General features: G+C 60.2%; 70 protein-coding genes, 1 tRNA gene and 1 pseudogene. 46 read left to right on the top strand and 26 right to left on the bottom strand.

What is annotated here, in order from left to right:
* Positions 1-155: 155 nt before the first annotated feature.
* From NDO48_RS19140 to NDO48_RS19095, 10 genes are all read right to left on the bottom strand, one after another.
* Positions 156-944, bottom strand: a complete 789-nt coding sequence (locus tag NDO48_RS19140; protein ID WP_267322107.1) for a conjugal transfer protein — start codon at positions 942-944, stop codon at positions 156-158.
* A 20-nt stretch (positions 945-964) separates the two neighbouring features.
* A complete protein-coding gene (locus NDO48_RS19135) occupies positions 965-2,143 on the bottom strand; it encodes a lytic transglycosylase domain-containing protein (RefSeq protein WP_267322106.1) in 1,179 nt (392 codons plus the stop codon).
* Positions 2,121-4,637 carry a VirB4 family type IV secretion/conjugal transfer ATPase gene (locus NDO48_RS19130; RefSeq protein ID WP_267322105.1) on the bottom strand — a complete coding sequence of 839 codons (2,517 nt, stop codon included), beginning with the start codon at positions 4,635-4,637 and terminating at the stop codon, positions 2,121-2,123. The genes NDO48_RS19135 and NDO48_RS19130 overlap by 23 nt, the downstream gene beginning before the upstream one ends.
* Before the next feature lies 1 nt (position 4,638).
* Positions 4,639-4,950 (bottom strand): VirB3 family type IV secretion system protein, encoded by a 312-nt coding sequence (locus NDO48_RS19125; RefSeq protein WP_267322104.1) that lies wholly within the window; start codon positions 4,948-4,950, stop codon positions 4,639-4,641.
* Between the two features lie 11 nt (positions 4,951-4,961).
* Positions 4,962-5,348 carry a TrbC/VirB2 family protein gene (locus NDO48_RS19120; RefSeq protein WP_267322103.1) on the bottom strand — a complete coding sequence of 129 codons (387 nt, stop codon included), beginning with the start codon at positions 5,346-5,348 and terminating at the stop codon, positions 4,962-4,964.
* Positions 5,345-6,286, bottom strand: a complete 942-nt coding sequence (locus tag NDO48_RS19115) for a lytic transglycosylase domain-containing protein (protein WP_267322102.1) — start codon at positions 6,284-6,286, stop codon at positions 5,345-5,347. Before NDO48_RS19115 ends, NDO48_RS19120 begins: the two co-directional genes overlap by 4 nt.
* 202 nt (positions 6,287-6,488) lie before the next feature.
* On the bottom strand, positions 6,489-6,794 hold the full coding sequence (locus tag NDO48_RS19110; RefSeq protein WP_267322101.1) for a hypothetical protein: 306 nt from the start codon (positions 6,792-6,794) through the stop codon (positions 6,489-6,491).
* 157 nt (positions 6,795-6,951) lie between these two features.
* The gene (locus NDO48_RS19105; protein WP_267322100.1) at positions 6,952-7,770 is read right to left on the bottom strand and encodes a hypothetical protein; all 819 of its coding nucleotides are present in this window, start codon (positions 7,768-7,770) and stop codon (positions 6,952-6,954) included.
* Entirely contained in the window at positions 7,763-8,008 is a 246-nt protein-coding gene (locus NDO48_RS19100) for a hypothetical protein (protein ID WP_267322099.1), read from the bottom strand. The genes NDO48_RS19105 and NDO48_RS19100 overlap by 8 nt, the downstream gene beginning before the upstream one ends.
* 139 nt (positions 8,009-8,147) lie before the next feature.
* Positions 8,148-8,606 carry a hypothetical protein gene (locus tag NDO48_RS19095; protein ID WP_267322098.1) on the bottom strand — a complete coding sequence of 153 codons (459 nt, stop codon included), beginning with the start codon at positions 8,604-8,606 and terminating at the stop codon, positions 8,148-8,150.
* Positions 8,607-9,130: 524 nt separating this feature from the next.
* Here NDO48_RS19095 and NDO48_RS19090 point away from each other — a divergent pair.
* Positions 9,131-9,589 (top strand): hypothetical protein, encoded by a 459-nt coding sequence (locus NDO48_RS19090; protein WP_267322097.1) that lies wholly within the window; start codon positions 9,131-9,133, stop codon positions 9,587-9,589.
* A 99-nt stretch (positions 9,590-9,688) separates the two neighbouring features.
* Positions 9,689-10,561 carry a tetratricopeptide repeat protein gene (locus tag NDO48_RS19085; RefSeq protein WP_267322096.1) on the top strand — a complete coding sequence of 291 codons (873 nt, stop codon included), beginning with the start codon at positions 9,689-9,691 and terminating at the stop codon, positions 10,559-10,561.
* 61 nt (positions 10,562-10,622) lie between these two features.
* Here the strand turns inward: NDO48_RS19085 and NDO48_RS19080 are convergent, their stop codons facing one another.
* Positions 10,623-11,027, bottom strand: a complete 405-nt coding sequence (locus NDO48_RS19080; RefSeq protein ID WP_267322095.1) for a type II toxin-antitoxin system VapC family toxin — start codon at positions 11,025-11,027, stop codon at positions 10,623-10,625.
* A complete protein-coding gene (locus NDO48_RS19075) occupies positions 11,024-11,281 on the bottom strand; it encodes an antitoxin (RefSeq protein ID WP_267322094.1) in 258 nt (85 codons plus the stop codon). The genes NDO48_RS19080 and NDO48_RS19075 overlap by 4 nt, the downstream gene beginning before the upstream one ends.
* A 134-nt stretch (positions 11,282-11,415) precedes the next feature.
* Between NDO48_RS19075 and NDO48_RS19070 the strand changes: the two genes are divergently transcribed.
* Entirely contained in the window at positions 11,416-11,811 is a 396-nt protein-coding gene (locus tag NDO48_RS19070; RefSeq protein WP_267322093.1) for a hypothetical protein, read from the top strand.
* 8 nt (positions 11,812-11,819) lie between these two features.
* On the opposite strand, the gene NDO48_RS19065 is transcribed toward NDO48_RS19070, so the two are convergent.
* The 5 genes and pseudogenes from NDO48_RS19065 to NDO48_RS19045 form a co-directional block, all read right to left on the bottom strand.
* Positions 11,820-12,017 (bottom strand): hypothetical protein, encoded by a 198-nt coding sequence (locus NDO48_RS19065; RefSeq protein ID WP_267322092.1) that lies wholly within the window; start codon positions 12,015-12,017, stop codon positions 11,820-11,822.
* Between the two features lie 96 nt (positions 12,018-12,113).
* A pseudogene (locus tag NDO48_RS19060) lies at positions 12,114-12,407 on the bottom strand (DNA -binding domain-containing protein); the annotation flags it as partial.
* A gap of 140 nt (positions 12,408-12,547) precedes the next feature.
* Positions 12,548-12,766: a hypothetical protein gene (locus NDO48_RS19055; RefSeq protein ID WP_267322091.1), complete on the bottom strand. Its 219-nt coding sequence runs from the start codon at positions 12,764-12,766 to the stop codon at positions 12,548-12,550.
* Between the two features lie 81 nt (positions 12,767-12,847).
* On the bottom strand, positions 12,848-13,066 hold the full coding sequence (locus NDO48_RS19050) for a hypothetical protein (protein WP_267322090.1): 219 nt from the start codon (positions 13,064-13,066) through the stop codon (positions 12,848-12,850).
* 58 nt (positions 13,067-13,124) lie between these two features.
* Positions 13,125-13,337 carry a hypothetical protein gene (locus NDO48_RS19045; protein WP_267322089.1) on the bottom strand — a complete coding sequence of 71 codons (213 nt, stop codon included), beginning with the start codon at positions 13,335-13,337 and terminating at the stop codon, positions 13,125-13,127.
* Positions 13,338-13,743: 406 nt separating this feature from the next.
* On the opposite strand from NDO48_RS19045, the gene NDO48_RS19040 reads away from it, so the two are divergent.
* The 3 genes from NDO48_RS19040 to NDO48_RS19030 all read left to right on the top strand — a co-directional run bounded on the left by NDO48_RS19040 (position 13,744) and on the right by NDO48_RS19030 (position 15,820).
* Entirely contained in the window at positions 13,744-14,316 is a 573-nt protein-coding gene (locus tag NDO48_RS19040; RefSeq protein ID WP_267322088.1) for a hypothetical protein, read from the top strand.
* 605 nt (positions 14,317-14,921) lie between these two features.
* Entirely contained in the window at positions 14,922-15,335 is a 414-nt protein-coding gene (locus tag NDO48_RS19035; protein ID WP_267322087.1) for a thermonuclease family protein, read from the top strand.
* Positions 15,326-15,820, top strand: coding sequence for a hypothetical protein (locus NDO48_RS19030; protein ID WP_267322086.1), 495 nt, complete (start codon positions 15,326-15,328; stop codon positions 15,818-15,820). The genes NDO48_RS19035 and NDO48_RS19030 overlap by 10 nt, the downstream gene beginning before the upstream one ends.
* Here the strand turns inward: NDO48_RS19030 and NDO48_RS19025 are convergent.
* The gene (locus NDO48_RS19025) at positions 15,817-16,266 is read right to left on the bottom strand and encodes a hypothetical protein (protein ID WP_267322085.1); all 450 of its coding nucleotides are present in this window, start codon (positions 16,264-16,266) and stop codon (positions 15,817-15,819) included. The genes NDO48_RS19030 and NDO48_RS19025 overlap by 4 nt on opposite strands.
* Before the next feature lie 73 nt (positions 16,267-16,339).
* Here NDO48_RS19025 and NDO48_RS19020 point away from each other — a divergent pair, with 73 nt between their 5' ends.
* The 6 genes from NDO48_RS19020 to NDO48_RS18995 are packed head-to-tail and all read left to right on the top strand — an operon-like array spanning position 16,340 to position 19,576.
* A complete protein-coding gene (locus NDO48_RS19020; RefSeq protein ID WP_267322084.1) occupies positions 16,340-17,011 on the top strand; it encodes a nuclease in 672 nt (223 codons plus the stop codon).
* A gap of 17 nt (positions 17,012-17,028) precedes the next feature.
* Entirely contained in the window at positions 17,029-17,676 is a 648-nt protein-coding gene (locus NDO48_RS19015; protein ID WP_267322083.1) for a thermonuclease family protein, read from the top strand.
* A complete protein-coding gene (locus NDO48_RS19010; RefSeq protein WP_267322082.1) occupies positions 17,673-18,299 on the top strand; it encodes a thermonuclease family protein in 627 nt (208 codons plus the stop codon). The genes NDO48_RS19015 and NDO48_RS19010 overlap by 4 nt, the downstream gene beginning before the upstream one ends.
* A gap of 2 nt (positions 18,300-18,301) precedes the next feature.
* Positions 18,302-18,610 carry a hypothetical protein gene (locus NDO48_RS19005; RefSeq protein ID WP_267322081.1) on the top strand — a complete coding sequence of 103 codons (309 nt, stop codon included), beginning with the start codon at positions 18,302-18,304 and terminating at the stop codon, positions 18,608-18,610.
* A gap of 15 nt (positions 18,611-18,625) precedes the next feature.
* Positions 18,626-19,000 (top strand): hypothetical protein, encoded by a 375-nt coding sequence (locus NDO48_RS19000; protein ID WP_267322080.1) that lies wholly within the window; start codon positions 18,626-18,628, stop codon positions 18,998-19,000.
* A 27-nt stretch (positions 19,001-19,027) separates the two neighbouring features.
* A complete protein-coding gene (locus NDO48_RS18995) occupies positions 19,028-19,576 on the top strand; it encodes a hypothetical protein (RefSeq protein ID WP_267322079.1) in 549 nt (182 codons plus the stop codon).
* A 25-nt stretch (positions 19,577-19,601) separates the two neighbouring features.
* Here the strand turns inward: NDO48_RS18995 and NDO48_RS18990 are convergent, their stop codons facing one another.
* Together NDO48_RS18990 and NDO48_RS18985 are read right to left on the bottom strand one after the other, a co-directional pair.
* Entirely contained in the window at positions 19,602-20,291 is a 690-nt protein-coding gene (locus tag NDO48_RS18990; protein WP_267322078.1) for a methyltransferase family protein, read from the bottom strand.
* Positions 20,292-20,312: 21 nt separating this feature from the next.
* Positions 20,313-20,651: a helix-turn-helix domain-containing protein gene (locus tag NDO48_RS18985; RefSeq protein WP_267322077.1), complete on the bottom strand. Its 339-nt coding sequence runs from the start codon at positions 20,649-20,651 to the stop codon at positions 20,313-20,315.
* Between the two features lie 898 nt (positions 20,652-21,549).
* On the opposite strand from NDO48_RS18985, the gene repC reads away from it, so the two are divergent.
* Positions 21,550-22,746, top strand: coding sequence for a plasmid replication protein RepC (gene repC / locus NDO48_RS18980; protein WP_267322076.1), 1,197 nt, complete (start codon positions 21,550-21,552; stop codon positions 22,744-22,746).
* Entirely contained in the window at positions 22,746-24,116 is a 1,371-nt protein-coding gene (locus NDO48_RS18975; RefSeq protein ID WP_267322075.1) for a hypothetical protein, read from the top strand. Before repC ends, NDO48_RS18975 begins: the two co-directional genes overlap by 1 nt.
* Positions 24,117-24,131: 15 nt before the next feature.
* On the opposite strand, the gene NDO48_RS18970 is transcribed toward NDO48_RS18975, so the two are convergent.
* Complete coding sequence (locus tag NDO48_RS18970; protein WP_267322074.1) at positions 24,132-24,476, bottom strand: hypothetical protein; 345 nt, start codon at positions 24,474-24,476, stop codon at positions 24,132-24,134.
* 192 nt (positions 24,477-24,668) lie between these two features.
* Here NDO48_RS18970 and NDO48_RS18965 point away from each other — a divergent pair, with 192 nt between their 5' ends.
* The 5 genes from NDO48_RS18965 to NDO48_RS18945 are packed head-to-tail and all read left to right on the top strand — an operon-like array spanning position 24,669 to position 27,838.
* Complete coding sequence (locus NDO48_RS18965; RefSeq protein WP_267322073.1) at positions 24,669-25,025, top strand: response regulator; 357 nt, start codon at positions 24,669-24,671, stop codon at positions 25,023-25,025.
* A gap of 3 nt (positions 25,026-25,028) precedes the next feature.
* The gene (locus tag NDO48_RS18960) at positions 25,029-25,298 is read left to right on the top strand and encodes a hypothetical protein (RefSeq protein ID WP_267322072.1); all 270 of its coding nucleotides are present in this window, start codon (positions 25,029-25,031) and stop codon (positions 25,296-25,298) included.
* Positions 25,291-25,989: an FkbM family methyltransferase gene (locus NDO48_RS18955; protein WP_267322176.1), complete on the top strand. Its 699-nt coding sequence runs from the start codon at positions 25,291-25,293 to the stop codon at positions 25,987-25,989. Before NDO48_RS18960 ends, NDO48_RS18955 begins: the two co-directional genes overlap by 8 nt.
* Complete coding sequence (locus NDO48_RS18950) at positions 25,989-26,537, top strand: hypothetical protein (protein ID WP_267322071.1); 549 nt, start codon at positions 25,989-25,991, stop codon at positions 26,535-26,537. Before NDO48_RS18955 ends, NDO48_RS18950 begins: the two co-directional genes overlap by 1 nt.
* On the top strand, positions 26,534-27,838 hold the full coding sequence (locus tag NDO48_RS18945; protein ID WP_267322070.1) for a sensor histidine kinase: 1,305 nt from the start codon (positions 26,534-26,536) through the stop codon (positions 27,836-27,838). Before NDO48_RS18950 ends, NDO48_RS18945 begins: the two co-directional genes overlap by 4 nt.
* On the opposite strand, the gene NDO48_RS18940 is transcribed toward NDO48_RS18945, so the two are convergent.
* On the bottom strand, positions 27,796-28,191 hold the full coding sequence (locus tag NDO48_RS18940) for a helix-turn-helix domain-containing protein (protein WP_267322069.1): 396 nt from the start codon (positions 28,189-28,191) through the stop codon (positions 27,796-27,798). The genes NDO48_RS18945 and NDO48_RS18940 overlap by 43 nt on opposite strands.
* A gap of 162 nt (positions 28,192-28,353) precedes the next feature.
* Here NDO48_RS18940 and NDO48_RS18935 point away from each other — a divergent pair, with 162 nt between their 5' ends.
* From NDO48_RS18935 to NDO48_RS18830, 22 genes are all read left to right on the top strand, one after another.
* Positions 28,354-28,803 carry a hypothetical protein gene (locus NDO48_RS18935; protein WP_267322068.1) on the top strand — a complete coding sequence of 150 codons (450 nt, stop codon included), beginning with the start codon at positions 28,354-28,356 and terminating at the stop codon, positions 28,801-28,803.
* Positions 28,804-28,820: 17 nt separating this feature from the next.
* Positions 28,821-29,195 (top strand): hypothetical protein, encoded by a 375-nt coding sequence (locus NDO48_RS18930; RefSeq protein WP_267322067.1) that lies wholly within the window; start codon positions 28,821-28,823, stop codon positions 29,193-29,195.
* A gap of 110 nt (positions 29,196-29,305) precedes the next feature.
* Positions 29,306-30,238, top strand: coding sequence for an ArdC family protein (locus NDO48_RS18925; protein WP_267322066.1), 933 nt, complete (start codon positions 29,306-29,308; stop codon positions 30,236-30,238).
* Positions 30,239-30,262: 24 nt separating this feature from the next.
* Positions 30,263-30,502 (top strand): hypothetical protein, encoded by a 240-nt coding sequence (locus NDO48_RS18920; protein ID WP_267322065.1) that lies wholly within the window; start codon positions 30,263-30,265, stop codon positions 30,500-30,502.
* 72 nt (positions 30,503-30,574) lie between these two features.
* Positions 30,575-31,003 (top strand): hypothetical protein, encoded by a 429-nt coding sequence (locus NDO48_RS18915; RefSeq protein WP_267322064.1) that lies wholly within the window; start codon positions 30,575-30,577, stop codon positions 31,001-31,003.
* Between the two features lie 44 nt (positions 31,004-31,047).
* Positions 31,048-31,584: a hypothetical protein gene (locus NDO48_RS18910; protein WP_267322063.1), complete on the top strand. Its 537-nt coding sequence runs from the start codon at positions 31,048-31,050 to the stop codon at positions 31,582-31,584.
* Positions 31,581-31,877: a hypothetical protein gene (locus tag NDO48_RS18905; protein ID WP_267322062.1), complete on the top strand. Its 297-nt coding sequence runs from the start codon at positions 31,581-31,583 to the stop codon at positions 31,875-31,877. Before NDO48_RS18910 ends, NDO48_RS18905 begins: the two co-directional genes overlap by 4 nt.
* Before the next feature lie 266 nt (positions 31,878-32,143).
* On the top strand, positions 32,144-32,404 hold the full coding sequence (locus NDO48_RS18900; protein WP_267322061.1) for a type II toxin-antitoxin system Phd/YefM family antitoxin: 261 nt from the start codon (positions 32,144-32,146) through the stop codon (positions 32,402-32,404).
* Entirely contained in the window at positions 32,397-32,822 is a 426-nt protein-coding gene (locus tag NDO48_RS18895) for a hypothetical protein (RefSeq protein ID WP_267322060.1), read from the top strand. Before NDO48_RS18900 ends, NDO48_RS18895 begins: the two co-directional genes overlap by 8 nt.
* A gap of 8 nt (positions 32,823-32,830) precedes the next feature.
* Positions 32,831-33,040, top strand: a complete 210-nt coding sequence (locus tag NDO48_RS18890; RefSeq protein ID WP_267322059.1) for a hypothetical protein — start codon at positions 32,831-32,833, stop codon at positions 33,038-33,040.
* A 76-nt stretch (positions 33,041-33,116) separates the two neighbouring features.
* Entirely contained in the window at positions 33,117-33,452 is a 336-nt protein-coding gene (locus tag NDO48_RS18885; RefSeq protein WP_267322058.1) for a hypothetical protein, read from the top strand.
* Positions 33,453-33,559: 107 nt separating this feature from the next.
* Positions 33,560-35,647, top strand: a complete 2,088-nt coding sequence (locus NDO48_RS18880) for a ParB/RepB/Spo0J family partition protein (RefSeq protein WP_267322057.1) — start codon at positions 33,560-33,562, stop codon at positions 35,645-35,647.
* Between the two features lie 73 nt (positions 35,648-35,720).
* Positions 35,721-36,161: a hypothetical protein gene (locus tag NDO48_RS18875; RefSeq protein WP_267322056.1), complete on the top strand. Its 441-nt coding sequence runs from the start codon at positions 35,721-35,723 to the stop codon at positions 36,159-36,161.
* 32 nt (positions 36,162-36,193) lie between these two features.
* Positions 36,194-36,565 (top strand): hypothetical protein, encoded by a 372-nt coding sequence (locus NDO48_RS18870; RefSeq protein WP_267322055.1) that lies wholly within the window; start codon positions 36,194-36,196, stop codon positions 36,563-36,565.
* Positions 36,566-36,574: 9 nt separating this feature from the next.
* On the top strand, positions 36,575-36,928 hold the full coding sequence (locus NDO48_RS18865; RefSeq protein ID WP_267322054.1) for a hypothetical protein: 354 nt from the start codon (positions 36,575-36,577) through the stop codon (positions 36,926-36,928).
* Positions 36,929-36,952: 24 nt separating this feature from the next.
* Positions 36,953-37,201 carry a hypothetical protein gene (locus NDO48_RS18860; protein WP_267322053.1) on the top strand — a complete coding sequence of 83 codons (249 nt, stop codon included), beginning with the start codon at positions 36,953-36,955 and terminating at the stop codon, positions 37,199-37,201.
* 11 nt (positions 37,202-37,212) lie between these two features.
* A complete protein-coding gene (locus NDO48_RS18855; RefSeq protein WP_267322052.1) occupies positions 37,213-37,401 on the top strand; it encodes a hypothetical protein in 189 nt (62 codons plus the stop codon).
* Positions 37,402-37,418: 17 nt separating this feature from the next.
* Positions 37,419-37,673, top strand: a complete 255-nt coding sequence (locus NDO48_RS18850) for a hypothetical protein (protein WP_267322051.1) — start codon at positions 37,419-37,421, stop codon at positions 37,671-37,673.
* Between the two features lie 14 nt (positions 37,674-37,687).
* Positions 37,688-37,924: a hypothetical protein gene (locus NDO48_RS18845; protein ID WP_267322050.1), complete on the top strand. Its 237-nt coding sequence runs from the start codon at positions 37,688-37,690 to the stop codon at positions 37,922-37,924.
* Positions 37,921-38,232 (top strand): hypothetical protein, encoded by a 312-nt coding sequence (locus NDO48_RS18840; protein ID WP_267322049.1) that lies wholly within the window; start codon positions 37,921-37,923, stop codon positions 38,230-38,232. Before NDO48_RS18845 ends, NDO48_RS18840 begins: the two co-directional genes overlap by 4 nt.
* 172 nt (positions 38,233-38,404) lie before the next feature.
* Entirely contained in the window at positions 38,405-42,745 is a 4,341-nt protein-coding gene (locus NDO48_RS18835; RefSeq protein WP_267322048.1) for a strawberry notch-like NTP hydrolase domain-containing protein, read from the top strand.
* Entirely contained in the window at positions 42,745-43,353 is a 609-nt protein-coding gene (locus tag NDO48_RS18830) for a DUF7146 domain-containing protein (RefSeq protein WP_267322047.1), read from the top strand. Before NDO48_RS18835 ends, NDO48_RS18830 begins: the two co-directional genes overlap by 1 nt.
* 129 nt (positions 43,354-43,482) lie before the next feature.
* Here the strand turns inward: NDO48_RS18830 and NDO48_RS18825 are convergent, their stop codons facing one another.
* A complete protein-coding gene (locus NDO48_RS18825; protein WP_267322046.1) occupies positions 43,483-44,838 on the bottom strand; it encodes an IS1182 family transposase in 1,356 nt (451 codons plus the stop codon).
* Positions 44,839-45,016: 178 nt separating this feature from the next.
* On the opposite strand from NDO48_RS18825, the gene NDO48_RS18820 reads away from it, so the two are divergent.
* Positions 45,017-45,925 (top strand): MBL fold metallo-hydrolase, encoded by a 909-nt coding sequence (locus NDO48_RS18820; RefSeq protein WP_263007808.1) that lies wholly within the window; start codon positions 45,017-45,019, stop codon positions 45,923-45,925.
* A gap of 2 nt (positions 45,926-45,927) precedes the next feature.
* Here NDO48_RS18820 and NDO48_RS18815 read toward each other — a convergent pair whose 3' ends face one another.
* Entirely contained in the window at positions 45,928-46,746 is an 819-nt protein-coding gene (locus tag NDO48_RS18815; protein ID WP_263007809.1) for a DUF1499 domain-containing protein, read from the bottom strand.
* A 134-nt stretch (positions 46,747-46,880) separates the two neighbouring features.
* A complete protein-coding gene (locus tag NDO48_RS18810; RefSeq protein WP_267322045.1) occupies positions 46,881-48,518 on the bottom strand; it encodes a fatty-acid--CoA ligase in 1,638 nt (545 codons plus the stop codon).
* A 169-nt stretch (positions 48,519-48,687) separates the two neighbouring features.
* On the opposite strand from NDO48_RS18810, the gene NDO48_RS18805 reads away from it, so the two are divergent.
* The gene (locus tag NDO48_RS18805) at positions 48,688-49,407 is read left to right on the top strand and encodes a hypothetical protein (protein ID WP_263007811.1); all 720 of its coding nucleotides are present in this window, start codon (positions 48,688-48,690) and stop codon (positions 49,405-49,407) included.
* A 190-nt stretch (positions 49,408-49,597) separates the two neighbouring features.
* Entirely contained in the window at positions 49,598-50,551 is a 954-nt protein-coding gene (locus tag NDO48_RS18800) for a GSU2403 family nucleotidyltransferase fold protein (protein WP_263007812.1), read from the top strand.
* A gap of 71 nt (positions 50,552-50,622) precedes the next feature.
* Here NDO48_RS18800 and ppdK read toward each other — a convergent pair whose 3' ends face one another.
* The gene (ppdK, locus tag NDO48_RS18795; protein ID WP_263007813.1) at positions 50,623-53,289 is read right to left on the bottom strand and encodes a pyruvate, phosphate dikinase; all 2,667 of its coding nucleotides are present in this window, start codon (positions 53,287-53,289) and stop codon (positions 50,623-50,625) included.
* A gap of 206 nt (positions 53,290-53,495) precedes the next feature.
* Between ppdK and NDO48_RS18790 the strand changes: the two genes are divergently transcribed.
* Positions 53,496-53,831 carry a VOC family protein gene (locus tag NDO48_RS18790; protein ID WP_263007814.1) on the top strand — a complete coding sequence of 112 codons (336 nt, stop codon included), beginning with the start codon at positions 53,496-53,498 and terminating at the stop codon, positions 53,829-53,831.
* 119 nt (positions 53,832-53,950) lie between these two features.
* Positions 53,951-54,022, top strand: a tRNA-Gln gene (locus NDO48_RS18785).
* Positions 54,023-54,024 lie beyond the last annotated feature (2 nt).

Below are 54,024 nucleotides of genomic sequence, written 5' to 3'. Positions count from 1 at the left end.
CACAGCCACCAAGCCCGCATTTTCGGGCTTTCCCTCGTCGGCAAAAGCCGTCGCGGCTACCGGGCTCTCATCGGCGGAACATTTCGCCAAAAGCTCTTTGGTTGCGCAGCCGCTCAGAGCCGCACAACCCATTATTGCCAGTACGATCAGATACTTCACTGCGACTGCACCTCGAACTCCTGAAGCTGTTCGCGGACAGATTTGCCATTCGATTGTTGCCCGCCCGCACCTTTCTTCGGCAGTTTAGAGAATGTCTTCAACGACTGTGACGAAGCTGCCAACGCCGCGCGATATCTTTGTGATTCCAACACTACCGAGTTGTTCAAAGCTCCCACCGCCTCATTGGCTGTCTGGTTGCCCTGCAACACCATCTGCGTGTTCTGCTCCAGCGCACCCTTCAAATCCTGCGCCTTGCCAATCTGGCCGGCGGCACCGGTAAAGGCGGTGGTGCGCTCCTTAGAAGCCGCGTTCATTGCGTCCGTCATCGCTGTCAACGTCGTGACCGTCTGGACGCCCTGATTGTAAGCATTGTTTGCGCCAGAAAGCTCGCCACCAGTCGCAGCATCCTTAACCATCTTGACCAGGTTCAGGCCGTTGATCAGCTGCGCTGCCATGTTCTGGAACTGCCCACCAATGCCGCCAAACGACGCCTGATTGCCCTGCAGGATCGAGCCGAAGTCAGGCGCCTGGCCCATCGAGAAGCCGCTTCCTGTCGCCAGCGACGAGAACTGACCGGCATCCTGTGTGCGATCACCCGTGATCGCCTGCAGCGTCCGCGTCGTGTTGTCCTTGATGACCGTCGTGTCCGACTGAATCTGCGACGTCAGTTGCTGGATCTGCTGATTGACCTGGATGTTCATGGCATCCGTCACCGGCACCTGCGCATAAGCCACGGCCGTCGATGCCAGCAGCCCGATTGCACTCGAGAGAATAATCTTCTTCATGACCTGTTTTCCTTCCGCTCTCACTGTGTCCGACGGCTATCAACAACCGTCACCAAACCAACCACATTGTCTTCAATTGCCGCGAATGACGACTCCAGTCCCTGGATGCGCGCCTGCTCCTGCAAATATGCCAGCATCCGCCCGACATCCGCGCTCGATGCATTCGGCGGCACCGCATAGCACCGCGTCGATCCAGTATTGACCACAGACGACGGGCACTGGATCTCGTGCATAGCGATCTCGCCCGAGCCGTCGCCAAACCTATTATCGTCACTTCCAGCACCTGAAGATCGCAAACTCGCCGACGCGCCCTTCAGCTGATCGAGCATCGACTGCTGCTTCAGCTTGTTGAGCTCGAGCGACTTGCCGACAAGTGCATTCCACTCCTGTCCCCGAGCAACCTGCGCCTCGGTGTTGCGGTCCATCGCCTCCTTCAGGGCCTCGCCGCAACCAGCCTCGGCCGAAACCGTCTCCGGCGTCGGGTTGCCCGTCGGCGTCTGGTCGCCATTCTGCTGCTTGTTACGCTCGTAATAGCCGCTCACCTTGCGCACATAATCCTGCGTCTCCTTGAACGGCGGGATCTTGCCATTGCGAAGCGACTGCCTGTGCGGACCGGCATTGTAACCAGCCGCCACAAGATCCAGCCGACCAGGATACATCGCCATGATCTGCTTCAGGTACTTCACGCCACCGCGGATGTTGTCGCGCATGTCATAAGAGTTCACGCCCAGCTGCTTGGCCGTCCCCGGCATCAACTGCATGACGCCGCGCGCCCCGACCGGCGAAACCGCGCTTTGACGGAACCGCGATTCCTGCTCGGCAATCGCCATCGCGAAATTCGGGTCAACGCCCTGGCGCCGCGCCTCCTCCGCCACCATCTGCCGGACCTGTTCCTGCGAGGCATTGCGCGGATTGTTCGGGCCAACCTGGCCGCCCCATCCATTGCCGCCGCCGAACGACGAGCAATCCATCCCGCCAGTGCCCTGCCCCGGCGCGAAGCTGTTCGTCGTGTCGCCAGCATTGCCGCGCGTCGTGCGCTGGTTCTTCTGGTACTGGTCGTACCATTGCTGCGTCGTCTTCTGGATCGTCAGCCGCGCACCGTCGATCACCGGCACCTGTGCATATGACGCCGTGGACGCGAGCATGGCGCCCGAAAGCAGCCATGCCGTCGCCGATTTAAGCAGTCTTGCGTGCATCATCGCCCTTCCCTCTCCAATCGCAGAACTTGTCCAACCACCCGCGCGGATCATCGCCATGCTCATCCCTGAGCATTTCGACTTGCCGCACCGTGTCCTCACGGCCCGACAACACCTTCACGAAATCCATCATGTGGCTCATGTCCACACGCGCAATCACACTGTCACGCGCATGCTTGATCAGCATGTAGCGTTGCGATGGATCACCATCCTTCACCCAGCGGAATTCGGCCGCCGACAAGCCAAAATGCTTGCGATAGCTGTCCTCGTCGGCCTTCGGATTGGCGAAGAAGATGTTGGTCGACGTCTGCTCGATGATCGTGCGCGAGACACTCGACTTCACCACGTCGTCAGCCGACTGCGTGCCAAAGATCACCAGCCCATTGCGCTTTCTGATCGTCTTGAAATAGTCCTTCATCGAGCGCTTGAACTCGTCGTCGTCAAGCAGCTTCCAAGCCTCGTCCATCAGATTGATCACCGGGGTCTTGCCGTCATAAATCTGGTCGAGCCGGTGGAACATGTAGAGCAACGCCGCCGTGCGGACCTGTGGGTCATCCAGAATGCTCGTCATGTCGAAGCCGATCATCGGCCTGGCAATGTCCAGCCTGTCCTCAGCATTGTCGAACAGCCAGGCGTACTGCCCGTCATCAATCCACTTCTCCAACCGCGCCTGCAGGCTTGCTTCCGTCCGCTGCGACCCCGACAACAGCGAACGCAGCGCCGACATGCGCCGGAACTTCGGATCGCTCGTCGACATGATGTTCTTGATCGCCGTGCGGATGATCTGCTCTTCCTGCGGCGACAGGTTCTCACCCTCCTTGTTCGGCTTCAGCATGAAGCTGATCAGCCGATACAAAAAGACCCGGTTCTCTTCGTTGTTCTCCATCGAGAACGGATTCCAGCCGGACGGCTCGCCCGGTTCCAGCGTCATGTACGTGCCGCCGGCGGCACGAACCATGATGTCCAGGCCGCGATCCTTGTCGAAAATCACCGTCTTCAGGTTCGGATTGACCCGGTACGCCTGGTTGATCAGGAAACCCATGATCACCGTCTTGCCCGAGCCGGTCGGGCCGAACACCGTCGTATGGCCCACATCGCCCTGATGGAAATTGAAGAAGAACGGCGTTCCCGAGGTCGTCTCGAAAATCGTGATCGCCGGCCCCCAATGGTTGCCGTCCGGCTTGCCATAGGGATAGGCGTGAAAGCTGCTCAATCCCGCGAAATTCAGCGTCGATATCGTCGCCCGTCGCGCAATATAGGGCTGATTGCCCGGCAGCTGCGCCCAATAGCACGGCTCGCAATTCCAATCCTCGCGCACATAGGATGCACCCAGCGCGCCGAACTCGGAGCCGATCACCGCAACCGCCTCATCAAGGGCGTCAATATTCTTGGCGATCGGCATCACAGTCAGATGATGCTCGGCATAGGCGACGTTCTTACGCGCCAGCGCATCGCGCGCAAACTCCAAGTCCGTCTGGATCGAGGAACCGCCCTCATCCGACTTCGACAACTGGCGATCCAGCCGGTCGATCTTGTATCGGGCCGACTGATCGTCGACGAACGAAAGAGATTGCGTCACCACCATCTCGAAAGGTTGCTTGATGATAAAGTCGAGCATGCCGGCGCCGGTCTCCGGCGGATACTCTTTCAGCGACACCATCGCCGCAAAGCGATCGTCGGCCCTCGTATCGCCCTCGAGCTGGATCGTGCGATTGCCGAATGTCGTGCGCGCCGCCGGCACCATCTCGTCCAGCGGCATATCTCCAAGCAACATCGGCCGCACCCGGCCACCATTCAAAAGCGTATAGAAAAACTCGGCCTGCTCGGAAAACCACACAACCCGCGCGTCCGGCTCCAGAACCATATCATCACTGATATCGCGGAAAATCCGACGCCCGTCAGGCATCTTCACTTCAACGCGCTTCACATCGCGCAGAACTTTCGGACCATAGGCATCCAGGCTCTTTTCCATCGCCCGCGTCGCCTCGACCAGCTTGTCACGCATCGCGCGGAACTGCTCCCGGGCAACCATATTACCGCCGGCGCCCATGATCCGGCTGAGCAACGACCCCTTCTTGAACACCGGCCGAACCACCACCGACACATAGGTGTCGTTCACGAACATCTCATTTTTCGAAATGCTCGACTGATAGACCTCGTCCAGCCGCGCCATGAACGGATCAGCATAATTGCCCGGCAAGGACGGCTTCACCTTATGGCGAATGACATGCGTATAGATCGCAAAGCTGCCCAGGCCCGAAATCGCCCTGAATGCCGAATTGCGCTGCCTCTGCAGCAAATTCACATAGTCGATGTCCGCCGTCTCGAACGAAAACCCGTTCAGCCGGATCGTCGTCACCAGGCAATCATTCTTCAGCCGCACAATGCCATTCTCTATCGGCGCAAAATACGGGACATGCGTCGACACCCCCTTGTCCGCGAAGATCTCCCATCCGCGCGACAAATTACCCCTCAATGCACCCGCGACTGTCGTCATCTCATTTCCCGTATGTGGTCAAACCACCGCCCAGCCTGCGGCCAACCGGATTGACGCCGCAAGCCGACTTGCGCGCGATGATGTCGAACAGCCACAGATCGATCTTCGTACACGCCACGTACAAAATGGCGTGCAACACCGTGAAGACGACCGGAAACCACAGGATCGACCCCAGCGCCAAAAACGCCATCAACGACACAAAGCATTCTGCCAGAAAGAAACTGTACGGAATGCCAAGCACCGTCGGCGGCCGCGTCATCGCCAAGATGACGCGATACGTCTCGACTTCCTCGATGTCGTCTTGCTCAGCCATGGCGCGTCACATCACGGCGTGCCGCCACCGCCACCACCACCAGCCAGGAAGCTGACCAGCTCGGCCGCCGCGAACATGCCCGCCAACGAGCCGCCGACGCGCAGCAACGCGCCCCAGTTCCAGTAGCCGAACGCCGCCGCCATAAACATGCCGATGAAGGCGATCGCGCCAACCGACCGGCCGAACGGCCCGGTGAAGAACTGCACGACACGCTGTGCCGCGCTCTCAAGAGCCTGAAGGTTCTGCGCCGCTGCCGGCTCCATCGATGTCAACAGAAGCACGCCAGCCGTACCCGTCGCCATGACCGAATGCACCACCAGCTTCTGGCTGCGCGGAGAATTCCACCCTTCCTTAGCGGCGTCCTTCAGGCCCGCCCAAAATGTCTTTACGCTGCTCATAGACTGCCTTCCTTTCTAATTTTCACAGGACCATTCGGATCCTGCGCCTGCTCCTCAGTGGCGCCCCCCTCAAGGACGGGCTCGTTCGCTGAAAACACCAACATCGACGATCGCGCACGACTTCCGCCGCGACCTGAAACCTGCCTTGATCCCGAGGCGCTTACTCCACCCCGCGGCTTTCCAACTTTTCCGATGTCGCCTGCCTTGTAGGCATTGGTGTAAAGACCAACGACGCGCGTCACATAGTCCGCCGTCTCGCGAATGAGCGGCATCGACGTGCGAACATCCACTTTCGGCTCGCCCGCATTGTAGGCGGCCGCAACCAGAACCGGATTGGCGTACTTGTCGACCAACACTTTCAGGAAACGTGCCGAGGCCCGCACATTCTGCACCGGATCATTCAGATCCTCGGCTCCAAACGACTGCCCCGTCTCCGGCAGCATCTGCATCAAGCCGATTGCGCCGGCGCTGCTCACAGCCTGCGGATCAAACGCGCCGTTTTCCGTGCGCGCGATCGCCAGCATCAAATTCGGATCGACACCCTCGTCGCGCGCCGCCTGGACAATCAGCCCCGCATATTCTTCCGGTATGCCGACTATCAGATCCTGACGCACTTCTGTCTCGCCGCCGCCGATGGAACCCGTCACCAGCTGCTCCGTCGCTTCTGCCGCCGTCTTGGCTACAGACAGATCACGCGGTGCTTCAACCCGTATCGGCCCATCCGCATAGGCAAACACATTCGCCGACGAGCGTGCCGCCTCCTTGCGCCTGGACGGAACATCGGCCGCCGCCGCCCTCGGCGCCGATGCCGCCTCCCCGAACCTTTGTGAAAATGCGCTGTCGCTCAGCGGCGCCAAATCCGGATCGACGCTCACCACGACCGCCGGATAATCCTGCGGCTGCGCGAATCCAGACGCGGCCGTGGACAACAGCGCCACAGCCGCTAATTGCAAGACGCTACCGCGCGTCCATCTCGTTGGCATTGCCCGCATCTGTAAGACCTGAACGTTTTTGGCGCTCTATCTTACACTCTAGTAGAATCTTTTTCGCGCGGCGCAAGCCTAAAAAATGTCACCACCGTCACATTTTTTGTTTGTCAGATCGCAAACAGCATGTCGCCACACAGCCATCAAGGCTGATCTACCCGCCCTTGCGATCCCAAGGATCGCGCTCGCGGCGATAACGCAACTGCTCCCGATTCCCGAGATACTTAGCAAGCTTCACCGCCGTCCCGCCCTTCACGAAAACCGAGCCGGCATCGGCTCCAGTTCGATAGCCGACGATCGTGCAGACATAGTTCGGCAAGGGCGGGTTCACCCGAACGATCTCATAGCAGGACGTGACCTGATACTGGTACTGATCGCCCAGCGCCTGGAACCGCCGGTTTCTCTGCTGCACTGGCCCCAACCAGGTCCCGACATAGGCCGAAACCGTCGTCTGCACCAACTGGCACTCCGAGAAATTGCCATAACCTCGACATTTCGTCAGCTTCAGCCCGGCCCACGGATGCGACACGGCATATGTCTGTGGCCTCACCCCTGATGCACAAGCCGTCAATGCAATCCCCGCCGCCGCCAGCGCTATAAGTCCACCAATCCGCATCCTATGCCGCCTTCTCCGACCAGCCATATCCATCATTCACAAGACCTTCGACGATCTGCTCATACGCAAAAACACAAACCTTTCCGGCATCATCAGTGCAGCTCAGCGAACTCACGACAATGCCGGCCTGCCCGAGCTGCTCGACCATGACGCCGACTTCTCGCCCGCCGATCGCAGCAACCGCCGTCCAATCCGTCTTGGCCCCCTTGCCGCCAAAGCGAGCCGACCAGGCATAGCTACCACTACCCAGATCCAGCATGAACTCGACCGTCCCATCTTTGCCGCCCGGATCCGTGCACGCACCACGCGCTACAACCGCGAATGACGGCCCGATCGTCTCCGACACCTCAATGATCGTACCATCATGGAAATTGGTGGTCTCAGCAGCCTCTGCGACGATCAATTGCCGTTCGTTGAACATCGCCCGCTGCGCACCCCACTGCACAAAATTCTCCATCACCGCATCGGCAACCTGGTCAAGACCGCCAGATTCGCCGCAATGCTCGCACACAAGCGACATCACGCCCTCGCGCAGCTGCAACAGATCCTCCGCCCGCTGCGCCACAAAATCACAGCCATGCAAGTCGGCCGACCTCCAGCTGCGCACCACGCCGTAAATGCCGAGACGGTTCACACTCTTCGCGGATCCCACACTGCATTCTGTGTCGATGACGCCGTCAACGATCTGGCTCATCGGACCCAGCACCACGCCATAGCTTCGGCTTTGCGCCCCGCACTGCCCACAATCGAACTGTGCCGGCACCAGGAACCAATCCTGCGAAAACACCGCGTTAACGCTCGCCTGCCGCGCCTCAACCATCCTGCTTTTCCTCCGGCCAGATGCTCACCGTTCCCCGCGCCATCCCGGTCGACATCAGCGATTGCGCAATCAGCGCCCGTCCAGCCAGAGTGACCAAAGCCCGCAGCACATCGCCCTTGCTCTCGTCGAGGCATGCCTCGGCCAACCTCAACGCCAACACGTTCTCCTCGCCTTCCGCCTGGATCACAAAGCGCTGCGGCCCCTCTTCCCTTGAGCCGCCAACCTCGTCTTCCGCCAAATCGAAAACCTCGTTCCGATATCGTCAGAATTTCACTACAGTAGAATTTTTATGATCGCAATCACTCTCGAAAATACGGCCGGCAGCTCCTTCGGAACCGCCGGCCGAACACTTCGTCCGTCCACATGCCTCCCGGCCGCTATTTCTCTATGGCCGTTGCCGCCGGCGCAATCGACGCAGATTCCGACAAATTCAGGACCTGCCACGTCACCACGCCTGCCAAGATCACAAAGAGCACAAAGAGCACTGCGATCACGACCTTGCGATGCTGCTCAATTCGCCACCAAAAACGCTTACTTCGCATCCGAAGGGAGGTATCGTTTATGATTAAGGCCGTCGCCGTTACGCCTTGTATTTCTTGATCTATTTCCGTTTCCAGCCCTTGCCGGGTCTTCTCCAGAATCTGCTCGTAAGAAGCACCCAGAAATCCCGATTTGATCATCCATTCGTAGGTGTGACGGACCAATCGCCCTTCCTCCAAGGCCGGCAATTCCATCTGCAATTCGCGCATGCAGGTCCGTACCGCGTGCGCCGTACGCTCCAATGTAATGAGATTATCTTCCGCCAGAAGTGCTTGAATTCCCGTCGCTTTCAGCATTCGCACCAATTTCCCCGCCGTTTGCTGATCCCGCTGCGGAGCCATCCGCAATTTCATCGCCAGAACCCGCCAAGCACGCCGGCGCAGCCTCGCTTACGCCAGTTCCGGCGACGCCAACTTTTCCCGTAAATTACACTCCAGTGCAAGCCGCTACGCGGACGCGCTCTATGCCTGCGGCACCGAGCCCCGCACACGGGTCTCGGCCCATCCGGGTGACGATCGCTCTTGCAGCCGTCATCACCGCCGCGCTTGCCCGCCACCGTATTCGCCTCGCTGGACCAGCCAGCGAACCTAATCTTCAACGATCATCTTAAGACGCGACCCAAGGGGGACAAGCCCCCCTTACCGTCGCAAAGCGCCACCTTGCGCCTCAGGTGCAGCAGCTAGGTCGCGCCTGCGGCGCAACCTCCATGCGCACCCTCACCGCTGCGCTGACGCTTTCCGCCATCCCCCCTTTCGCCGGCAAGGAGAAGGCCGGGCGTGCGCCCCGCCTTCAGCACAATTGTCCATACCCGGAGACCAAAATGCCAAGCCAAACCGCCGGCTACCTCATCGACCCGACAACCGGAACCCTCTCCATCGCAGCCATCCACGATCCAGCCGATCGCCTCGGCCACGACACCGGTCACCAGATGCAGTTCATCCTCTCCGCCAAAACATTCGACGTCCTGCCCTTCGAAATCGACGGCGTCAGATACCTCGCCTGGCACGACGCCCTGTGCTTCGAAGGTTATGCGACAGGCCTCATCACCATCGACAAATCACCGTTCATCGCCGGCCGCTGCATGATCTTCGCCGACGACGGCAAAACCCCGGAAGACGCCGACGCAACACCCTTCGGCCTCACACCCCAAATCGCAATCACTGATCTCGCGAAACGCGTCACCTGCTACCGACCGGTCATCATCCCGCGCCTCACAAACGGCGCGCCAACCGGATTCGATCTCGCCCTCGAGCGCTCCAGATTGACCGTCGTCTCCTGATCAGCCAAATTCTCAGAATAATCAGGGGCCACCTCACCATATAACAAAGCAGGCCGGCGACGCAGCCGGCCTTATCACGATCGGGGATCTCCTCAAGGCATGTTGAATACAATTCGAAAGTGGCTGAACGGACGCGCCGACCGCAAATATGAACGTATGCCGCCATTGCCCGCACACCAGAATGCTCCCGACAACCTCTACGACATGATGCCGAACGATCTTGCCGCCCTGGCCAAGGCCGGCGACGGAAAGGCTGCCTATGTGCTCGGCGATATTTTCGATCAGGGTGATCGAGATAGGCCTCGCAACTTCAAGGCCGCGCTCGGGTGGTATATGCGTGCCGCCGAACTCGGCGACGGCGATGCATTGAACAATCTGGGCAGCATGTCCCAGCACGGCGACGGCTTGCCAAAAGACATGATTGCAGCCCGCAACTATTATGAACGCGCCGTGGCAGCCGGAAATCCCGTCGCGATGGGCAATCTCGGGAAATTCTACCAAAAAGGCGACGCCGGATTGCCCAAAGACGGTGTCAAAGCCCGCGAACTCATGACCAAGGGCGCCGAACTGGGGGACGCAAATTCAATGCTTTCCATCGGCTACGACTGGCGAAACGGAGTGAGCGGCCGACGCAATCCGCGCAAGGCACTCTTCTGGTACAGAATGGCAGCGAAGGACGGCCATCGGAGCGGATACTTCAATCTCGGGCAGAGTTACAGGCTGGGAGATATCGTCCCGCGCGACTATGCCAAAGCAAACGAACTGTACGAGCATGCTCGCTTGAGAGGCAGCGCCTCTGCAACCTATTGCCTCGGCCTGCTCTACTGGGACGGCCTTGGTTGCGAAAAGTCGCCCGCCAAGGCGCTCGGCTATTTTCGCGAAGCAGAAGATGCAGGCGATCCCGATGCCCCAGAGGCCATCAGAATCCTGCTAGAACAACACCCAGGCCTCCAACCGGAGGAAGATATCTAGCACCCGATTTGCGCTCCCTTCCGCCAACGGGTCGGTCATTCGCTTCCCAGCTAGTCGAGCTTCATCCCAACCAGTTTTCGACCTTCAACTCCCGAATCCGTGTGAACTCGCTCGTATTGCCTGTCACCAGCACCGCCCCCAGGGCGTACGCATGTGCTGCGATGAATAAATCGTTCGGTCCTATGGGCCTGCCAGCTGCCTCCAGTTCAGCCCGTATGCCGCCATATTCGGCGTCTGCCGGCACATCGAGCGCAAGCACTTGCATACTCCCGAGGATGGCCTCAATCTGCTCCAGCAACCTCACTGATCCCTTCTTGGCGCATCCATAGCGCAACTCGGCCGCGGTGATGATGCTGACGCACACCGCATTCGACCCAACCTCGGCAATCCGACCCGCAACTACACCCTGCGGCCTGCGGGCAAGCTCAGACACGATATTCGTGTCCAGCATGTAGAGCGTGCTCAAAGATGGATTTCCTTCAACGGCAGCAGGCCATCATCAATGTCGGGAAATTCATCCTCCGGCCCTAGCGGCGTCAGACCAGCCAGCACTTCCAGCAGATCCTTGCGGCGTATCGGCTCTATGATCAGCCGATCTCCCTCGCGGTGAATCATCACCTTTTCGCCGGGGAGCTCGAAATCGGCCGGGATGCGCACAGCCTGGCTCTTGTTGTTGCGGAAAAGCCTAGCCTCACGGTGATCATCACTGGATAGCGCCATTGCGGCCTCCGTATGCATATGCCGTTGTATATACATCACGGTGCGACACTGTTCAATGTCGTGTGTCCATACCGGAATCTGGTGATACCCAGCCCTCGCAAAAGCTGCTGTCCTTTCGCGAAAAGGACAAGCCCATGCCCATTATCTCCCGAACCCTGGCTGAAGATATCACCGGCCGTTGGCAGCTGGTCTACGATGCCGCCGAACTGCACCTCTATATCGGCTTCGCAAGACCGGATTCCGAGCCGCCACCCGAGGAGAGTGTGACAGTCGACGACTTCATCGCGACTATCCCCTCGACCGATCTGCGGGCGCAAGCCCAGAATGCGCTAACGGGCTTCCTGGAAACCGTCATCGACGAGCCCACCGTCGTCGCCTCGTTGCGCTCAAGAGCTCACCAGTTGCGCCGCGGTTCAATCGACATGACAGACGTCAAGGCCGTCGCCGCCACCTGCGCTTTCCATGCATGGTGCGACGCCCAGGAAGACGAATACGGCTTCTGGATGAATATCTTCAAGGCGCTGCCGTAGCAGCAATATTATCTGTCAACGTTCCCGCTATAGACGCGATACGCTGCCAGACACCACAGTCCAAATCCGACCAGGCCGCCGATCCCGAAGATCCAGCCCACACCGGCCGGCAGCCACGCCATCATCAGGCCACCGAGCACCATCAGCAGCGCGCCAAGCAATACCGGACCTTTCACCAGCGCGCTTGTGTTCTCGCCTTCTGTCATCCTCTATCCCATTTTCGGCTCACTGATTGAGCGCGTGCCAACCATAACCGCCTGTTCGGATTCGGCGTCGAGTTCCACCACGATAAGCCGGCGTCTTCAATGCGGCGCGCCGCCTTGCAGCAGGTAGCGATAACCGTGTGTGGTCATCCATTTCGCACGAGCAAGATGCGTTTCCCATGCCTTCCTTGCCCGGTCATGTTCCTTGTCCGGATCGATATGGAGCACAATTCTTGCCACCTCGCGCCAGTCTGCGTCGTCCGCGTCCGCATCGAGTAGTCGCAAATAGGTGACGAAATGCTCCTCATCGTAACCGGTGAGCACATGCGACTCCGGCGCTACATCGGCGACGTTCGGGTCCAAGGGCGTCTTTCTCATTCGCTCCTGCCTTTTTTGTAACTTGTCAGTTAGTCCGGGGCATGAATCTCAATTATCGCGATCATGAGTGGCCCTGCCACCCGGGTTTTCTTTCAGGCACGATGTCCTTGGCGTCCTCGTCCCAAAGCGGATTGCAGTCTGTCGGCTCGCCGCCATCAGTTTACAGAGCTTGATCCATCGAAGACGGCAAGCTGATCCGCCGAACAGTCTTCGGCATGGAGGGCGCCGCGCGGCCTGAAGCTTACCTTTGCAGGACGACTGCCTTTCGGAATAGGATAGATGATCCCAATGATATGGCCGATCCTGCCGTCAGAGTGTTCAATCAACTGCTGTCTTTTTTCGTAGAACAGCGTCTGCGCCTCTTCTTCAGTCATGTGCTCTCCTTCGCGCCCAGCCGCAACCACCTACCGCTACCATTCACCATCGTCGTTCGTGCCTGTCAGGCCACTCTAGAGCTACTGGTGAGTGTAGCCAGTTGGCATCACCCATTGGGGTACAGGGTCGCTACCAACTAGCGTAATGTTCAGGCCGTTTGTCCGGATATAGGCGAGCGCCTCTTCCTCCTTATCGAAGCGCATTGCTTCGCGACTGTCGCGGGCGATGCTTTGGCCGTCAAAGGCCAGAAGCGTTTGACCCAATATGTCGCCATTTAAGCTGATTGCCCACGGTTTCATGGTCTTTCCCAATCTCCCAATCGTGCCTTTGCTGGAACCGCGAACGGCTTCCCTCTCCCTATTTGGATGATCGTCTTCTGATCCAGTGCTCGTACAGAAAGATCAGCACGGCGATGATTGCAAGCAGCCACGAAGTCCTGTCATAACCATTGAAAATCGCGATGCCGGACGCAACAGCGACAAGGAGTGCGACAAGCGTTCTCCAGTCGTCGCTGATCCCTGCTTTTAGAACGCGCCGCATCTCTACCAATCGGCCTCGTAGATCATCCATCCGCCGCTCCCATGATGATCGTTTCCATGTCTCGCCTGCCTTTTCTGGATTCTATCCGGCGAGAGCCTGCGGTCGCCGCTCAACTGCGGCGAAGCCTGCGACTACAGCATGTGCCGCATTTGCCTGGCCATCCCGTATTGCCGCAGGCACGCAGGGCAGGCGCTGCCAGCTTGGCGAACGGAACGAAGTGCCTTCAAATTCCATTCTCACCACCTCGAAAGTTTCCGGAAAGTGTCCTCGAACCGGATCATGCTGATAGAAATGGAACCGCGACGGGTCGAGCGGCGGCGCATCGACGCGGCGCTTGAACCAATTGGACCATGAGCGGCGATGATCCCGACTGTCTATCCCTTGTTTCCTCCCGGTCGTCAGTTCGCACGCCTCCCGGAAAATCATTCTCGACGAAATGCGCGCCCTCGGCACCTTCGCCGGCAACCCGCTCGACGCAATCCCGATCTCAGCGATCGACGGTCTCTTTCTCGCCAGCTCGGCCACCTTCTCATCCGCCCTGGAAGACCGCCACATCAAAACAGGCGGGATCCGAACAATGCGCGATCTCGCCGACGCCCCACAATTCATCGAGCCTGGCCGCAACAGCCGCATCGCCAAAGTCCAGATCACGCGCGGTCAGTTCAAGGGCCACCTCTCCCGCTATCGCCAGATTTCCGCCGAAACTGTCTCGTGGACGGCGTCCGGAGATCCGGATCGAACGGCTTCCCTAATCGACAATGCCCGTCAGATCGGTGCGCTGCGCAAGGACGGCTATGGCGTCATCGCCGCTGTTACCGTCGAAACAGACCCGGCGATTGATCCCCTAAGCTTTAAAGGCCGCCCCTTGCGCCCTATCCCGGTAGATCATCCATGCGCGGCCGACATTGATCCTGCGACCCCACAGGCTGAAGACACCTGGCGTCCGCCTTACTGGAGCGCGGAGAATCGAGCCCGCTGTTATCTGCCCGATCGGCAGACCTTCAACTGAGCCGCGCCATTGTGACCGCTACGAACGGCCCCAATTCCACCCGCCAACGGAGGGGCCGGCAGCAGAATCCGGCGCTATTGCCCGCGCCAGCAACCGCAGCGCCTGGTCGGACCGTTGCAAGGCCACTGTTCGTCCGCCGGCCCCTTCTTGACGGTCCGGACCTCCTGACATGGGCGAAAGCTGAGGGCTTCCAGGACTGCCTTCCAGCTTCCGACCTGCACGTCACCATCATGCTGAGCCACATCGCAGTTGACTGGTCATCAATGCCAGCCCTGTCTTGCGCCCCCTTGATGGCTCGCCGCTCGAGTAAGCGATCCGTGCGCCGCTTCGGAGAGATGGTCGTGCTGACGTTCGGCTCCAAAACGTTACAACGGCGATACGCAGCTTACCGCCTCGCTGGCGCCAGCTGGGGGCTGCCGTCTTTCCGGCCGCATATCTCGTTCTCCATCGACACACATCGCGACCTCACGGCCGTAACGCCCTATTCAGGCCCTCTCCTGTTCGGTCCGGAGATCCGCAGTGAGCCTTTCGGCGATTTGACACTGACGATTGACGCTCAAACACCCTGACGATTACACTATCGTCACATTATAAGAATCGCAGACATGTCAAAGATCACCCTGTCCATCATCTCCCTTGCCCTCCTTGCGCCGGCTCCGGCACTGGCCCAATCAGGATCATTTCCGCTCTGCTCATACGGCAAGCGATCACAATGCGTAGTGGACGGCGATACGTTCTGGCATGGCGGAGAAAAATACCGGCTGAAGGACATCGATGCGCCCGAGATAGCCGGCGGCGCCAAGTGCCAGCATGAGTACCAGACCGGCGTTGCAGCGGCCTACAAGCTGCAGGCAATGCTTGAATCCGGCATTGTCTCAATGACGCCGTTCGGCCAGGACCGCTATAAACGTAAACTCGTAGCGGTTCTGACAAATCAGGGCGATATTTCCAAGGCGCTCATCGACGCCAAACTTGCACAGCCATACGGCCGCGGCGCTTCACGAGCCTCATGGTGCTGAGCGGCCGCGCCGCCGACCCGCCCAGCGCAATCGGCTTTTTCCTGCGGCTGTTCGCCTTCATCATTTTTTCGGGACTTCTGGTCAGAGCCGGTTACTGGCTCATCGGTCCGCTCGACAACAGGTTCCGGGAGATCGAGCACGTAGTCAGGCTCTTTGTTTTCGGCCCGTTTCTTCTGTTGGCACTCTATCCCCTGCTGATCCTGGCCGTGGAAACGCTTATGCATTTCGTACCAACGCCGATCGCGCGCACCCGGTCCTGGAAAGAGGCCACACTCAGAAAAGCCGAAGAAAACGCCGCCCTGGCAGCATTCACTTCGGCTTTCTTCCTCGCCGTCGTGCTGGGTTTGCATTGGGTAATCGGCCAGATCGAAGATCCGATCAGTCTCATATTGCTGCGCTGGTCATACTGGCTGTCACTCGCCAGCTTGGCAATCTCGGCTGGCGCGGCACTGATGGGTTTCTTCGTCGTAAGATGGCGCGTTTAGCGATAACCCATCGATTGTTCCCACTTCGCCTGGTCTTCCTGGCGATTCCGTTGGGCAATTAGGTTGTCGTTAACAAAACGGTTCCGCTTTTCTTCTTCAGTTTCGGGCCTCAACGTAGCCGACAGCGCTCCTCTAAAAAGCCAACCGCCAATAACCACGACAAGCAGCAATGAGCAGACTTGGATCCAAAAGAAGGATTGGTAAACATCCCTGCCCCAGCCGCCGATTGCGAAGCTCAACTCTGCATCAATGAATGCCGTTCCAATCCACAGCGCGAACCATGCAACGATCGCTATGCATGGCAATACCACCGCTAGTGCAGCCAGAAACAGGAGGACTTTCACAGCAGTCCATGCTGCAACGGCTGACCACAACGCTAGGCGTCCCACGGCCGCCATTGTCTTGGTCAACCTATCAATCACCGCACTTTGCCCATCGTTTTCCAAGCTTAGCCGCTTGCACTGTCGTGTAATTTTCTTTTATAGCATAAAGTCGTCGGTTCCAAAAGCCGGTGGTGAGATGCGCGGACTAGTTCTTAGGATTTTAGCTGCACTGGCAGCTTCAACGGCGAACGTCGCTGCCCAGCAGCAGGCGTCGCCCAGTTCTGCCAAGTTTGTCGACTATTATCAGAATGCGTATTCGCAAGGTCGCGACCTGATACCAGGGCCACAAACGGCCCTTGATCCAGCTTCATTGATCAATTCACTCAAGCTCGAAACCGTCACGCCGGAAGCCGCATTGACCGGTGCCGCATTCATTGATGCAAACAACACCGTGATCAAGCTGGCCGGCATACAGGGATGCCTTTCCACCCAGCAGCTCCGCATGAGTACCAGTAGTGCCTCATGCTCGATGATCTCACTCGCCGGGCTTAACGCTGCGCTCCAGACCGCGTCGGCACCTGCAGGTGGTGCATTTCCATGCCATTTTCTTGCTACAAACACTGGCAATCCACCCGTTCGTTTTGCCGAGTGTTTCTTCATCAAGGAAGACGATAGCGTCCAGCCGCTCTCCGAGTACATCATTCGTCAGGGCTTCGCTTTCGCGGCACGTTCACCCAACGGCATGCCGCTCTTTCCCGAATATGCTGCCGCTGAATCTGACGCCGCCAAGGCCAAGGCCGGCATTTGGGCCAACTCATCCTTCGTTCACCCCTACGGCGAACGATATCGCAATCTTCAGATGAATTGATGCGAGTCTCGACAATCATGCTCATTGCTGTCATCGCCGGATCGCTCACATACGTTCATTTTTACGTGCTGCCGACCTTGCCGACTTCACCGTCGACAATTCAAGTTCAAGCACAGCCGGCACCGTCTGCCGGATCTCCAGCACAGCCACCAGATCCAGCCGGCAATGCCCCACCGTCAAACTTCTCGCCATTTCCGACTGAGGCGCAGTTCGAAAGCGGCGACAGCTGGATTGCGAATGGCAAACGCTACCGCCTCTACGGCTTGCAATCATGCCTCCGCGGCACCTCGATTACACTCTCACAAGGCGTCAAGCGCGATTGCGGCGAGCTCAATCTGATTATGGCGCAAGCTATCATTCGCGACGCCAAGCCAGTGTGCACGACTGTTCACGAACTCGACGTCAATAACATGCTCGTCGTCTGTCAAACGACGACAGGCAAAACTGGCTACGATCTGGCAACCTTCATGATCGCGCAGGGGTGGGGCTTTGCCGCCACCGGCTCGCAGGGTCAGCTCATCGTACCCGGCTACCGCGTTGCGGAAGAAGGCGCTCGCACCGCCCGCACAGGCCTATGGGCTTATTCTGATATGCCACATCCCGTCGCCGTTTTGCTCGACCAGCAGAAGCAAAAGATGCCGCAGACTACGGCCACACAACCATGATCATTCTTAAGTCACGTCCTATGCTTGTCGCTTGCGCCATCCTTGGCATAACCCCGGCATTCGCCCAGAGTTCACTCGACATCATGCTGCCGAAGCAGATTTATGGCCGTGTGCAGGTTCTGGACGGCTCGACTATCGAATTTCTGGAACCGAAACAGCCCGTTCGCATCGCCGGTTATCTCGCGCCAAGACTGGAGCAAAACGCCAACACCGACGGGGTTGAGTGGCCTGCCGGCCAGGTCGCCCGCGCCTGGCTCATTCTGCGCACGCTCAAACGCGACGTGAACTGCGCCCCCGTCACTCGGGATACTAACGGCACCCTGCTCGCTCACTGCTTCGTTGAAGAAACAAATCTGGCGGCGACGGCTATCGCCGACGGCATCGGCTACGCTTTCAATTATCCCGGCGAACCACAGGTACCGGCCTATTTCGACATAGAGCGCCGCGCTCGCGGTCTCGGCTTCGGCATCTGGTCAGATCCAAAGCTTCCGCCTCCGTGGAATTACAAACCTGCCGCTCCTACGAAACCGGCCACGCCATCTCCTACCCAGGAACCGGGAATCCCCGGCCTGCCCTTGCCGCCGCCCTCTCCAGGATCAAACGACACTACCCCGCGAGGCTAATTATGAAGACTTTTCTGATCGCACTTGTGTTTTCTGCCTCGGCAGCGTCGCCGATTGCCACTGCCGTTGCGCAGACTTCGCAACCACCGGCCGCTCAACTCGATCCCGCTCAGTGCGGCGCCGGCGGCATGGGCTGCACACCAGACGAGGTCCGCAAATGGATGGAGAAAGGCAACGAACTCGCCGATCTCTCCAACGCGGCTCTCAGCCAGTACGCATACGCCTGCGCTCAACACCCGGACTGGAAGAATGACTGCGATACCGATCCCGCCAAGGTGATGAAGCGGCTCGGCATCACCGATTACCAATAATGTGAGGCAGCAACCATGAACCAGACCGTCTCATTGAGCATTACCGGCCTCGTCTCTCTGCTTATCGGCGTAGGTGGTGGTTACGCAGTCGCCAACAATGTCCAGGCAACCAAGATCGCCGACCTCACCACCCAGCTTGCAACGCTGCAGAAGCAGGTCGATGAGTATCAAGAAGCATCGCGCCTTGATGCACCCACTAGCGAAGAAGCCTCAGCGGCTCTCCAGTCCGGCGTTTTCTCGGGTGGATCGATCAGTGTTGATGAATGTCAAAAAGACACTGTTACCCCAGGCGTCGTCTGCTCGGGCTTGGTCGTGACAAAGAATGGAACTCAAATGCCCAAAACACTCCGTTTTGTGAAGATCGGTGGCGTTTGGACATCCGAGCATTGATTACGAAATTTACGAGGAGAAAACATCATGAAACCTATCCGGTACTTACTTCCAGCAATCGCCGGCGCGATGCTCGGCCTCTCGGCCGGTCAGGCGGCGGCCCAGGACGCGGAATTCGGATGCAAAATCCTGCTTTGCGTCGCCTCTCAAAATCCGTCCTGGCAAGGCGTGCCCTACTGCGTTCCGCCGGTCATGAAGCTGCTTGCGATCCGCAAGGTTCATCCCGGCTACTGGCCGGCCTGCCCACAAGCTGGCACCGGCAAGCCCGGTCGCGAAGAATATGAAGACTGCCCGGCCGGCTCCACGCCGGTGAACATCTCGGCTGGCACCGGCGGCGGTGATAACGGACGAGAAAGATCGATTCCGGGCTGTGCTAAGCCGGTCCAGGTCGCTTGCTCTTCGCTCATTGATCGCGACGAGCCCGGCTACTACACGCGCGCCCGTCGTGTCGCCGACCAGCTCTGCTCCACGACCACCACTTTCCCGCGCGCAAAGCGCAAGGATCCCTACTATTTCGACATTCGCAACAAGGAGACCGGCAAGATCTCCCGCCACTATTTCAACCTTAGACACTGAACCGCGGCTTAGTCGGTCAATCTCCTCAAGCCCGCGATCCTCGCGGGCTTTCTCTTTCAGCCTCGTAGGCGCGTAACGACGGAATCAGGCGCGGCACCTTTGCCGCATAGACCGCATAGTCGGGAAAGGCCGCTGCGAGTACCTTTTCCTCATTGCCGGCACGTCGGTACTGCAACACACCCCAAACGATCAGCATAGCCAGCGCCGCCGGCGACCAATGCGCCAGCACGACGCCCACCGCCGTCAGCGCCTCGGCCGCGTAAAGCGGATGGCGCACATGAGCATAAGGTCCACTCACAACGAGCTGCCGCGCCGCGGCCGCAACCGCGAACGACCGCCCGAGCCGCATGGCGCACCAGAATGACAGGCTGGCGCCAACCACGATCAGGATGTTCGACAGGACGCCGATCGCCGCCGGCGGCGACCCCTTGGGAAACCCAATCAGCAGCAAGAGGCAGAACGTGCCGCCGATCGCCGTCAGGCGCGGCTCCAGACCCGCTGCCACGCTTTTCACATCATGACGAACGATCGTCAGCGCCAGCACCAGGCCGAGGAAAGCCAGGCACGCCACCTTCCCGGCGATCGCCAATGTTCCAATCAGTGAAACTCCGGCCCAGCTGTCTGCAATCTCGACAGCCTCCCGGTACGCCATGAACGAAAAAATCATCGCAAGGGCGACACCGCCCAGCTGATCTTCAAGCTTGCTCGTGCTCAACATCACTCCAGGCAGCCGTCATCATAACGCCGGTATCGCCCCTTCATGCGGCGGCTCGGCTATTTTAGAGCGACGCTTGCGCCCTGGCTCATCGCCCCCGCTTTTTCCACCGTCTCCATCGTCGTCCAGATCGTCATCCCCGATCAGTTCCGACGCGTCCACCCCGAATTCCTTGGATATGCGATTCAGCATCGACAGACGAACGTCACGACGACCACGCAAAACTTGAGACATGTAGCCTTCCGTGACCTGCAACCTCTCTGCCATCTCCTTGTTGAGCAAACCGTGCTCGTCACGGATGCGGATAAGCGCCTTGCTAAGCCGCTGATGCAATTTTTCGTCGTCCACTGCTTTACTCACACCGTCCTTCCGACCGCCACCGGCACCTTGATGTCGCGGCATCCCAAACCTTCACTTTCAGCCAGAGAATGGCCTCCCCTTCGCCACCGCCGCGAATCTATGACTCCGATGCCACTTGATTGTAAGAGCCGCATGCGCCCTGTTTCGGTTATTTTTCGGGCCTGTTTCAGTATCCGATTGGATGAAACAATCACGCTCAACCCGTCTCCCCTTCACACCACGTAACCCTGATTCCCATCAAATCGTAACAAATATGCCAGGAAATATCACTATAGTATAACCCGATCTAGCACTGCCGGGCGGAATCACATACGGTCGCGACTCAAGCGCAAGTGCGCCCCGTGCCGAATTTCACCATCTTGGAGATCTCGATAACGCAAAAAAAAAGCCCGGCCGGAGCCGGACCTTCTTCGGAGGAATGACTAGGCACTCCCACCTGCAAACTTTCAGAATTGCCGCTCTGAAATCACTTGGGTCCAAGCCTACCAATTCCCCGACAAAATGCAAGAGCCCGCGCTTCATGCGCCACGGCTTTTATTTGCCCGAATTCCGCCCTGCGATGGGATGGGAACCCTGACTCTATGGCATGGAAATATTTCACGATCGTATAATCCTGCCTTGCCACAATCAGGGTGAATCACATACCGTTGCGTCGCAACTGATTTGCCAACGATCGAAACTGGAGAAAACGAGAACGCAAAAAAAAAGCCCGGCAAGTGCCGGACCTTCTTTTTGGGGGATCGAGTGGACTGACCCTGACCACCTAATGTTCAGAATTGCGAGCTCTGAAACAACTTAGGGTCAGTCTACCCAAATCCCCCGAAGAATCAATAGCTGCGCTTTAGGCGCCACGGCTTTTTTTTGCCTGCGTTCCCGCTCCGCATGGAAGGGGACAACGATGTTTCATGGCCTAAGACCTGCCACAGCCGCCCACACCAGGGCGACCGATTGCGCGCGACAGTACAGCAGCGAGCATATCCGAACCAAGGCCGAAATCTGGGCCATCTGGGATGATGCGATCCCGGCTTTCGAGCTTAACGCCTCTGCGCGCCAGCTGCTCGACTTCCTGATGCGCGTCACCCAGGACAAGGACTGGAGCGACCCGAAGCGCCCGCCTGTCGCCTATCCATCCAACCGGATGATCTGCACCAGGCTCTGCATCAGCGAACGAACACTGGCCCGGGCCGCGAACACCCTCATCGAGGCCGGCCTGATCACCATGAACGACAGCGCAACGAGAAAGCGCTACTGCGCCAGCGACGGGACCGCCTACGGTTTTAATCTGGCCCCGATCGCCGTACGCTACTCCGAGCTGCAGGCGATAGCCGCAAGCATGTCGGCCGAGCGCCAACAGCGCCATGAACTAGTCTCCCTGATCGTCGCCACGCGCACAGCGATCAAGCAGAAGCTCATGGCCGCCGCTGACGATCATCCGGACGTTGACGACTGGCCCGATCTAGCCGGCCATCTCGATCAAATCGTCGATCGCTACGGAGATCTCGCCAAACGCCCGCGCCGGCACATCAGGGCCGACCTAAAGGTTCTTGGCCAGCTGCTCGCCGAACTGCAGCTGCTCGATGACCGCGTTGACGCCGCCAGAGACGCTTATGACGATGCTTCATGCTCTGAAAATGTGACGGCCGCGCCTGACAATTTCGACGGCAGCTACATAAACAACCGAGAATTCCATCCACAAACTTGTCAGAGAAGTGGAGCGGCCTCCGGCCGCAAGCTAGGAGGGAAAAGTGCGCCGGCCGTTGAGGTCGAGCTAGTGCTGGACGCTTGCCCGATTTTACGCGAGTATCATTTTGGACAGGTGCGAACCATGTACGACTTGATAGACGCCGCCGCGAAATTGCGCCCGAATGCCGGCATCAAACAGGAATTCTGGGCCGACACCTGTGCGAATATCGGCCGCGCGCCGGCCGCGATCCTGCTCGCCCACGTCCTCCAGCGCCAGGCCGACGGGGAGATTACACGTTCCGCCGGCGGGCTCTACCGAAATCTCTGCGATCGTTACGCCGCCGGCGGGCTTAACCTGCGCCGGCAGCTCCAGACACAGGCCCGCAAGAACTACGCCCGGCAGCTCAATTGATGCGGATCGTCTTGCGCGGCACACCAGCATACCACGTCGACCAGATATCGGCCGACGAAGCGACCGCGCTGCGCTCGTGGTACGGTCATTCGTCATCGGCCGACCAGGAAGCAACAGCGCTGGCCGTCATCCGCCGCGCCAAAACCAAGGATGGCTGGATCGAGTGCGATTGCGTCAATGGTGAATTCAAGCCGCTGCTGGCGCCGCTGCAGCAAGAGCGGACCTTCACCCTGCGCCGCCTCACCCCTGCCGATGGCGATCCACATGCCCGTGTAGATCGACCAAACCATGACGAGAATTGCCCGTTTCATGTCGATCGCGATTTCGAGCCGTCTTCGCACGATCGGGCCTTCAATCTTCGCCCTGTCCGCCATCGAGATACGGCCTATATCGACGCCCTGCCCCCGATTCCATCGCGGCTTGCCGATGCAAACCGCAGCGCTCCGGACCGCGACCGTGAGCGTAATGACCGACCCTCGAAACTTGCCGTCGTCCTCTGGCGGCTGCTCGACGCGGCCGCCATCAATGTTCTGAAGCCGCTGCAAGAACACCCCGAGACCTATCGGCTCAAAGACCAACTGGCGGCGATCCACAATGCCGGCGTCAAATGGCGCATCACACGCACCTGGCGCTTCAGTGCGCTGTCGACCACCTGGGCAGGAGACTTCAAGGACAAGACGTCGCGCTTCCAGCGCATGTTGCGGAAATCGCGCTCCGATTGGGCTCCCAATCAGCGTCGCACCGGCTTCATGATCCTGTTTACGCCCAGCGTGACCGAAAAACTCATCCGTCCGGCCGCTATATCAGAACCGATCGCGCTCCACTCGCGTCTGCGCCAGCCGCTGCGCGGCGATCCGCGCCATCGAGGCCCATTTCTGACAATCGCCAATGCCGACTTCGGCGACGAGGATGACGGAGATCTGCGCGCCGTGCAGGCTTACGCGCAGCCAGTGCTCAACGGCGACACCCTGTTTCCCGTCGAATCCGGCTTTGAGCGCGATGTCGCTCACCTGCTGATCTGGCTGCAGCTAACCTTATTCGACGCTGCGCCGCGGTTGCGCGTGACCATCATCAAGCCACTCTTCGCGATCTCGACATCAAAGGGCCTCTGCCGGCCTGACTTCATCATAGAAACGGCCTACGGCAACCATCCACCTGTCCGCCTCGTGGTCGAGGCGATGGGCATGGACACCGATATCTATCTCGCCGCGAAGGCGAAGACATTACCGCGCATGGAAGAGATTGGCCCGCTTTTCGAGATCACCCCGAAAGATATGCTGCCGGAGACTGCTGCCTCGCTCGGCCGGCGCCTGCAGCAATGGGTGCTCTCGCACGCCAAGGACCACACCAACGCTCTGGCGGACAGCTAAAATAGATCGAAAGAACTATACCGGCGTCGCCATCGTCCGGAACGCCGCCACGAGGTCATCAGGACTGACACATTCCGGATCAGCTTCTATGAGCTCAGCCAAATACAGCGCTTTAGCCTGCAGATCGCCATGGTTGCTAATTGGCGCTGTGGCGACAACCATCAAAGCGGACTGCTCTTCGGCCGAAAGGTGTTCATTTCGCCACACCGCCAGATCGTCCTTGGCTTTGCTGACGTTTTCATCGCATTTTCGCGCGAAATTGACCAGATCGCGCACAATGCGCCTATGCGCCGCTATGGCCGCGTGAACATTCACGTCAGCCACTTCCGCCTCATTTGACCATATCAATTCAAGCCGCATGGCCTCACTACTACGGGATGTTACAACCAATGATAGTGATGAATTCATCCCTATTTTTCGATCGCGGAGTAACTCCTTCACACATCCCTGCCTTGCAGGCGTAGCCTGAAGGGATTAGCGTGCTATATCAGGCGCCTAAGGTAACCCGTCGGCGCCGATCACAACCGTTACGAGATGCTATTCCGGGAGACGATGAAGCGCGCTCTAATTATTGAAGACCAGGATCTTATGCGTTTGACCGTCATGGAGATCATTGAAGAGCATTTTTCAGGTTGCAATGTCGAAGGGGCGCAAACGCTAGAAGCCGCCCTGGCGCTGTTGAAGCCCAACGCCTTCGATCTCGTCGTAATCGATCCGGGCTTGCCCGGTTTCAATCCCGGCCTGGACGAAGATCGGGTTTCTGTCGTGACACAGATCGTCAAGGCCTCTCCACATGCTAAGCACTTGGTACTGACCGGCACGGACAGCGAAACTGAAGCCGATGTCATGCGCGAGATCGGCATCAACGGCTATGTCGCCAAAATCGGCCTGTCGCGCTTGCGCCTCTAAGAGTTGCTTGAGGAGATCGTTCCCGACACGTTCGCGCTGCAACTGGCGGACCTCTCCAGCCAGCGCCGCCATGTTGGCGGTCTCGGCGAATTATCCCGGCGCGAAAAACAGGTCGTGGAGATGATGATCAGCCGGCCGACAGGTCAGAAGCGCAAAGAGGTCTACCTGAAAATGGCTGAAGTCTATGAGATCGAAGTCTCTTCAGCCGAGCGCTATTTCAAAAACGCAATTCGCAAGATGCGCAAGCAAGGCCATTCGGTCGGAGATATCTGATTTGATCGTTCACAATGTTCACCTGCCCCTCACCCCAAGCGATGTGTCGCCGGTCATTTGGGATGAGCTTGCAACCGGCCGTTACGAAGCCAAGGAAGTGAAGGCCGTCCAACGGGCAGTTCGCCGGCATGATCGCGTCCTCGAGCTCGGCGCTGGTCTCGGCATCATCACCAGTGTCATCGCCGGCATCACCGGAACGACAGTACACGCCTATGAAGCAAATCCAGACACCGTCAGCCTCGCCGAGCGGATCATCGCGGCCAATACGATCGACAACATCGAATTGAAGTCCGGTCTCCTCACCGCCGGCCCGTCACGGTCATACGAGTTCTATGTGCGCCGAGATCTCTGGATGTCGTCGTTGAACGAAGAGCAAGGCCCCTATGAAGCAGTCATTGCAATAGAATCCCACGACATCGATCAGGTGATCGCTGCCCACAATATCAATGTCTTGGTCATGGACATCGAGGGCGCCGAACGAGAGCTGGCGCGCGATGCCGATTTGCACGGCGTCGACCGAATCCTGATGGAATTCCACGATCACCTTTATGGCCTTGAGGGCATTCGCGACATCACACGAAGCCTGTCCGATAAGGGCTTTGCCTATGATCCGCGCGCGTCGAGCGGGCCTTGCGTGCTGTTCTCGAAAGACTTCAGCCCGCGCACATATCAGGTAGGAGACGAGATCTGATGAAGATACTCGCTATTGCTCTTTTCGGCCTATTGCTCACCGCAACTGCGCCAGCACACAGCGCCTACGACGATCCAGGCACCTTCGCGGTTGAAGAGGCCGCCGGTAAGCCGATCAAGGTGTTCACGACCGATCAGCTCCGGACAGTCTTCGAAAACGTGACCATCGACACCAAAACCCCGTGGAGCACGACAGACGACGAGAAGATCCAGTGGCGCGGTCCCCTCCTCCTCGATGTGCTGCAGAGCGGTGGCCTGGACAAGAACTCATCGGTCCAGATCATGGCCTATGACGACTTCCTGTCGGAGATAAAGCTCGACGAAATTCGTTCATACAACCCGATCATCGCCATCGAACGTACCTGCACGGCGACCGACATCACCAATGGGCTTTGCAAGGAAGGGCAGGACTTCCGCCCGATCGACCTCAGTGAAAGAGGTCCTCATTTCATCGTCTGGCCCCTCGATGAACTGCCCTCTTCCTATGTCCCGGCACGGAATTCCATCTGGGTCTTCTTCCCGATCGCCGCCAGACCAACACCACAATGAAGCTGCCCAAGCTCGCCTCGTGGCTGGTCATCCCCTATGTCGGCCTGGTGCTCGCCGCCGGCCTTGGCGCATGGTCTTATTTTCAATCCGAGCAATACCGGCTCGATACGGAAGAGATTCTAACCCAAACCTACGAGATCCAATGGCGCGTCGCCCAGGTCCGCGAGCGCATAATTCGCGTCGCCGGCTATCTGCAGATCGCCGACAAAACCGGTGACCTCGAGCCCGACATTCGACGCCAGCTTGGATTGATAGATGTCAATGTGAAGCAGCTTTTGAAGCTGCCCTATGTCGTCAGGTTTTTGCCGCCGCGCGAAGTCCGGCTGCTGGAGGCTTTGAACACCCGGATCGACACCGAAGTCACCTCGACGATTGAAAACCGGCAGAACTACGCGGCTGCACTGGCGACGATGAAATCCCTCGAGCAGGAAATGTTCGAGATCTCGAGCGCGACGGTCAATCATAGCGCGACGCTCCACCAGAAAACCCAGATCGATATCGGCGCTTCTCGAAACTGGTACTATTTCGGCGTTGCGCTCGGCCTTGTCGCCATCTGCTCGCTCGCCCTGCATCAGCGCTATGCGCTCAAGGAGCGCGATAACAAGCAGTTGCGATCCATGGCGGTGCTCTATCAGCATATGACCCATACGCGCATCAGCGCCTTGCGCCTGTTCATCGAATCCCTCACCGGCCGACGGCGGCCTTCCACCGTTCTGATAGATGCCGCACGCCGCGCAGCAACCGAACTCGAAACGATCAACGGCTCGCTCACTGCCATTGCGTGCGCCAAGCGCGACTACCAGCCTCAACCCCTTGGCGATGTTCTGGAACTACTCACCCAAAATGGTGGCGACAAGGTATCGATCGACGTCGACGAGGCCGCGCGAGATCTCCCCATTCCCTCGACGCTGTTCATGTTGCTTCTCGGCGAACTTGTCGAGAATGCCCGCACAGCCATTAACGGCCGTCCAAACGGCCAGGTGGCAATCCGGGCACAGGTCAAGCCATCGACATTATGGCGATCAAAGGAGCTGAATCTCGAAGTTATGGACAATGGCGAAGGCATGTCGCCAGAGGTTCTTTCGAAAGCCGATACACCATTTTTCTCGACGAAATCCGGCCGCCACATGGGGCTCGGACTGACAAGCTGCGCTGAGATCGTGGAAACACTAAGAGGGTCGTTGCGCCTGGACTCGGTCTTACAGAAAGGCACGATCGTGCGGATTAGACTGCCCATCAACGCGAAGGAAACAGCGACTCAGGCCGTCAGAGCAGCCCCTTCGGCTTCGGCTGCCTTATAACGACGACGTGGCGTCGGCTCCGCGCCGCCTCCCCTGGCAGCCTTGGCCTTCTCGGCATCCGTAATCAGTTCCGAGGCGTCGACTCCAAACTCTTTCGACATCCGATTCAGCATCGACAGACGCACGTCACGTCGGCCATGCAGGACCTGAGACATATAGCCTTCGGTCACTCTCAATCGTTCTGCCATTTCCTTGTTCAGCAGGCCGTTTTCGTCACGGATGCGGATCAACGCCTTGCTCAATCTCTCGTGCAACAGGCCATCATCGTCTCTCGACACATCGTCTTTGCGCTCAACGGCGCCCACATGTCGCGGCATCAAGCAACCTTCCTCTTCATTCTCACATTCGGTCATGCTCGCCCGCTTTATGACTCGAACGCTTAATCAATGGTAGCCCTTCACTACAAGTTTTCCTCATCGATCACGCTCTTTGGAACCGCCAGAGGAAGAGTTGGGCCGGGTCAGAGTGACCGGCCCTGGCGGGAGAGAGAGGCTTTCCCCGGCCGGCGCCAGACGATGAAAGGTTCCGACCATGACCCTCTATTGCGCTATTGCGCCCGCGAGTTCTACACCGAACGCACCATCAATGACGATCGGCTGCTCTATGTCTCACCCAACGAGGAAAACGTCTTTGTCCCTGACGCCTTCGCCATCAACCACAAGCTGCCGATCGCCCTCTTCACCGAGCAGGAACACGCCATTGAAGCGGCCCGACGCGCCTCTATCCGCGGCGGCACCCTCAAAGTCGAGGAATTCAAAGCTGATCCGATCATTCCGATCCAGCAGATTTCCTGGCTCGTCGCTCGCTTTCATGTCGCCACACCCAATGAAGAGCTGATCGACAATTTCCAGCAGCGAGTCAAAGCGTCCAAATTCTGCTCACCGGAACTCGCCATCGAGGTATGTGCGATCGCACTGGCCTATCACCGCGCCAACCAGTCCCTGGTGCGCGCCTTTGCGCTCTGACAGAAAGGAGCCGTGCGATGAAGATCCAACTCACCGCCGCGGATCACGAACAAAATGGTTTCGTGACCCTCGCGCAGTGGCTTGTTGCCGACGAGGCCCTTGCCCGCCGTATCGTTTCACAGATCGACGGAACGATCTCCGACGAACAGGAACCCGACATACGCACGGCTCCCTTCACCTTCATTCTCGATCTCGTCGATGCCAATTCCGACCTGGTCGACACCGGATTGCGACAATTGCCGCTGCAGGTCGCCATGCGCCTTGCGGCCGAGCAGGTCCAGGACTGGCTCAATAGCCGTCCAGATCCCGACGCCGTCTTCCATCGCAAGGTTCCAACCCTGCCTGTAGAGCGCCTTATCGCCTCAGCACTGCCGCCAGAGCCCACCATCTGACGCCGGCGCACCCCTCCTCCCTCAAGAGTAAAAGTCCGGCCGGCCCGCAGTGACGGGCCGTCGCGGGAGAGAGTGGCTTTCCCCCGGTCCTCCCCAGAGGAGCCGACTCCATGTCCACTTCGAAATCAAATTCGACCTCGATGCGCAGCGACGTCTATCAGCGCATCACCGACACCATCGTCGACCAACTCGAGGCCGGAGTCCGGCCATGGCACCAACCATGGGGCGCCAATGGCACCACGACACGTCCGCTACGCCACAACGGCGTACCATATCGCGGCATCAATACAGTTCTGCTCTGGATGGCCGCGACATCGGAGGGCTTTTGCTCGCCTTTCTGGATGACCTATCGCCAGGCGCAGGAACTCGGCGGCCAGGTCCGCAAAGGCTCTAAGTCGACGCTTGTCGTCTATGCCGGCGCGATCGAAAAGACGGCGGAAACCGAGACCGGCGAAGAGATCGAGCAACGCATTCCCTTCCTCAAGGGCTATTGCGTCTTCAATTGCGACCAGATCGACAATCTGCCCGACCGCTTCCATCCCGCTCCTGTTGTCCCGGCCGATCCCAAACAACGCATCGTCAACGCCGACGAGTTCTTTGCCAATACGCGTGCTGACGTGCGTTTCGGCGGCAACAGCGCCTTCTACATGCCATCTGGCGACTTCATCGCCATGCCGGTCTTCGACGCATTCGAATCCGCCGCGTCCTACGTCTCCGTCCTCGCGCACGAAACTGTGCACTGGACCAAGCTGCCTTCCCGCTGCGATCGCGATCTCGGTCGCAAGGTCTGGGGCGACGCAGGATACGCGCTCGAAGAATGCGTGGCCGAAATTGGCGCTTGCCTCATTTGCGCGGATCTCGGCGTCGAAGACCATCCCCGAGAGGATCACGCCGCGTACATCGGTAGTTGGATCAAGATTCTCAAAAACGACAGGCGAGCCATTTTTACGGCCGCGTCACATGCCGAGAAGGCAGTCCAATACCTCCACCAGCTACAGCCCGGCAGCATCTCGACGGATGCAGCCGCCGCTCTCGCCGCCTAACCCCACAGACAAGGAATTTGCAACATGACCACTCTTCACAAGATCACGTTGATCGAGGCGCCGCGCCGGCGATCAATGCTCGAGACAAAGATGCGCTACGACGTCCTCCTTAACGGAGTGCGCGTCGGGGAGCTCTGCTACAACATGCGCGGCTATATCGGCTACCTGCCCCTTCCCGGCGGCACCAAGCTCGATATCGGCGAGCGGCCCATCAGCGCATTCAAGCGCGAAATCGCGCTGATCAACCGCGAGGCCCGCAGCTAGCCACCTTTCATCAGACATCCCCCAGCCCGGCCCGGCCTCATACGCCGGGTTTTCTGTTTCAGGAGACCAGAAATGCCGCACGTTTTCGAATTCCGCTCCGCGAAGCTGTTCATGGAGCACAAGGGCGTCGATATCTATCACGTCTATACGGACGACGACATCGACCAAGGCGAACGCACCTATTGGTTCGCCGTCCATGACGACGGTCAAGACGACAACGCTCACGGCACAGATGGCGTCTTTGATGTTCGCTGTCTCCCTCAACCCGATACGTCGCCCTCTCTCGCCGATCAGCCTCCTTTCATAGGCGCCGATCAGGGCCACGAACTCGGTTTTGCCTCCTACGACGAGTGGAAGGACAGCGCCGAGTACAAGCGCCGACAGCAGCTTTGGCATGACTGGCACCAAACTGTCGAAGCCCAGGCCATCAAGAACACGATCCGCAACGCGATCGAGATCGGCGCTCTCACACCCAACGGCGCGGTGACCACCACCGACTGACAGCCGCTTTCCCCCGTCAACCTTCATAAGAAGGACCTACCACCATGCACGCAGCCTTCATCCGATTTGGCCACGGTTACGAACAGAGCGACCGCGGCCGTTGCGAAGCCTTCGACGGTTTCGAGATCATTGCCGCCCCTCTCGGCGATTTCGACGCCGCTTCACGTGACAGCCGCATATTTCGTCGCGGTACCGGCAACGCCGTCGACTACGGCAGCCATGCCATCAAACTCGCCAAGCTTTCAGGCTGTTCAGGTGGCCTTTACATCCTGATGCAGCATGGCGGCGGCCGTGAGGTGCTCGCCGTCCCCTCCTTCGGCGATCTCGAGGCGGCTATCCTCGCCATGCCGGAGCGCGTGCAGTACGCCTTACTCTACACCGTATGGCAGACCGCCAAAAATGCGCGCAATGAAGCACAGGACCAGACCGCTCAGCGTTGGGCCACCGCCTACAAGAACAAACGCATCCGCCAACGACGAGCGACCAGAACACGCGGCCCTCGCGTCGAGATCATTCCCGAATGGGAGATCGCGTTGAAAGCCGAAGTCGCAAGACGCAACATCAAGGAGGTCACGTCATGATCGTTTACAACGTCAAGAGGCGCTGGTTCGACATGAAAGGCGACGCCGAGAAATATCGCGTCAGCGAGCATCTGCCACCGGCCGACACCATCAAGGTGACGATCAGTGACCGCTCGGAACTCGCGGCCTTGCTCAACGCGCTGTGCGAGCCACCTCCACCTGGTATTGCGCCATCTACTCCCCTGCCCGTGCCGATCAAGGTGATCGACATGGCATTCGTCGATCCGGATTTCGAGATCCCGAAATTCCTGCGCGACAGTTGGGCCAGGCTGCTCGCCGGCAAAGGCGAGTAGGAGGCCTGCTCACCACAACACAGCACCGGCGATTGCATCGCGCTCTCGCCGGCAGGTTCCTTGCCGTCTCGTTCGGTTCTGGCGTTCGTCGACGGAGACTTTCGCGTCAAACGCGCGCCGGCCGATCAGAAGCGTTTTATCGCCTTGGCCGATCTTACAAGGCGGGACGACAACGCACTCGATGCACGCGGCGCCGCGGCATGAAAGTCCTTCAAATGGCCAAAAATATGGATATAATGGATATTCAGGACCGTTCGGAGGCTTCAATGCGCCACTTCACCACCGCAGACCTCAACAAGCACATTGGCGACGTCACTGACGCCGCCCGGCGCAGCCCTGTTTTTATCACCCATCACCGCAAACCGAGGTTCGTTCTCATGAGCATCGACGACTATAACGCCTTACGCCGTCAACAGACCGACGATCATCGTCAGGCCTTTACACTCGACACCATTCCAGACGATGTCGCCGACGGGCTCATCGCGCTGGCGGATCAATACGACCGCGAGGATGGCAAGGATGGTTGAGCCAGAAACCGGCCTTGTCATCTCCTACTACTTCCTCTGGGCCAGGCAACACGACAAAGGCGAAGTTGCCGGCCGCAAGCCACGACCCGCGTGCATCGTGGTCCCCCTGAATTCCAAACATGGCGACGTCGTCCTGTTCCCGTTGACTCGACAGCTGCCTACTTCCGACCGACTTGCCATCAAGGTTCCCGAAACAGAACGCCGGCGGCTGAAGCTCAAGGGCGATCAGCCGTGCTGGATCCTGCTCGACGAAGGAAATACCGACAGACTGTCGTCGTCGTTTCACGTCGAGCCGATCGATTATGATCCCCTCGTTGTCTCATTCGGCCGCTTCAGCCGCGCTTTCATGCGCCAGGTCCTCATCAAACTCGCCGACGCCTTGCGACAGCGCAAACTGCGGCTCGTCAACCGTCTCTAGGCTCGTCCATGGCAGAACGTTCCATCTATGCCCAGATTGACGAGGTGCGTGAACTCCTCGAGCAACATGGCCGCGATACCATGCGCGCCCGCGGCCGTGAAAGCATCATGGCCGAACACAAGCTCCGCCTCGAATGCGTCCTCAAGACGCTCGAATGGGTCCGCGACAACCAGGATGAGCTCAAAGCCTACCTGAAACAGCGCCGTATCCCGCAATAATCCACGCCGCCGATCGGCGACACGATCGGCCCCCTCATAATCGATGACCTTCCATCCGCCACTCAGGAGAACGGCGATGAACGCACCCCTATGGACATACTCCCTTCGCTGGAGCCTGCCGCACATCCCTCCCCCTGGTCTTCGCGAGCTTGCCAGAGCCGATGTGCCGGCCGGTAGGCCTTGCCCCAGCTCAGTATCGGCACTTTGGCGACCAGGCGCCGGCTATGCCATCTGCATCGACTTTCCGCCGCCCGCACCGATCAAGCGCTGGAGCGATGAACGCAAAGCCGCCGCCCGCCGGCGAAATCTCGCAAAACGCATCACTCACATCGCGCCCCTCTTCGCCGACGAATTCATCGCCCGCGAGATCGCGGCCCGCCCAGCGTACTTCCAGGGCAAATCCCACATCTGAAACGCCGCGCAAGCTTTCCAGCCCAAAGCGAGAGGCACGGGAGCCCGGAATGCCGGGCTCCACAAGAGGAGAGAGGTTCTCCCGCCCGGCACCCATGGAGCCATACGATGAACGTCACCGAAGTCGTCTATATCCCGCTTAAAAAACTGAAGCTCAGCACGCTCAATGTGCGCCAGACTGAAAACGACGTCTCCGATCTCGTTGCCAGCATCCGCGAAAACGGTCTCAAGCAGAATCTGCTCGTTCACAAGGTCGGCCGCGGCTTCGAAGTCCATGCCGGCGGCAGGCGGCTACGCGCCCTCAACATCGTCTTTCCCGACGGCGATTATAGCACCCCTTGCGTTGTGGAGACCAAGGAACAGGCCGAGGAAACGTCGCTTGTCGAGAATTTCCATCGGCTGAAAATGCACCCGATCGACGAATTCGTCGCCTTCGACCGGCTGCTCAAGAATGGCCATTCGCTTGAGACCGTCGCCAACCGCTTCGGCGTCACCACGCGTTTTGTCGAAGGTCGAATGCGGCTTGCCCGCCTCTCGCCGAAAATCCTTGAGTCCTTCCGCGCCGACGAGATCGATCTCGACACGGTCAAGGCCTACACGCTGACCGACGATCACGCCCGCCAGGAGGAGGTTTTCGAGCGCGAGGGCGCTTATGGATCAGTCTGGTCGATCAAAAGCGCACTCACCAAGACAAAGATCAATGGATCCTCACCGATAGTCCGCTTTATCGGCCTCGAAGCCTATGAAGCCGCCGGCGGCGCCATCACGCGCGATCTGTTCTCCAACGACGACAGCGTCATGATCGACGATCCCGCCCTTGCCGAACGGCTCGCCATGGAGAAGCTGCAGGCCAAGGCCGAGGAACTCAAGACCGAATGGAAATGGGCGGAAGTCATGCTCTCCATTGCCTATGATACGTTCCGCGAATACGGCCGTGTCTATCCAGAGACCTTCCTGCCAGCCGAGCTCGCAGCCGAACAGGAAGCGATTGAGGCCCGTCTCGAAGCAATGGACGAGATCGACAATGACAACTGGACCGAGGATCTCGACCAGGAACTCTCCAAACTGAAAAATCGCGAAGCCGAAATCGAGGCCCAGGAGACCACAGCCTACTCTGCCGAGCAAATGGCGCTCGCAGGCGTTATCGTCTCCATGGACTCTGCTGGCGGCTTTCGAATCGAATCCGGCCTGGTCCACCCGGATGACAAGACAAAGCCGGAGCCAACAAGCTCAAGGTCCACAGCTTCCCCAACCAGCGACCCGGCCGATGCCGCCCGCCACGATGCCGGCGAAACAATCTCCGTCATCGAGGACATTCGCGCAGTTCGCCACCAGATCCTGCGCGCCCACCTCTCCGCCGACTTCAACACCGCCTTCGATGCCATGCTCTACTCAATGGCGGTCGGCATGTTCGGCTATTCGACCTACTCCAGCCAGCCGCTCAACGTCTCGATTAAGGCTGCCGAGGTCTACCGATCGAAGGAGAAGCTCACCGGCACAATCGCCGAATCCATGCTGCAGGGGCTCAAGGACAAGCTGAGCCTCGAGTGGCTCAATCTTGATCAGCCGCATGATTTCAACGCCATGTCGGCTCTCTCACCACGCGAAAAACAGGATCTGTTCGCCTTCTGCGTCGCCCAGGGCGTCAATCAATCCCTCTCCACAGATCCGCACGCCAACCCTGTTCTCGAAATCATAGGCAAGCGCATGGATGTCGACGTCGCTTCGTGCTGGCGGCCGACTGCCGAGCACTACTGGAATCGCGTCAAGAAGGGCTATGCGCTTAAGGTTGCTTCCGAGCAGATCTCACCAAATTGGGCCGACGACCATTCTAAGGACAAGAAAGCCCAGATCGCCGAGGCAATGGACAGCGCCTTCAGCGACGATCCGCAAAAGACCGCTGGCCTCAACGAGGAAACCGCAGCCCGCACCTCGACCTGGTTGCCGGAAGGCATGGCCTACACCGGCGAATTTTTCGAGCAAAAGAAATCTCGCACCTACGGCTACCAGGACGACAACGGCAATACCGATGATGACGACGATGACGCTGACATCGACATCGATACTGGCGAGAACGACGAGGAATTCGACGACGACATCAGCAGCGACATCGCTGAAGACATCGGCGACGACGAAATCGAGACCGACGATGATGACAGCGACATTCCCGCCTTCCTGAAGGAAGCGGCCGAATAGTCGCCCTCCACTTCCCTCCCCTCATCCCGCAGGGCCGCGTTGATCGCGGCCCTTTCTTTTTCCGGAGACAATCATGGCCATTTTCACCGTCGAGGCGACCTATCGCCTACCGATCTTTCGCCACACCACTTACGTCGCTCGTGACGTCGCACATGCCTGCCGTCAGGCCATCGCCGACGATGACTGGCAACACCAGAAGAAGGATTACGAGTCGAGCGGCTCCACCTACATCACCGGCGTCTGGCGAGGTGCTGACGCCGCCTATGGCAACGCCGCCGAAACCGTCCCTGACGAATTCGCCGGCGAGGACGGTATCGTCCTCTCCACGCATCAGTTGCTCGCCACCCTCAACGCCGCCATCGAGGCATGGCCGCAATTCGACTGCGATGACGTGGTCCCGGGCGCCGACCTGGTCGATTGGTTCGGCCAATGGCGATCGACGGCCAAAGGCGTGGCTGAAGCAGCTCAACGCCACCTCGCACCTAATAGCGACACCGTCCGCCAACGCGCGTGACAGCGCTTCCTCTCTCTTTCCGGAGTTCCATCATGTTCGACCCAACCCCCTGGATCTCAAAAGCCCTCTCGTCCGAAGGCGGACACATGTTCATCAACCGTGGCGGCTTTTGCCTCAATTATGACAACGGCACCCTCTCCGGCTATCAGCCGGACGCGGTCAAGCGCCAATCCATCGCCTCAGGCCTGCCCGTCTGCGACGCCTCTGACGTCGATCCGTCGGTCATCTTCGCGATCGCCTCACGCGGACCCATGATCGCTGTCGGCCGCGACGCCGACCCACATCCATGGCGCGCTCACTCCTACGCGCCGCTCTACGCTGTTTTCGACGCATACCGTCGCGCCGGCGCCGAAATCCACAACATGCCGCCGTCGCATGTCGGCCCCATCATCGATCACGAGTAGGAGCCCATCATGCGCACCTTCCTCCCCGATCGCATACGGCTCCGCCACATGGAAACAGCCTGCCGTCAGAACTGCGAGCATCTGCGCATCATCGATCGCCAGATCCTCAAGCAGGCCGAACGCCTCACCATCAATGATCGGCCAAAGGTCCGCCAGTACGGCCGCCACGCAACCACCTGGACGCCGGCGGACGAGCGCCACTACCAGACTTGCGTGGACGCCGTCTTTGAGGCCCGCAGGCCCGAAATCGACGCCTTGCGTCGCAAGATCGATCGACAACGCACCGCCATCGAACTTCTTCGACTACGGCTGCGGATCAACGAGCCGTCCCCCGATTTCGACATCATCATGATCAGCGGCTGAGAGCTGTTACCACGGAGAACCATCATGCTCTTTCAATTCGTCATCGCCGTCGACGGCGATCTTGATGTCTCGACCGACACAGATATCGATCGACTTGTCGCCAAACACGGTCGCAGCATCACCGGCTACAACAAGAATGACCGCGTTCGCCCTGAACTTCGCGACCAGCCGAAAATAAGCGGCATGAACGGCCCCATGTGGGGCGGCCTGCAGAATGGCGAGATCGTCCTCCGCTACGAGGATCCGGAAGCCTACTCCATTCTGTCGACCTGAAGAGGCTGGTCATGGTCCACATCGCTCCGCCCGACCGCTTCTGCGCGCAATGGATGGTCTACGTCGAATCCATGTCAGGCGCTGTCACCGCCACGGCCCTCTTCGATACCGAGGCCGAAGCCAAGCGCCAGGCCAATTTCTGGCATGAGGAAATGAACCGCACCGGCCATGTCATCGGCATGCCTCTGCGAGAACCCTGATCAAAGGAGCCGGCAAAATGTATCAGATCGCCCGCATCATCCCGATCTACTGCCCAAGCACCGACGGGCTCACTGGTCACAAGGCAAAACTCCTGCCCATGACCTACGTTCATGAAAGGCTAGCCCACAAGATCGCCGGCAGGCTTGAGACACGTGACTTCGATAATCACGGCGACGATTCATTCGTCGTCATACGCGTCGGCGACAGCCCATTCTCCCAACGTCGGCCCTTGCCTCTCCAACCAGACGAAATCTGGGACTTCCCCTTTTGATGAAAGGATCCACCATGTCTCTCGCGGATGCTCTCGCCTCCATCGAGGCCGACGCCGTCTCCAGCGCCGAAGCCGCCTATGCCGGCACCGGCTGGCGCAAAGCTCCGGCCCAAAGCATCGTCGTCAACGACTTGCTCCCGGGCCGCTCGCATGACGAAGTGATGCAGATTCTCAATGCCTGGAACAGCGCCTATCATCGCCGTGTCCACCAATTGAGCGACGACGAAATTAAAGGAGCGGAACGCACATGACGACCCATCGCAATCATGTCCGGACCGAGTCCATCGCAGACGACGAAGCCATCGCTGCGATCGCCCTCTCCCGCCAGTCCGGCAAACGCGGCCGCTACACCGCTTTGCAAAACAACACCTGCCGCATCGAACTTGTCGACGAGCAGGACAATGTCCGCCTGACCATGTTCCTGCATCAAGCCCAGGGCATCTGGACCGCCCATTGTCACGGCCTTTCTTTCAGGAATGCGGAGCTCATCGTGACCGTGCGTAAAGCGATCGCACACCATAACAGCCGCGCTTCCTGGAACCGTATCCAGACCGAGTAACCGGCCCTCCCCCCACCTCCTGCCCGGAACGCCGCGCGAAGCCACGCTTCGCGCGGTTTTCATTTCTGCAACCGCAGCACCCCCCGGCCGCCGCTCAGAGACAGAGGACCGGCCGGAAAACATTGGCTTTCGCAAGAAGGCGAAAGCCCCATCCCTTCACTGGAGACCCCCCATGCAGCCTTCAACCGCGCTCCCCCGCGCCACCGTCGCCGCTCCTCCCATACTTGCCGCAGCTGAACTGCTGCTCGTCGAACTCGAAAAAGGCACTCAGATCACGACGACCATGATGCGCATAGCCATGGAAGCCGCCTACGGCGCAAGCGACGCTACCGGCGCATGGGTCTGGAAGGACGCCTATGACGCGCTCGAATGCGCCACCGTCCTGTTCCTGCGCAAATTCGGCCGCCGTATCCGCAAGCAGACCCAATGCCGCTTTGCCGAACTCGCTCTGCACGAGCGCCTGTTCGCGCTCATGCCCAGCCACACGCGGCGCTCCGAGGATCAGAATCGCCTGCAGCAATTCTCGACGCCACTGCCTCTCGCTTACATCGCCGGTTATGCCGCCTTTATCGAGACCAGTGACCTGGTGCTCGAACCGTCCGCCGGCACCGGCCTGCTTGCCGTCTTCGCCAGCATCGCCGGCGCACGCCTCGCCATCAACGAACTCGACCACGATCGCGCCGTCCTCGCCGCTTCGCTGTTCGGCCAGACCGTCACCCACCACGATGCCGCGACCATCCATGATCGGCTCGATTTGTCGATCCGCCCGAGCGTCGTGATCATGAACCCGCCCTTCTCGGTCGCGGCAAACGTCGTCGGCCGCTATCAGTCGGCGACAGCAAACCACATTCGCTCGGCACTGGCCCGCCTTCAGCCCGGCGGTCGCCTCGTTGCCATCACCGGCTCAGGCTTTGCCCCGAACACCGACCTTGGCCGGCCCTTCTATCAGTCAATCGTCGGACAGGCGCATTTGCGTCTCACCACGCCGATTTCCGGCGCTCTCTATGCGCGCCATGGCACCACGGCCGAGACACGCCTGTCCATCATCGACAAGGTCGACGACATCACGTCCGAGACGATCAACTACACAGATCCGGCCAGCAGCTGCCGTGATCTCCTCGAGCGCGTCATCGCCGATTGCCCGCCACGCTCCGCAATCGCGCCGGCCGCCGTTTCCCTATCTCCTTCCCGGCCATCCACGACTGCCCACAGCCTCCGCGACGAAGCCCGGCGCAAGGCACGCGCCGCCAAGGTCGAAGCTGCGCGTCATCCGCTCGACAAGGCCGAAACTGTCCGCATCGACTACACCGCGCGCCAGATCTCGACAGCGGCCGCAACCACGACAACCGCAATCTATGAGCCCTATAGCGTCCAGACCATCGACATCACCGACGCACAAGCTCATCCGACGGACCTCGTCCAGTCAGCCGCCATGGCGTCTGTCGCCGCGCCAGTACCATCGCATCGGCCGACACTGCCATCGCGCGTGCTTACCGAGGGTCTTCTCTCCGGACCGCAACTCGAAAGCGTCATCTATGCCGGCGACGCGCACGCGACCTTCCTGCCTGGCAAATTCTCCCGTGACGACCAAGGCTCGATCATCCGCGCCAGCGACGATGACGACAAAGCCTTCACCATCCGCCGCGGCTGGTTTCTCGGCGATGGCGCCGGATGCGGCAAAGGCCGCCAGATCGCCGGCATCATCATGGACAATTTCCTCGCCGGCCGTCGCCGGCATATCTGGATCTCGCGTAGCGATAAACTGATCGAAGACGCCGTGCGTGATTGGACCGCACTCGGCGGCGCAGCGTCGGACATCGTACCCCTTGCCCGCTTTCGGCAAGGCTCCCCGATCAGCGCCAAACCGGCAATTCTGTTTGTCACCTATGCCACCTTGCGCACCGCGGAAAAACAGGATGGCGACAAGATGAAATCCAGCCGTCTCGACCAGATTCTCGATTGGCTTGAGGCTGAAGACGACGACTTCGACGGCGTCATCGCCTTCGACGAAGCTCACGCCATGGCAAATGCCGCCGGCTCGACCGGCAGTCGCGGCGACACCAAACCCTCAGAACAAGGTCTCGCCGGCCTTCGCCTGCAGAACGCCGTTCCGCACGCCCGCATCGTCTACGCCTCCGCGACCGGCGCGACCACTGTCACCAACCTCGCCTACGCCGTGCGTCTCGGTCTGTGGTCCACCGGCGAATTCCCGTTCAAATCACGCATCGAATTCGTCTCCTCCATGGAAGCCGGCGGCATCGCAGCCATGGAGATCATCTCGCGCGACCTCAAGTCACTCGGCCTCTATATCGCCCGCTCGCTGTCATTCGTCGGCGTCGAATACGAAATGCTCGAGCATGAAATCACCAACGAGCAGCGCGAAATCTACGACAAATATGCCGACGCCTATCAAGTCATTCACAACAACCTGGAACGGGCGCTCGAAGCAGCCGGCATCACCGATCCCGATGAAGGCACCCTCAATCGCCACGCCAAATCCGCAGCGCGCAGCGCCTTCGAAAGCACCAAGCAGCGTTTCTTCAACCACCTCATCACCGCGATGAAAGCGCCAACGCTGCTCGACGCGATCAACAAGGACATCGAGGACGGCCACGCCGCCGTCATCCAGCTCGTCTCCACCGGCGAAGCACTCATGAGCCGCCGTCTCGCCGAAATCCCCGCCAGCCAGTGGGATGACCTGACCATCGACATCACGCCGCGCGAATATGTCCTGGACTACCTGATGCATTCGTTTCCGACCGCGCTTTATGAGCCCTACACCGACGAGAACGGCAATCTGCGCTCACGTATCGCCCAGGACGAAAACGGCAACACGATCGAATGTCAGGAAGCGGTCGAACGCCGCGACGCCCTGATCGAACATCTTGCCGCCCTCCCCCCGGTCAATGGTGCGCTCGACCAGGTGCTCTGGCATTTCGGCATCGAGAATGTCGCCGAGATCACTGGCCGCAGCCGCCGTGTCGTCAAGTGCGACACCGACCGCTTCGCCCTGCAGCGCCGGCCTGCATCATCCGGCTTTGCCGAAACCCACGCCTTCATGGACGACGATAAGCGCATCCTCATCTTTTCCGACGCCGGCGGCACCGGCCGCTCCTACCACGCCGATCGCAACGTCAAGAATCAGCGTCTGCGGGTCCATTACCTGCTCGAAGCAGGATGGCGCGCCGATAACGGCGTCCAGGGTCTCGGCCGCACCAACCGCACCAATCAGGCGCAGCCGCCCTTGTTCCGTCCCGTCGCCTCCAACATCAAGGGCGAAAAGCGCTTCCTGTCCACCATAGCGCGGCGTCTCGACACCCTTGGCGCGATCACCAAGGGCCAACGCCAGACCGGCGGACAAGGCATATTCCGCGCCGAAGACAATCTCGAAAGCGACTATGCGCGCGCCGCCCTGCTCAAATTCTTCCAGCAGATCTATCGCGGCAATGTCGAAGACTGCTCGCTTGACGATTTCATCGCCATGACCGGCCTCAACATCATCGACGGCGACGGGACGCTCAAAGAGGAACTGCCGCCGATCTCTCAGTTTCTCAATCGCTGCCTTGCCCTGCGCATCGACATGCAAAACCGCTTGTTCGACGTGTTCATGGGTCTGTTGGAAGACACGGTCGAAAGCGCCAAACGCGCCGGCACCTACAATATCGGCCTCGAAACGCTCGTTGCCGAAAACTTCGACATCATCGAGCGCAAGGTCATCTACACGCACCCGAAAACCGGGGCGCAAAGCTATGCGCTGACCATCAATGAGACCACGCGTAACAGCCCGCTGTCGCTCGACCAGGCACACCAGATCGTCTCCGGCTATAACAGCGCCGTCCAGCTCATAGAGCCCAAGACCGGGCGTGCAGCCGTCGCGCACGACACCACGTCCTACACCGACGAGCAAGGCAAGGTGCATCGTTGCCTGCGTCTCTACCGCCCAATGTCGCAGCAGCGCCTCACGTCCAAGGAGATTACCGACGAAGGCTGGATCATCACCGAACCGGACGTGTTCGAAAAAGCCTGGAATCGCGAGCTTGCGACGATCCCCGAGTTTTCCTCACGCCGCTTTACACTCGTTTGCGGCCTGCTTCTGCCAATCTGGAACGCACTGCCCAATATCGATTGCCTGGTCTATCGGCTGACCGCTTCCAACGGCGAAACGGTCATCGGCCGTCTCGTCCACGATCACCAGCTCATGCATGTCTATGATTCACTCGGCATCATCGGGACAATCAACTGGACGCCGGAAACCCTGCTTCAGGCCCTCAAGACCCAGACCTCCCGGATCAAGCTTCCGGGAGGTATCGCTCTACAGAAGGCCTATGTCATGGGTCGGCCACGCATCGAAATATCAGGCGTCCAGGCCAACGACCTTGCCCGCTACAAGGCACTCGGTTGCTTCACCGAAATCATCTCGTGGAAGACGCGTCTCTTCATCCCGATGGACGATCTGGTTGTTCTCGGCAGCGTCTTGCGCGAACATCAACCCGACAAGCAGGAGGCCGCATAATGGCAACCGCACAGGATCTCGCGCGCGCACTCGGCAACAATGCCGAGGCGTTCTGCCGCCACTATCTCCCCAATGGCCGGCGTGTCGGCAATTACTGGATGATCGGCAATATCCATGGCGATCCCGGCCGTTCGCTTGCCATCCGCCTCAAGCCATCCGGACAACGCGTTGCCGGCAAATGGTCCGATCATTCCGAGGGCACCTTTGGCGATCTGCTCGACGTGTTGCGGGCTCACGTCACCTCCGACGATTGGTCGAAAATCGCCGACGAGGCCCGATCATTTCTCGGGTCCGCACCGATGCCAACGTCACCCGCCTCTCATGCGACCTCGCACTCGCGTCCCGCCGGCCAACGCCTGTTTGCGCTCGGCCGGCCAATCACCGACACGCCGGCGCACCGCTATCTCGGCAATCGCGGCATCAGCCGCTTCGGCCCGGCTCTGCGCTATCACCACAGCGTCTATTTTCTCGACGGCGCCAATCGTCGCCACCAGCTGCCGGCCCTGCTAGCCGCCATCACCGACAATGATGGGACCGTGACGGGCTGCGCTCGCACCTGGATCGATGCTAGGAGTCCGTCGGACTTGAGCCCAAGCGAATTCAAATAATCGGTGCGAGGCGTTTTTTTGGACGGCATTGCGCTGAGTGAGTGCTCTCGATGGATGGCGAGCCCCCGTGAGAGCGCATCGAGCCGTCCAGGGACTCGGTTTTGGGGTGATCGAGGCGCACTTTTTCCCTCAAGCTGCTCGCAAGACGTGCATGCGCTTGATGTTCCAGGCCATGGTCACCAAGCTCCATTCGCCCTGGGCCTTGGCCAGCCCGCGCATGCTCATCTGGCGCCAGCCCATCACCCTCTTGATGATGCCGAACACCGGCTCTACCGTCTGCTTGCGCCGGCCGTACAACGTCCTCCCTGCTTGCGTGCCCAGTCGGTGTGCCATCTGCACCACCGGGTCCGTCGACTGGGGCTGCGGTGCATCGGGTGCAAAGCGCTGCGCGAGCGGCGTGTGATGCGACTCTCTCTTGAGCGCCAGCAGCGGTTCGACTCCGGCGTCGTTGCAGGCGATCACGTTGGCCTGACTGAAGAAGCCGTTGTCCGTGATCAGCGACTTCACCTCGCCCAGCACCGCAGGCAGCGATCGGATCTGCTCCAGCGTGGGCACGACTTCTCGCTTGTCGTTGCAAGCCTGCGTGACGTGCGCGGTGATCACCATCATCGTGTCGGTGTCCACGCCGGCTTGCGCGTTGTAGCTTTGCTCGAAGCCCCCTCCCGAGACGGGCATGATTCGCGACTCTTCATCCGTGAGGTTGACCTGGTCGGCGTCCTTGGGGCCGGCCTGCGGCGCCTCGGGGTCCTTGCCGCGGGGCTTCTTGCCGGCATCGCGCTGGGCTTTGCGCTTGGCGCTCTTGGCCTCGTACTCCTGCTGCTCGCCCTGATGGCGCTCGCCCGCGCGCTGCTCGATCTTGGCCTTGGCCTGCGCAATGGCGCTCAAGCGGTCTTCGCGCCGGGCAATCTCTGCCGGCACATCCATGCCATCGGGGATCGCCGCGCGGTCGCTTTTCTCCGCCAGCGCCAGCAGGGTCTGCACTTCCCGCCGCAACTGCGCCTCGATCTTGTTGGCGTGCGCCCAGGACAGGGCCTTGTGCTTGCTGGCGTTGGCGCCGATCTTGGTGCCATCCAGCGCGATGTGCCCGAGCTTGAGCAGCTTCATCTCGCGCGCCAGCACCAGCACCTGCACGAACAGCGCCTCCACCTCCTTCAGGAAGCGGCGGCGGAATGTGGCCAGCGTGTCGTGGTCTGGATGGGTGTTGGCCGCCACGTAGCGAAACGCCACCGAGTCGTAGCTCGCGCGCTCGATCTTGCGGCTGGAGTGCACGCCGTTGGCGTAGCCGTAGATCAGCAGGCCCAGCAGCACCGCCGGGTGGTGTGCGGCCGAGCCTCGGCCCGCGTATTGGCGCGTCAGTTCGCTCAGATCGAGCTGCTCGATGACTTCGACCACGAAGCGCGCCAGGTGATCACTGGGCAACCATTCATCCACCGACGGCGGCAACAGGTACGCAGTGTCTCGGTCAACGGGAACGAATCGGCTCATCGGTTCGCCTTCTTGTTTGGACTGCCACGATTGTGTCGGATGGCGTCATCGTCCGGAAGACTGCAAAGCCCGACGGACTCCTAGACACGTCAGTCGTGGTTTTCCCTATATTGTCTTCCGTGCTAAGCGGCAAACGAATTTGCCACTGGCTCCTCGAACTCACAGATATCGGCCGGCCATGTCCCTCGACCTCGACACACGCTTCGATCCCGCCTACGGCCAGCCGGTCCCGGTCGCCGAGGGCGTCGCACGGATAACCGCCAACAATCCTGGCGCCTTCACCTTCCACGGCACCAACAGCTACATCATCGGCCATGACACCTTGGCAGTCCTCGATCCCGGCCCAGCCGACGACGCCCATCTGGAGGCGCTGATCCGCGCCATCGCCGGGCGGCCTGTCAGCCATATATTCGTCAGCCACACACATCGCGACCACTCGCCGCTCGCCGCGCGCCTCAAGGCCCTGACCGGCGCGGTCACGGTAGCCGAAGGGCCGCACCGGTCGGCACGGCCGCTGCGGATCGGCGAGGTCGCTCCGCTCGATGCCAGCAGCGATACCGACTTCGTTCCCGACCTCGTCGTGGCAGACGGCCAGCTTGTCGATGGCGATGGCTGGCGCATGCGCACGGTGCTGACGCCCGGCCATGCCGCAAATCACGCCGCCTTTGCACTCGAAGGCACCGGCGTCCTGTTTTCGGCCGACCATGTCATGGCCTGGTCGACCTCGATCGTCGCCCCGCCCGATGGCGCGATGTCGGACTACATGGCCTCGCTCGACAAGCTGATCGCGCGTGAAGACCGCATCTACCTGCCCGGCCATGGCGGTCCGGTGGTGTCGCCACCGTCATTCGTGCTTGGGCTGCAGGCGCACCGCAGGATGCGCGAGCAGGCCATCCTCGAACGGCTTGGCGCCGGGGACCGCTTGATCCCCGATATCGTGCGCGCGATCTATCGCGACACCGATCCCCGGCTCTACGGCGCCGCCGGGCTCTCGGTTCTCGCCCATCTCGAAGATCTGGTCGGGCGCGGCGAGGCCGTCAGCAACGAAGCGCCGGCGATCGACAGCGTCTATTCGCCGGCAAGATAGGATTATTGTTCGGGCTTTGCGGTTGTTGCCGTGCCAGCCTGGGCGGCAATCTCCTGGTCGAGCTCGGTCAGGAATGCCGTGATCCGCGCGGCATTGTCGCCGAGGTCGTGGCGACCGTAGCGCGAGGCGGAGCGCATGTCGACGAAGGTCGAATCGCCGTCATCGACCAGCCGAATCGCCACGTCCGATGGCAGGGCCAGAATGAAAGTCCGCGCCACTGCTTCGATGTCGACCTCGCCGCTGGCCTGCTCGGCAGCCGGCGGCGGCACGACGACCTCCCAGCCCTGTCGTCCCAGAACCGCCGTCACGCTCTCCAGAACCCGGTCGAGCGACAGGTCGTAACGGCGTCCGGCGACCAGCGGATAGGCCTGGGCCTGCAAGGCGCGCTCGCCTGCCGAGGGCAATTCCAGACTGTTCATCAACGGCGTTCGCAACGACACCGCCGCCGTCAACGCCGGCGGAACCTCGGCATCTGTCGAGATGTCGCGCAGCATCGGCAAGGTGGCGATCTGATAGGCGACGAAGCCAAAAGGCGTGAGAACGGCGAGCCCCAGCAAGGCACCGGCGGTCAGGTCGTGGCCGCCGCGATCGCCAAATTTCCACAGCCGCGAAAAGGCAAAACCTGACAGCAGCAACGCGAAGGCGGCGAGCAGGGCAACGATGCCAAGCACCCAGAAGAACGCCGTGGTTTCGACCAGGCCGCGGCGATGGCCAAGCACGGCGGTGATCAGCAGCACCGCGGCGAAGGACGCCATGCCGCGCGAAAGCCCGGCCGAGCGCGTGGTACGCTGCTCATGATATCTCGACTGGAACTCGACCATGGAACCCCGTACCCACCTGCAGTGTCGCAGCGCCGCCGTCCCCACGGCGAAAGTTGCTGCTGCAAACTAGAGGGTTTCCTGCGGCGGTTGAAGCGGAAAGGCGACGCTTGCCGCCGTCCCGCACATGAACCTGCTTACCCTGCGGTATCGGATGGCAGCCGATAGTCCTTGAACCTCTCGCGCAGCGCCATCTTCTGGATCTTGCCGGTTGCCGTGTGCGGGATCTCCTCGACGAAGGCGACATCGTCCGGCATCCACCATTTGGCGACCTTGCCGTTGAGGAAAGCCAATATGTCGGCCTTGTCAGGCTCCCTGCCCGGCTTGCGCACGACAACCATCAGCGGCCGCTCGTCCCAGCGCGAATGCTTGACACCGATCACCGCCGCCTCCTGGACGTCTGGATGCCCGACGGCGAGATTTTCCAGCTCGATCGAGGAAATCCACTCGCCGCCCGACTTGATCACATCCTTGGAGCGATCGGTGATCTGCATGTAGCCGTTGATGTCGATATGGGCGACGTCGCCGGTGTCGAACCAGTCGTCGGCATCGAACTGCTCGGCGCTGGCGCCGCCGAAATACGAGCCGGAGACCGCCGGTCCACGCACCTTGAGCCTGCCGAACGTCCTGCCGTCCCAAGGCAACTCATTGTTGTCGTCGTCGGTGATCTTCATCTCGACGCCGAAAGGCGTGTAGCCCTGCTTCTGCTGAAGGTTCAGCCTGTCGTTGCCTTCGAGGTCGTCATATTCCGGCTTGATCGTGCACAAGGTGCCGAGCGGCGACATCTCGGTCATGCCCCAGGCGTGGATGACCTCGACGCCGTAGTTGCGCTCGAATTTTTCGGTGACCGTGCGAGGGCAGGCCGAGCCGCCGATCACCACCTTGTTGAGATGCGGCAGTTTCTTGCCGGTCTCTTCGAGATGCTGCAGCAGCATCAGCCACACCGTCGGCACGGCCGCGGTGAAGGTGACGCGTTCGGTGTCGAGCATTTCGTAGATCGAAGCGCCGTCCATCTTGCCGCCGGGCATGACGAATTTCGCGCCGACCATCGGCGTGCTCTGGGCAAGGCCCCAGGCGTTGGCATGGAACATCGGCACGACAGGCATGACCACGTCGCGCACCGAAATGCCCATCGCATCCGGCATCACCGCGATCATGGCGTGGAGCACGTTGGAGCGGTGGCTGTAGACGACGCCCTTGGGATCGCCCGTCGTGCCAGAGGTGTAGCACATGCCGGCTGCGGCATGCTCGTCGAGCGCCTTCCAGACGTAGTCGCCATCGGCCTCGGCCAGCCACTCCTCATAGGCGGTGACATTGGGCAGCGTCGTCTGCGGCAGGTGGGCGGCGTCGGTCAGGACGATGACGCGCTTGAGCGAAGGCACCTGTGGCGCGATCTTTTCGACCAGCGGCACGAAGGTCAGGTCGACGAACAGCGCCTGGTCCTGCGCATGGTTCATGATCCAGACGAGTTGTTCGGGAAAAAGGCGTGGGTTGAGCGTGTGGTAGACCGCGCCCATGCCCATGATGCCGTACCACGCCTCCATGTGCCGCGCGGAGTTCCAGGCCAGCGTCGCGATGCGGTCGCCAAGGCGGTAGCCGTCGCGCTCCAGCCGCTGGGCAACCTTCAGGGACCGCGTGCGCAACTCGGCATAGTTGGTACGGACGATGGGCCCCTCGATCGACCGCGACACGATCTCCCGGTGCGGATGCTGCCGTGCGGCATGGTCAATGATCTTGTGGCACAGCAGCGGCCATTCCTGCATCAGTCCAAGCATGCGGATCCTCCCAGATCATATGCAACCATTCTGGTCGCAATGGCGCGATTGTCCAGCCTGACCACCGCCAAGCCGAGCCGGCAAAATGTCGGCGGCCACATTGCGGCCACGGTCCCGGTTAACCTTTATTACCGGCTGGTGTGGTGGGTAGAGTAATGTGAGGGATCACATGGATACGCAGCCGCGCGCGGAGGACGAAGTCCTGCCGCAGACCGACACGCAATCTGAACAGACTGTTGCGCCTGAGCAGGCCGATGCGGATGTCAGTGTGCAATTGGCCGGCGACGGGACGGTTGCCCCCGTCGAAGACGCAGAGGTCGAAGCTGATTCCCGGGCGGAAGCCAGCGAACCGGTCATGGAAGCGACGGAACCTCTCGAACTGTCGGCGGAAGAAACGCCCGGCATGATCGAACCCGCGATATTCGCCGAGGTATTCGAAGCCGAGCAATCGCCGGAGACGACAGCGACCGAGGTGGAGGAGCCGATGGCGGAGGTTTTCACCGACGAACCGGAAACTGTCGTGCTGTCGCCGGAAGAGCTCTCGCCCGGCAACGCGGACGACGCGACGATAGAACAAACACCTGCCAAAGGCCTGGAAATCGCCGCCACCGGGGTGACGGAAGAGGAATTCACGCAACTCGTGGACGACGCGCTCGAAGCTGTTGGCGGCATCCTGCTGTTCAAGATGCGCATCGACGACGACGGCGAAGACAAGCATGTCGCGGCCGCCTCGATCGGCGACGGCGCGCGCCGCCAGTTCCTGCTGCTTTCGCTACCTGTCAGCGGCGGCAAGCTGAAAGTCGAATCGGCATCGCGCAGCACCAGCCCGCTGGCAAAGCTCGCCGAAGCCTATGTCGGCGTGGTCGAGGCGTTCCGCGCCGCAGCCTGAAGAGACCGGCTCAGCGCACGCCTATGTCCGCGTGGCGTCGCCGGGCGGCTTTCCGACCCCTGATACCCTACGCGAGTTGCTGATGTGGGGTATTTAATATACCCTATGTGAAGTATCGCCGTAGGGTATCCTCATGCGCTTACCGCTTTCTGTTCATACGGCTTACCAAGATCTCCTTGAAGCGCACCGAATGCGCGACGTGAAGACCATCGCCGGGTCTCCGTTCCTCAAGGAGCTTCCGCAAGGCAAATACTGGTACGCACGGCAAAGAATTGGTGACAAGCCGATCGATCGCTACATTGGCCCGGACAGCGAAGACCTCCGCCAGCGCATCGCTCGAATGCGGGAAGATATCGAAGACGACAAGCGCTTTGAACGGCATTGCGCGCTTCTAGTGGCGCAACTGCGCGCTGCCGGGCTTGCTACGGTTGATCGCCAGACCGGAAGCATCCTGAACGCCATGGCGAGAGTTGGCGTGTTTCGGCTGGGTGGAACGCTGGTTGGAACACATGCGTTCCGGCTCTACGGCGCTGAACTGGGATTTGCCTTTTCCGGTACGCTAGCCGTCACCCAGGATGTCGACATCGCAGCGTTCGAAAATCTCAAACTGGCAATCGACGATCCGGTTGATCCATCTCTGGCCGAAACGTTCAAATCCCTGTCGCTTGAACCCGCGCCCGGACCTGACCCGAAAGGAAGGTCTACGCGGTGGCGCTTGAAAGGCGGCGGAGCGATGGTCGATTTCCTTGCGCCCCGCATGCAGAGCAAAAGTGAGATCGTCCGGCTCGAACCATTGAACGTCTACGCTCAGACGCTCCCATTCCTGAACTTCCTGATCGCGGAGCCGATACCGGCTGTGGCGCTTTATCGAAGTGGAGTTCTGGTTCAGGTCCCGAAACCCGAGCGCTATGCCGTGCACAAACTGATCGTCGCCCAACGGCGAACGGGACCGGGCTTGGCCAAAGTTGCAAAAGACCTGGCTCAAGCCGAAACGCTGGTACGCGTCCTGGTCGAAGATCGCCCGCAGGAACTGGCAATCGCTTACGAGATCGCCCTGAATAGCGGAATGAAGTGGCGCGAGGCCATCACGGCATCGCTCAAGCAACGGCCCGAAATCAACCGCCTGCTTGGCGAAATCACCTGATGCAGTTGGTTATGCCCAATACGCGGATTGGGTATAACCAAGAAGAATCAACCAGTTGATAGCAGCGACTGCTACCTTTGCGCCTTCACCGCTGCCTGCGCGGCCGCCAATCGTGCGATCGGCACGCGGAACGGCGAGCACGAGACATAGTCCAGCCCGACGCTTTCGCAGAAGCGGATCGAGGCGGGATCGCCGCCATGCTCGCCGCAGATGCCGAGCTTGATCTCGGGCCTTGTCGCCCTGCCCTTCTCGGCTGCGATCTTGACCAGTTCGCCGACGCCCTCGATGTCCAGCGAGACGAAAGGATCCTGCTCGATGATGCCCTTCTGGCGGTAGGTCTCGAGGAACGAGGCCGCATCGTCGCGCGAAATGCCGAAGGTGGTCTGCGTCAGGTCGTTGGTGCCGAAGGAAAAGAACTCGGCCGCCTCGGCAATCACATGAGCGCGGATCGCCGCTCGCGGCAGCTCGATCATCGTGCCGACGAGGTAGTCGATGTTGACGCCCGATTCCTGCATGACGCTCTTGGCAACCTGGTCGATTCGCGCCTTGACGTAGTCGAGTTCCTTCATCAGGCCGACCAGCGGCACCATGATCTCCGGCACCACAGGGCTGCCGGTCTTCTTGCCGGCCTCGACCGCCGCCTCGAAGATGGCGCGGGCCTGCATCTCGGCGATCTCGGGATAGGAGACGGCGAGACGGCAGCCGCGATGGCCGAGCATCGGGTTGAACTCGTGCAGCGCCTCGGTGCGCTGGCGCAGCTTGTCGGCCGAGACGTTCATCGCTTCAGCGACTTCGGCGATTTCTTCCTCGGTCTTGGGCAGGAATTCGTGCAACGGCGGATCGAGCAGGCGAATCGTCACCGGCAGTCCGGCCATGATCTCGAACAGCTCGATGAAGTCCGAGCGCTGCATCGGCAACAGTTTGGCAAGGGCCGTGCGCCTGTCCTTCTCGCTGTCGGCGAGGATCATCTCGCGCATGGCGACGATGCGGTCGCCGTCGAAGAACATGTGCTCGGTGCGGCACAGGCCGATGCCCTCGGCGCCGAAGGAGCGCGCCATGCGCGCATCCGCCGGCGTTTCGGCATTGGTGCGCACCTTCATGCGCCGCGCCGCATCGGCCCACTCCATGATCGCGGCAAAGTCGCCGGAAAGCTCCGGTTGCAGCATCGGCACCGAGCCCTTCAGCACCTGGCCGCTGGAGCCGTCGATGGTGATGATGTCGCCCTTGCGGAAGGTGTGGCCCATCGCCATCAGCGTGCCGGCGCGATAGTCGACGCGCAGCGAACCGGCGCCGGAGACGCAAGGCTTGCCCATGCCGCGGGCAACCACAGCCGCGTGGCTGGTCATGCCGCCGCGCGTCGTCAGGATACCTTCGGAGGCATGCATGCCATGGATGTCCTCGGGGCTGGTCTCGATGCGCACGAGGATGACCTTGCGCCCGGCCGACTTCAGTTCCTCGGCCTCGTCGGACGAGAACACGATCTCGCCGGTGGCGGCCCCTGGCGACGCCGGCAAGCCGACGGCGACGACCTCGCGCTGCGCCTTGGGGTCGATCGTCGGATGCAGCAACTGGTCCAGCGACGATGGATCGATCCGGCCGATCGCCTCTTCTTTCGTGATCAGACCCTCGCCGGCCATCTCGGCGGCGATCTTCAGCGCTGCCTTGGCGGTGCGCTTGCCCGAACGGGTCTGCAGCATCCACAGCTTGCCGCGCTCGATGGTGAACTCGAGGTCCTGCATGTCGCGGTAGTGCTGTTCGAGGCGATTGGAGATCGCCACGAAAGTGTTGAACGCTTCCGGCATCAGCTTCTGCAGCGACGGCTTATCGGAACCGGCGGCGATGCGTGCTGCTTCGGTGATGTTCTGCGGCGTGCGGATGCCGGCCACCACGTCCTCGCCCTGCGCGTTCACCAGGAACTCGCCATAGAGCATCTTCTCGCCGGTCGACGGGTTGCGCGTGAAGGCAACGCCTGTCGCCGAGGTGTCGCCCATGTTGCCGAACACCATGGCCTGGACGTTGACCGCCGTGCCCCAGTTCTCGGGAATGTCGTGCAGGCGGCGATAGGTGATGGCGCGGTGGTTCATCCAGCTCTGGAACACCGCGCCGATGGCTCCCCACAGCTGCTCGTGCGGGTCCTGCGGGAAGGAGCGGCCGAGCTCTTCCTCGACCTTGGCCTTGTAGAGCTTTATGACATTCTGCCACTGCACCGCCGTGAACTCGGTGTCGAGTTCGTAGCCGAGACGCGCCTTTTCTTCTTCGAGCAGTTCCTCGAAGACCTCGTGTTCGAGGCCGAGGACGACGTCGGAATACATGGTGATGAAGCGGCGGTAGCTGTCATAGGCAAAGCGCGCGTCGCCGGCATCGGCGGCCAGCGCCTCGACGGTGACGTCGTTGAGGCCAAGGTTCAGCACGGTGTCCATCATGCCCGGCATCGAGGCGCGGGCGCCCGAGCGCACCGAGACGAGCAGCAGCCTTTCGGGATCGCCGAAGCGGCGGCCGGTGATCGCACCGACATGGTCGAGAGCCGTGCGGACATCTGCCTCAAGCGTCTCGGGATAGCTGCGGCCATTGGCATAAAACCAGTTGCAGGCGGCGGTGGTGATGGTGAAGCCGGGCGGAACCGGCAGGCCGAGACTGCACATCTCGGCGAGATTCGCCCCCTTGCCGCCGAGCAGGTCGCGATCGCTCGAACGCCCCTCCGCCGCACCGTCGCCAAACCTGTAAACCCACTTGGTCATGCCTTCTCCTCGCCGACTGAGTGTGGAACAGGGCGGTGGCCGCCGCCCGCTTCTCGCGGCAGCGATATGATGCTGCGCTGCGAAAGGCAAGGCGCAGTTCCGCCACCTGATGTCCTACAATCGATTAATGGAGCGACCGACGGGGAAGCTTGCGGCAGCCATCTACCTCATATAGAACATATCGAGAACAATTCCTGGAGACGACAATGCGAAAGACGGGCAAACTCGACTACATCGAAATGGCAGCGGTCGGCGGCACGCTCGACCATGTCAAATCCTTCTACAGCGCAGCCTTCGGCTGGACCTTCACCGACTACGGCCCGGGCTATTCAGCCTTTGCCGAAGGCCTCGACGGCGGCTTCCAGGCCGAAGTATCGGCCAAGCCGCTGCCGATCCTCTATTCCGAGGCGCTGGAACAAACGCTCGCCGCGGTCGAGGACGCCGGCGGCACCGTCGTCAAGCCGATCTTCTCGTTCCCCGGCGGCCGGCGCTTCCACTTCGTCGATCCCGCAGGCAACGAGCTTGCCGTGTGGGGCGAATAGTCGGCACTTTGGCGGAGGAAAAGCGGCAAAGGCGCGATTGTGCTTTTGCCGCGCACTGAATATAAGGCGGCGGTCGATTGACTCGCCTGCGGCTAGATACTTGTCGGCCCGCGGCCTGTTGGGGCGTCGCCAAGCGGTAAGGCATCGGTTTTTGGTACCGACATTCCCAGGTTCGAATCCTGGCGCCCCAGCC

Origin of the sequence: Aminobacter sp. MET-1, assembly GCF_026521175.1 — a bacterium.
Lineage (GTDB): Bacteria > Pseudomonadota > Alphaproteobacteria > Rhizobiales > Rhizobiaceae > Aminobacter.
The sequence above is the reverse complement of the archived record's forward strand: the minus strand, read 5'-3'. Positions and strand labels throughout refer to the sequence as shown.

Bases quoted from the DNA above. Each gene is read 5' to 3' on its own strand.
- NDO48_RS19000 (WP_267322080.1), top strand. From the start codon at position 18,626: ATGAACCAGACCGTCTCATTGAGCATTACCGGCCTCGTCTCTCTGCTT.
- NDO48_RS18930 (WP_267322067.1), top strand. From the start codon at position 28,821: ATGAAGATCCAACTCACCGCCGCGGATCACGAACAAAATGGTTTCGTG.
- NDO48_RS18865 (WP_267322054.1), top strand. From the start codon at position 36,575: ATGCGCACCTTCCTCCCCGATCGCATACGGCTCCGCCACATGGAAACA.
- NDO48_RS18875 (WP_267322056.1), top strand. From the start codon at position 35,721: ATGGCCATTTTCACCGTCGAGGCGACCTATCGCCTACCGATCTTTCGC.
- NDO48_RS18890 (WP_267322059.1), top strand. From the start codon at position 32,831: ATGGCAGAACGTTCCATCTATGCCCAGATTGACGAGGTGCGTGAACTC.
- NDO48_RS18870 (WP_267322055.1), top strand. From the start codon at position 36,194: ATGTTCGACCCAACCCCCTGGATCTCAAAAGCCCTCTCGTCCGAAGGC.
- NDO48_RS18905 (WP_267322062.1), top strand. From the start codon at position 31,581: ATGATCGTTTACAACGTCAAGAGGCGCTGGTTCGACATGAAAGGCGAC.
- NDO48_RS19130 (WP_267322105.1), bottom strand. From the start codon at position 4,637: ATGACGACAGTCGCGGGTGCATTGAGGGGTAATTTGTCGCGCGGATGG.
- NDO48_RS18935 (WP_267322068.1), top strand. From the start codon at position 28,354: ATGAAAGGTTCCGACCATGACCCTCTATTGCGCTATTGCGCCCGCGAG.
- NDO48_RS18925 (WP_267322066.1), top strand. From the start codon at position 29,306: ATGTCCACTTCGAAATCAAATTCGACCTCGATGCGCAGCGACGTCTAT.
- NDO48_RS18880 (WP_267322057.1), top strand. From the start codon at position 33,560: ATGAACGTCACCGAAGTCGTCTATATCCCGCTTAAAAAACTGAAGCTC.
- NDO48_RS19020 (WP_267322084.1), top strand. From the start codon at position 16,340: ATGCGCGGACTAGTTCTTAGGATTTTAGCTGCACTGGCAGCTTCAACG.
- NDO48_RS19050 (WP_267322090.1), bottom strand. From the start codon at position 13,066: ATGAAACCGTGGGCAATCAGCTTAAATGGCGACATATTGGGTCAAACG.
- NDO48_RS18800 (WP_263007812.1), top strand. From the start codon at position 49,598: ATGCGCGACGTGAAGACCATCGCCGGGTCTCCGTTCCTCAAGGAGCTT.
- NDO48_RS19075 (WP_267322094.1), bottom strand. From the start codon at position 11,281: ATGGCGCTATCCAGTGATGATCACCGTGAGGCTAGGCTTTTCCGCAAC.
- NDO48_RS19030 (WP_267322086.1), top strand. From the start codon at position 15,326: ATGGTGCTGAGCGGCCGCGCCGCCGACCCGCCCAGCGCAATCGGCTTT.
- NDO48_RS18965 (WP_267322073.1), top strand. From the start codon at position 24,669: ATGAAGCGCGCTCTAATTATTGAAGACCAGGATCTTATGCGTTTGACC.
- NDO48_RS19090 (WP_267322097.1), top strand. From the start codon at position 9,131: ATGCCAAGCCAAACCGCCGGCTACCTCATCGACCCGACAACCGGAACC.
- NDO48_RS18970 (WP_267322074.1), bottom strand. From the start codon at position 24,476: ATGCGGCTTGAATTGATATGGTCAAATGAGGCGGAAGTGGCTGACGTG.
- NDO48_RS19005 (WP_267322081.1), top strand. From the start codon at position 18,302: ATGAAGACTTTTCTGATCGCACTTGTGTTTTCTGCCTCGGCAGCGTCG.
- NDO48_RS19120 (WP_267322103.1), bottom strand. From the start codon at position 5,348: ATGAGCAGCGTAAAGACATTTTGGGCGGGCCTGAAGGACGCCGCTAAG.
- NDO48_RS18825 (WP_267322046.1), bottom strand. From the start codon at position 44,838: ATGAGCCGATTCGTTCCCGTTGACCGAGACACTGCGTACCTGTTGCCG.
- NDO48_RS18820 (WP_263007808.1), top strand. From the start codon at position 45,017: ATGTCCCTCGACCTCGACACACGCTTCGATCCCGCCTACGGCCAGCCG.
- NDO48_RS19010 (WP_267322082.1), top strand. From the start codon at position 17,673: ATGATCATTCTTAAGTCACGTCCTATGCTTGTCGCTTGCGCCATCCTT.
- NDO48_RS19135 (WP_267322106.1), bottom strand. From the start codon at position 2,143: ATGATGCACGCAAGACTGCTTAAATCGGCGACGGCATGGCTGCTTTCG.
- NDO48_RS19105 (WP_267322100.1), bottom strand. From the start codon at position 7,770: ATGGTTGAGGCGCGGCAGGCGAGCGTTAACGCGGTGTTTTCGCAGGAT.
- NDO48_RS18920 (WP_267322065.1), top strand. From the start codon at position 30,263: ATGACCACTCTTCACAAGATCACGTTGATCGAGGCGCCGCGCCGGCGA.
- repC (WP_267322076.1), top strand. From the start codon at position 21,550: ATGTTTCATGGCCTAAGACCTGCCACAGCCGCCCACACCAGGGCGACC.
- NDO48_RS18975 (WP_267322075.1), top strand. From the start codon at position 22,746: ATGCGGATCGTCTTGCGCGGCACACCAGCATACCACGTCGACCAGATA.
- NDO48_RS18940 (WP_267322069.1), bottom strand. From the start codon at position 28,191: ATGACCGAATGTGAGAATGAAGAGGAAGGTTGCTTGATGCCGCGACAT.
- NDO48_RS18815 (WP_263007809.1), bottom strand. From the start codon at position 46,746: ATGGTCGAGTTCCAGTCGAGATATCATGAGCAGCGTACCACGCGCTCG.
- NDO48_RS18945 (WP_267322070.1), top strand. From the start codon at position 26,534: ATGAAGCTGCCCAAGCTCGCCTCGTGGCTGGTCATCCCCTATGTCGGC.
- NDO48_RS18790 (WP_263007814.1), top strand. From the start codon at position 53,496: ATGCGAAAGACGGGCAAACTCGACTACATCGAAATGGCAGCGGTCGGC.
- NDO48_RS19040 (WP_267322088.1), top strand. From the start codon at position 13,744: ATGCGCGCCCTCGGCACCTTCGCCGGCAACCCGCTCGACGCAATCCCG.
- NDO48_RS19085 (WP_267322096.1), top strand. From the start codon at position 9,689: ATGTTGAATACAATTCGAAAGTGGCTGAACGGACGCGCCGACCGCAAA.
- NDO48_RS18855 (WP_267322052.1), top strand. From the start codon at position 37,213: ATGGTCCACATCGCTCCGCCCGACCGCTTCTGCGCGCAATGGATGGTC.
- NDO48_RS19055 (WP_267322091.1), bottom strand. From the start codon at position 12,766: ATGACTGAAGAAGAGGCGCAGACGCTGTTCTACGAAAAAAGACAGCAG.
- NDO48_RS18840 (WP_267322049.1), top strand. From the start codon at position 37,921: ATGACGACCCATCGCAATCATGTCCGGACCGAGTCCATCGCAGACGAC.
- NDO48_RS18995 (WP_267322079.1), top strand. From the start codon at position 19,028: ATGAAACCTATCCGGTACTTACTTCCAGCAATCGCCGGCGCGATGCTC.
- NDO48_RS18835 (WP_267322048.1), top strand. From the start codon at position 38,405: ATGCAGCCTTCAACCGCGCTCCCCCGCGCCACCGTCGCCGCTCCTCCC.
- NDO48_RS18810 (WP_267322045.1), bottom strand. From the start codon at position 48,518: ATGCTTGGACTGATGCAGGAATGGCCGCTGCTGTGCCACAAGATCATT.
- ppdK (WP_263007813.1), bottom strand. From the start codon at position 53,289: ATGACCAAGTGGGTTTACAGGTTTGGCGACGGTGCGGCGGAGGGGCGT.
- NDO48_RS18805 (WP_263007811.1), top strand. From the start codon at position 48,688: ATGGATACGCAGCCGCGCGCGGAGGACGAAGTCCTGCCGCAGACCGAC.
- NDO48_RS19035 (WP_267322087.1), top strand. From the start codon at position 14,922: ATGTCAAAGATCACCCTGTCCATCATCTCCCTTGCCCTCCTTGCGCCG.
- NDO48_RS18915 (WP_267322064.1), top strand. From the start codon at position 30,575: ATGCCGCACGTTTTCGAATTCCGCTCCGCGAAGCTGTTCATGGAGCAC.
- NDO48_RS18850 (WP_267322051.1), top strand. From the start codon at position 37,419: ATGTATCAGATCGCCCGCATCATCCCGATCTACTGCCCAAGCACCGAC.
- NDO48_RS19015 (WP_267322083.1), top strand. From the start codon at position 17,029: ATGCTCATTGCTGTCATCGCCGGATCGCTCACATACGTTCATTTTTAC.
- NDO48_RS18860 (WP_267322053.1), top strand. From the start codon at position 36,953: ATGCTCTTTCAATTCGTCATCGCCGTCGACGGCGATCTTGATGTCTCG.
- NDO48_RS18895 (WP_267322060.1), top strand. From the start codon at position 32,397: ATGGTTGAGCCAGAAACCGGCCTTGTCATCTCCTACTACTTCCTCTGG.
- NDO48_RS19045 (WP_267322089.1), bottom strand. From the start codon at position 13,337: ATGGATGATCTACGAGGCCGATTGGTAGAGATGCGGCGCGTTCTAAAA.
- NDO48_RS19070 (WP_267322093.1), top strand. From the start codon at position 11,416: ATGCCCATTATCTCCCGAACCCTGGCTGAAGATATCACCGGCCGTTGG.
- NDO48_RS19095 (WP_267322098.1), bottom strand. From the start codon at position 8,606: ATGCTGAAAGCGACGGGAATTCAAGCACTTCTGGCGGAAGATAATCTC.
- NDO48_RS19125 (WP_267322104.1), bottom strand. From the start codon at position 4,950: ATGGCTGAGCAAGACGACATCGAGGAAGTCGAGACGTATCGCGTCATC.
- NDO48_RS19140 (WP_267322107.1), bottom strand. From the start codon at position 944: ATGAAGAAGATTATTCTCTCGAGTGCAATCGGGCTGCTGGCATCGACG.
- NDO48_RS18900 (WP_267322061.1), top strand. From the start codon at position 32,144: ATGCGCCACTTCACCACCGCAGACCTCAACAAGCACATTGGCGACGTC.
- NDO48_RS19065 (WP_267322092.1), bottom strand. From the start codon at position 12,017: ATGACAGAAGGCGAGAACACAAGCGCGCTGGTGAAAGGTCCGGTATTG.
- NDO48_RS18885 (WP_267322058.1), top strand. From the start codon at position 33,117: ATGAACGCACCCCTATGGACATACTCCCTTCGCTGGAGCCTGCCGCAC.
- NDO48_RS18845 (WP_267322050.1), top strand. From the start codon at position 37,688: ATGTCTCTCGCGGATGCTCTCGCCTCCATCGAGGCCGACGCCGTCTCC.
- NDO48_RS18950 (WP_267322071.1), top strand. From the start codon at position 25,989: ATGAAGATACTCGCTATTGCTCTTTTCGGCCTATTGCTCACCGCAACT.
- NDO48_RS18830 (WP_267322047.1), top strand. From the start codon at position 42,745: ATGGCAACCGCACAGGATCTCGCGCGCGCACTCGGCAACAATGCCGAG.
- NDO48_RS18910 (WP_267322063.1), top strand. From the start codon at position 31,048: ATGCACGCAGCCTTCATCCGATTTGGCCACGGTTACGAACAGAGCGAC.